At 42.3% G+C, this 57,671-nt stretch carries 53 protein-coding genes; 34 read left to right on the forward strand and 19 right to left on the reverse strand.

Going from position 1 to position 57,671, the window contains the following annotated elements; translation table 11 throughout:
• Positions 1-41: 41 nt before the first annotated feature.
• The gene (gene ppc / locus RM544_RS16555) at positions 42-2,651 is read right to left on the reverse strand and encodes a phosphoenolpyruvate carboxylase (protein WP_311362934.1); all 2,610 of its coding nucleotides are present in this window, start codon (positions 2,649-2,651) and stop codon (positions 42-44) included.
• Between the two features lie 205 nt (positions 2,652-2,856).
• Here ppc and bamJ point away from each other — a divergent pair, with 205 nt between their 5' ends.
• The gene (bamJ, locus tag RM544_RS16560) at positions 2,857-3,477 is read left to right on the forward strand and encodes a BamJ family beta-barrel-assembly machinery protein (RefSeq protein WP_311362935.1); all 621 of its coding nucleotides are present in this window, start codon (positions 2,857-2,859) and stop codon (positions 3,475-3,477) included.
• 114 nt (positions 3,478-3,591) lie between these two features.
• Complete coding sequence (locus RM544_RS16565) at positions 3,592-4,401, forward strand: hypothetical protein (protein ID WP_311362936.1); 810 nt, start codon at positions 3,592-3,594, stop codon at positions 4,399-4,401.
• A gap of 30 nt (positions 4,402-4,431) precedes the next feature.
• On the opposite strand, the gene RM544_RS16570 is transcribed toward RM544_RS16565, so the two are convergent.
• Positions 4,432-4,863 (reverse strand): DUF2177 family protein, encoded by a 432-nt coding sequence (locus tag RM544_RS16570; protein WP_311362937.1) that lies wholly within the window; start codon positions 4,861-4,863, stop codon positions 4,432-4,434.
• Positions 4,864-5,510: 647 nt separating this feature from the next.
• Between RM544_RS16570 and proB the strand changes: the two genes are divergently transcribed.
• The 14 genes from proB to nqrM all read left to right on the forward strand — a co-directional run bounded on the left by proB (position 5,511) and on the right by nqrM (position 20,220).
• A complete protein-coding gene (gene proB / locus RM544_RS16575; RefSeq protein WP_311362938.1) occupies positions 5,511-6,614 on the forward strand; it encodes a glutamate 5-kinase in 1,104 nt (367 codons plus the stop codon).
• The gene (locus RM544_RS16580) at positions 6,614-7,861 is read left to right on the forward strand and encodes a glutamate-5-semialdehyde dehydrogenase (RefSeq protein WP_311362939.1); all 1,248 of its coding nucleotides are present in this window, start codon (positions 6,614-6,616) and stop codon (positions 7,859-7,861) included. Before proB ends, RM544_RS16580 begins: the two co-directional genes overlap by 1 nt.
• A 173-nt stretch (positions 7,862-8,034) precedes the next feature.
• A complete protein-coding gene (locus RM544_RS16585; protein WP_311362940.1) occupies positions 8,035-8,571 on the forward strand; it encodes a TRAP transporter small permease subunit in 537 nt (178 codons plus the stop codon).
• Entirely contained in the window at positions 8,571-9,944 is a 1,374-nt protein-coding gene (locus RM544_RS16590; RefSeq protein WP_311362941.1) for a TRAP transporter large permease, read from the forward strand. Before RM544_RS16585 ends, RM544_RS16590 begins: the two co-directional genes overlap by 1 nt.
• A 16-nt stretch (positions 9,945-9,960) precedes the next feature.
• Positions 9,961-11,061 (forward strand): TRAP transporter substrate-binding protein, encoded by a 1,101-nt coding sequence (locus RM544_RS16595; RefSeq protein ID WP_311362942.1) that lies wholly within the window; start codon positions 9,961-9,963, stop codon positions 11,059-11,061.
• 157 nt (positions 11,062-11,218) lie between these two features.
• Positions 11,219-12,412 carry an enoyl-ACP reductase FabV gene (gene fabV, locus RM544_RS16600; protein ID WP_311362943.1) on the forward strand — a complete coding sequence of 398 codons (1,194 nt, stop codon included), beginning with the start codon at positions 11,219-11,221 and terminating at the stop codon, positions 12,410-12,412.
• Positions 12,413-12,928: 516 nt separating this feature from the next.
• Positions 12,929-14,269, forward strand: a complete 1,341-nt coding sequence (locus RM544_RS16605) for a Na(+)-translocating NADH-quinone reductase subunit A (protein WP_311362944.1) — start codon at positions 12,929-12,931, stop codon at positions 14,267-14,269.
• A gap of 3 nt (positions 14,270-14,272) precedes the next feature.
• Complete coding sequence (locus tag RM544_RS16610) at positions 14,273-15,484, forward strand: NADH:ubiquinone reductase (Na(+)-transporting) subunit B (RefSeq protein WP_311362945.1); 1,212 nt, start codon at positions 14,273-14,275, stop codon at positions 15,482-15,484.
• On the forward strand, positions 15,474-16,253 hold the full coding sequence (locus RM544_RS16615; RefSeq protein ID WP_311362946.1) for a Na(+)-translocating NADH-quinone reductase subunit C: 780 nt from the start codon (positions 15,474-15,476) through the stop codon (positions 16,251-16,253). Before RM544_RS16610 ends, RM544_RS16615 begins: the two co-directional genes overlap by 11 nt.
• 9 nt (positions 16,254-16,262) lie before the next feature.
• Entirely contained in the window at positions 16,263-16,895 is a 633-nt protein-coding gene (locus RM544_RS16620; RefSeq protein WP_311362947.1) for an NADH:ubiquinone reductase (Na(+)-transporting) subunit D, read from the forward strand.
• Between the two features lie 2 nt (positions 16,896-16,897).
• Positions 16,898-17,506 (forward strand): NADH:ubiquinone reductase (Na(+)-transporting) subunit E, encoded by a 609-nt coding sequence (nqrE, locus tag RM544_RS16625; protein WP_311362948.1) that lies wholly within the window; start codon positions 16,898-16,900, stop codon positions 17,504-17,506.
• A 20-nt stretch (positions 17,507-17,526) separates the two neighbouring features.
• Positions 17,527-18,759: an NADH:ubiquinone reductase (Na(+)-transporting) subunit F gene (gene nqrF / locus RM544_RS16630; RefSeq protein WP_311362949.1), complete on the forward strand. Its 1,233-nt coding sequence runs from the start codon at positions 17,527-17,529 to the stop codon at positions 18,757-18,759.
• 163 nt (positions 18,760-18,922) lie between these two features.
• Entirely contained in the window at positions 18,923-19,939 is a 1,017-nt protein-coding gene (locus RM544_RS16635) for an FAD:protein FMN transferase (protein WP_311362950.1), read from the forward strand.
• 47 nt (positions 19,940-19,986) lie between these two features.
• Positions 19,987-20,220 (forward strand): (Na+)-NQR maturation NqrM, encoded by a 234-nt coding sequence (nqrM, locus tag RM544_RS16640; protein ID WP_311362951.1) that lies wholly within the window; start codon positions 19,987-19,989, stop codon positions 20,218-20,220.
• 28 nt (positions 20,221-20,248) lie between these two features.
• Here the strand turns inward: nqrM and RM544_RS16645 are convergent, their stop codons facing one another.
• Positions 20,249-21,016 carry a type 2 periplasmic-binding domain-containing protein gene (locus tag RM544_RS16645; protein ID WP_311362952.1) on the reverse strand — a complete coding sequence of 256 codons (768 nt, stop codon included), beginning with the start codon at positions 21,014-21,016 and terminating at the stop codon, positions 20,249-20,251.
• A gap of 213 nt (positions 21,017-21,229) precedes the next feature.
• On the opposite strand from RM544_RS16645, the gene dinB reads away from it, so the two are divergent.
• The 5 genes from dinB (at position 21,230) to RM544_RS16670 (ending at position 25,748) form a co-directional block, all read left to right on the forward strand.
• Entirely contained in the window at positions 21,230-22,282 is a 1,053-nt protein-coding gene (dinB, locus tag RM544_RS16650) for a DNA polymerase IV (protein ID WP_311362953.1), read from the forward strand.
• 128 nt (positions 22,283-22,410) lie between these two features.
• Positions 22,411-23,964 (forward strand): M17 family metallopeptidase, encoded by a 1,554-nt coding sequence (locus RM544_RS16655; RefSeq protein ID WP_311362954.1) that lies wholly within the window; start codon positions 22,411-22,413, stop codon positions 23,962-23,964.
• Between the two features lie 9 nt (positions 23,965-23,973).
• Positions 23,974-24,198, forward strand: a complete 225-nt coding sequence (locus RM544_RS16660) for a DUF1653 domain-containing protein (RefSeq protein WP_311362955.1) — start codon at positions 23,974-23,976, stop codon at positions 24,196-24,198.
• Positions 24,199-24,411: 213 nt separating this feature from the next.
• Positions 24,412-25,275, forward strand: coding sequence for an MBL fold metallo-hydrolase (locus RM544_RS16665; RefSeq protein ID WP_311362956.1), 864 nt, complete (start codon positions 24,412-24,414; stop codon positions 25,273-25,275).
• Complete coding sequence (locus RM544_RS16670; protein WP_311362957.1) at positions 25,251-25,748, forward strand: GNAT family N-acetyltransferase; 498 nt, start codon at positions 25,251-25,253, stop codon at positions 25,746-25,748. The genes RM544_RS16665 and RM544_RS16670 overlap by 25 nt, the downstream gene beginning before the upstream one ends.
• Before the next feature lie 30 nt (positions 25,749-25,778).
• On the opposite strand, the gene RM544_RS16675 is transcribed toward RM544_RS16670, so the two are convergent.
• Positions 25,779-27,464 carry an amidohydrolase gene (locus RM544_RS16675; protein ID WP_311362958.1) on the reverse strand — a complete coding sequence of 562 codons (1,686 nt, stop codon included), beginning with the start codon at positions 27,462-27,464 and terminating at the stop codon, positions 25,779-25,781.
• Positions 27,465-27,505: 41 nt separating this feature from the next.
• The gene (locus RM544_RS16680) at positions 27,506-28,531 is read right to left on the reverse strand and encodes a serine/threonine dehydratase (RefSeq protein WP_311362959.1); all 1,026 of its coding nucleotides are present in this window, start codon (positions 28,529-28,531) and stop codon (positions 27,506-27,508) included.
• Between the two features lie 219 nt (positions 28,532-28,750).
• Here RM544_RS16680 and RM544_RS16685 point away from each other — a divergent pair, with 219 nt between their 5' ends.
• Entirely contained in the window at positions 28,751-30,052 is a 1,302-nt protein-coding gene (locus RM544_RS16685; RefSeq protein WP_311362960.1) for a hypothetical protein, read from the forward strand.
• A gap of 66 nt (positions 30,053-30,118) precedes the next feature.
• Here the strand turns inward: RM544_RS16685 and RM544_RS16690 are convergent, their stop codons facing one another.
• Positions 30,119-32,356 carry a S9 family peptidase gene (locus RM544_RS16690; RefSeq protein WP_311362961.1) on the reverse strand — a complete coding sequence of 746 codons (2,238 nt, stop codon included), beginning with the start codon at positions 32,354-32,356 and terminating at the stop codon, positions 30,119-30,121.
• A gap of 82 nt (positions 32,357-32,438) precedes the next feature.
• On the opposite strand from RM544_RS16690, the gene RM544_RS16695 reads away from it, so the two are divergent.
• From RM544_RS16695 to RM544_RS16705, 3 genes are all read left to right on the forward strand, one after another.
• The gene (locus RM544_RS16695; protein ID WP_311362962.1) at positions 32,439-33,068 is read left to right on the forward strand and encodes an NAD(P)H-binding protein; all 630 of its coding nucleotides are present in this window, start codon (positions 32,439-32,441) and stop codon (positions 33,066-33,068) included.
• Between the two features lie 195 nt (positions 33,069-33,263).
• Positions 33,264-33,632, forward strand: coding sequence for a hypothetical protein (locus tag RM544_RS16700; RefSeq protein WP_311362963.1), 369 nt, complete (start codon positions 33,264-33,266; stop codon positions 33,630-33,632).
• A gap of 90 nt (positions 33,633-33,722) precedes the next feature.
• On the forward strand, positions 33,723-34,256 hold the full coding sequence (locus RM544_RS16705) for a YgjV family protein (protein WP_311362964.1): 534 nt from the start codon (positions 33,723-33,725) through the stop codon (positions 34,254-34,256).
• 97 nt (positions 34,257-34,353) lie between these two features.
• Here RM544_RS16705 and RM544_RS16710 read toward each other — a convergent pair whose 3' ends face one another.
• From RM544_RS16710 to RM544_RS16725, 4 genes are all read right to left on the reverse strand, one after another.
• Positions 34,354-34,761 (reverse strand): ExbD/TolR family protein, encoded by a 408-nt coding sequence (locus RM544_RS16710; protein WP_311362965.1) that lies wholly within the window; start codon positions 34,759-34,761, stop codon positions 34,354-34,356.
• Between the two features lie 191 nt (positions 34,762-34,952).
• A complete protein-coding gene (locus RM544_RS16715; RefSeq protein ID WP_432264494.1) occupies positions 34,953-35,798 on the reverse strand; it encodes a CLCA_X family protein in 846 nt (281 codons plus the stop codon).
• On the reverse strand, positions 35,785-36,339 hold the full coding sequence (fldB, locus tag RM544_RS16720) for a flavodoxin FldB (RefSeq protein WP_311362966.1): 555 nt from the start codon (positions 36,337-36,339) through the stop codon (positions 35,785-35,787). Before fldB ends, RM544_RS16715 begins: the two co-directional genes overlap by 14 nt.
• A complete protein-coding gene (locus RM544_RS16725) occupies positions 36,336-38,318 on the reverse strand; it encodes a metallophosphoesterase family protein (RefSeq protein ID WP_311362967.1) in 1,983 nt (660 codons plus the stop codon). The genes fldB and RM544_RS16725 overlap by 4 nt, the downstream gene beginning before the upstream one ends.
• A gap of 242 nt (positions 38,319-38,560) precedes the next feature.
• Here RM544_RS16725 and RM544_RS16730 point away from each other — a divergent pair, with 242 nt between their 5' ends.
• On the forward strand, positions 38,561-39,751 hold the full coding sequence (locus RM544_RS16730; RefSeq protein WP_311362968.1) for a hypothetical protein: 1,191 nt from the start codon (positions 38,561-38,563) through the stop codon (positions 39,749-39,751).
• Positions 39,752-39,766: 15 nt separating this feature from the next.
• Here the strand turns inward: RM544_RS16730 and msrA are convergent, their stop codons facing one another.
• Complete coding sequence (gene msrA / locus RM544_RS16735; protein ID WP_311362969.1) at positions 39,767-40,309, reverse strand: peptide-methionine (S)-S-oxide reductase MsrA; 543 nt, start codon at positions 40,307-40,309, stop codon at positions 39,767-39,769.
• Between the two features lie 137 nt (positions 40,310-40,446).
• Between msrA and RM544_RS16740 the strand changes: the two genes are divergently transcribed.
• The 3 genes from RM544_RS16740 (at position 40,447) to RM544_RS16750 (ending at position 43,283) form a co-directional block, all read left to right on the forward strand.
• A complete protein-coding gene (locus RM544_RS16740) occupies positions 40,447-40,854 on the forward strand; it encodes a thiol-disulfide oxidoreductase DCC family protein (RefSeq protein WP_311362970.1) in 408 nt (135 codons plus the stop codon).
• Between the two features lie 101 nt (positions 40,855-40,955).
• Positions 40,956-41,756 carry an SDR family NAD(P)-dependent oxidoreductase gene (locus tag RM544_RS16745; protein ID WP_311362971.1) on the forward strand — a complete coding sequence of 267 codons (801 nt, stop codon included), beginning with the start codon at positions 40,956-40,958 and terminating at the stop codon, positions 41,754-41,756.
• A gap of 93 nt (positions 41,757-41,849) precedes the next feature.
• A complete protein-coding gene (locus RM544_RS16750; RefSeq protein WP_311362972.1) occupies positions 41,850-43,283 on the forward strand; it encodes a sodium-dependent transporter in 1,434 nt (477 codons plus the stop codon).
• A 134-nt stretch (positions 43,284-43,417) separates the two neighbouring features.
• Here RM544_RS16750 and RM544_RS16755 read toward each other — a convergent pair whose 3' ends face one another.
• Both RM544_RS16755 and RM544_RS16760 read right to left on the reverse strand, forming a co-directional pair.
• Positions 43,418-44,260, reverse strand: a complete 843-nt coding sequence (locus tag RM544_RS16755; protein ID WP_311362973.1) for an NAD-dependent epimerase/dehydratase family protein — start codon at positions 44,258-44,260, stop codon at positions 43,418-43,420.
• On the reverse strand, positions 44,253-45,068 hold the full coding sequence (locus RM544_RS16760; protein ID WP_311362974.1) for a YggN family protein: 816 nt from the start codon (positions 45,066-45,068) through the stop codon (positions 44,253-44,255). The genes RM544_RS16755 and RM544_RS16760 overlap by 8 nt, the downstream gene beginning before the upstream one ends.
• Before the next feature lie 331 nt (positions 45,069-45,399).
• Between RM544_RS16760 and RM544_RS16765 the strand changes: the two genes are divergently transcribed.
• Entirely contained in the window at positions 45,400-45,591 is a 192-nt protein-coding gene (locus RM544_RS16765) for a hypothetical protein (RefSeq protein WP_311362975.1), read from the forward strand.
• 38 nt (positions 45,592-45,629) lie between these two features.
• On the opposite strand, the gene RM544_RS16770 is transcribed toward RM544_RS16765, so the two are convergent.
• The 5 genes from RM544_RS16770 to RM544_RS16790 all read right to left on the reverse strand — a co-directional run bounded on the left by RM544_RS16770 (position 45,630) and on the right by RM544_RS16790 (position 53,181).
• Entirely contained in the window at positions 45,630-46,919 is a 1,290-nt protein-coding gene (locus RM544_RS16770; protein WP_311362976.1) for a mechanosensitive ion channel family protein, read from the reverse strand.
• Between the two features lie 10 nt (positions 46,920-46,929).
• Entirely contained in the window at positions 46,930-47,820 is an 891-nt protein-coding gene (gene yihG, locus RM544_RS16775; RefSeq protein ID WP_311362977.1) for a 1-acylglycerol-3-phosphate O-acyltransferase, YihG family, read from the reverse strand.
• A complete protein-coding gene (yihG, locus tag RM544_RS16780) occupies positions 47,817-48,722 on the reverse strand; it encodes a 1-acylglycerol-3-phosphate O-acyltransferase, YihG family (protein ID WP_311362978.1) in 906 nt (301 codons plus the stop codon). Before yihG (RM544_RS16780) ends, yihG (RM544_RS16775) begins: the two co-directional genes overlap by 4 nt.
• 112 nt (positions 48,723-48,834) lie before the next feature.
• On the reverse strand, positions 48,835-50,991 hold the full coding sequence (locus RM544_RS16785) for a sensor domain-containing diguanylate cyclase (RefSeq protein WP_311362979.1): 2,157 nt from the start codon (positions 50,989-50,991) through the stop codon (positions 48,835-48,837).
• 78 nt (positions 50,992-51,069) lie between these two features.
• Positions 51,070-53,181: a sensor domain-containing diguanylate cyclase gene (locus RM544_RS16790; RefSeq protein ID WP_311362980.1), complete on the reverse strand. Its 2,112-nt coding sequence runs from the start codon at positions 53,179-53,181 to the stop codon at positions 51,070-51,072.
• Positions 53,182-53,499: 318 nt separating this feature from the next.
• Here RM544_RS16790 and RM544_RS16795 point away from each other — a divergent pair, with 318 nt between their 5' ends.
• The 4 genes from RM544_RS16795 to RM544_RS16810 all read left to right on the forward strand — a co-directional run bounded on the left by RM544_RS16795 (position 53,500) and on the right by RM544_RS16810 (position 56,937).
• Positions 53,500-54,642 (forward strand): S-(hydroxymethyl)glutathione dehydrogenase/class III alcohol dehydrogenase, encoded by a 1,143-nt coding sequence (locus RM544_RS16795; protein ID WP_311362981.1) that lies wholly within the window; start codon positions 53,500-53,502, stop codon positions 54,640-54,642.
• A gap of 2 nt (positions 54,643-54,644) precedes the next feature.
• On the forward strand, positions 54,645-55,487 hold the full coding sequence (fghA, locus tag RM544_RS16800; protein WP_311362982.1) for an S-formylglutathione hydrolase: 843 nt from the start codon (positions 54,645-54,647) through the stop codon (positions 55,485-55,487).
• A gap of 125 nt (positions 55,488-55,612) precedes the next feature.
• On the forward strand, positions 55,613-56,263 hold the full coding sequence (locus tag RM544_RS16805; protein WP_311362983.1) for a hypothetical protein: 651 nt from the start codon (positions 55,613-55,615) through the stop codon (positions 56,261-56,263).
• 20 nt (positions 56,264-56,283) lie between these two features.
• The gene (locus RM544_RS16810; protein ID WP_311362984.1) at positions 56,284-56,937 is read left to right on the forward strand and encodes a hypothetical protein; all 654 of its coding nucleotides are present in this window, start codon (positions 56,284-56,286) and stop codon (positions 56,935-56,937) included.
• A gap of 80 nt (positions 56,938-57,017) precedes the next feature.
• Here the strand turns inward: RM544_RS16810 and RM544_RS16815 are convergent, their stop codons facing one another.
• Positions 57,018-57,509, reverse strand: coding sequence for a DUF2059 domain-containing protein (locus RM544_RS16815; RefSeq protein WP_311362985.1), 492 nt, complete (start codon positions 57,507-57,509; stop codon positions 57,018-57,020).
• Positions 57,510-57,671 lie beyond the last annotated feature (162 nt).

Consider the following 57,671-nt stretch of genomic DNA (forward strand, 5'->3'; position numbering starts at 1 on the left):
ATATGCTGGCTTTTTTATGTCTATCGAATAGAGCTAAGCGACTAACCCGTATTCCTTAGGCCGATTGCAATACCTGTAATGGTAACCATCATTGCCATTTCGAGTGTCGCAATATCGTTATCACTATATTCAGATGAGCCTTCTTTGCGAATTCGATCAAGCAGCTCAATCTGTAAATAATGCAGAGGTTCTAAATAACCACCTCGAATGTCCATCGACAAGCGTCCATGTGGGTCATCCTCCATCATATCTGTGTGATCGAGTATGCGTAAAATTGAATCAATGCTCTGTTTCAATTCTGCACGCAACCCTTCACCGAAATGCTTCAGGTTGTCTGGGACAAGTCTGGCGTCATATGCTGCGCTAATATGCGGCTCTGCCTTCTTGAATACCATATCCAGCATAGATAAACGTGAGTTAAAGAATGGCCAATTGTCGATCATGTCTTTGACAACATCATCATTGCCATCATTCTTCACTGCTTCTACCGCTTTCATCACACCTAACCAAGATGGCAACACCATGCGTGTTTGCGCCCATGCGAAAATCCATGGTATCGCGCGTAAACTTTCGATACCGCCTTGTGGGTTGCGTTTCGCTGGTCGACTGCCTAAAGGCAATTTACCAAGCTCTTGTTCAGGTGTCGCTACGCGAAAGTAGGGAACAAATTCTGGATCGCTTCTGACGACGCCACGGTAATTATCGCGACCAAGAGCAGCCATCTTTATAATCGTTTCACGCCAAGTTTCTTTTGGCGCAGGTGGCGGAGAGAGCATCGCTTCAACAACGGCGGCAGCATATATTGATAGGCTACGTTTAGCCAATTGTGGCATGCCGAACTTATAGCGAATTGTTTCACCCTGTTCTGTGACTCTAAACCCGCCTGTTAAAGACCCTGGAGGTTGAGAGTGGATCGCTGCTTTGGCAGGCAAGCCACCACGGCCGATTGTGCCGCCTCTGCCATGGAACAAAGTCAGTGTCACGTCTTTCTCTTCTGACAGTTGGACCAGCGCTTCTTGTGATTCATATTGTGCCCAACCTGCGGCCAGTGAGCCAGCATCTTTGGCAGAATCTGAGTAGCCGATCATCACGTACTGACGACCCGAGATATAACCTCTGTACCAGTCAATATCGAGTAGGCTTCGCATGACTTTGGGTGAGTTATTTAAATCATCCAATGTTTCAAACAATGGCGCGACGGGCATTGGCCATGTAACGCCACACTCTTTGAGCAATAGCTGTACGGCAAGTACATCAGATGCTTCGCTTGCCATTGATATGATATAAATGCCAAAGCCTTCTTTACTGTGTCTTGCAATTACGCGACAGGTGTCGAGGACTTCTTGAACATCGTCACTTGGCGTCCATGAATGAGGGATCAAAGGACGTTTAGAGCTAAGCTCTCGTAGTAAAAATGCTTGTTTGTCTTCTTCGCTCCATTGGCCATAATCACCAATGCCCAAATATCTTGTGAGTTCACTAAATACATCGGCATGGCGCTCAGAGTCTTGTCTAATATCTAATTTCAACAAGTTAACACCAAAGCTATGGACGCGTCGGATCGTGTCCTTCAGTGCACCTTCAGCAATGACTTGCATGCCACAATCGTGCAAGGAGTCATAGCAGGCCATGAGAGGGTGTAGTAATTCATCATTACTTGCAACCCATTCCTCCACCGGAATTTGGCCATCGCGAGTCAACTCAAGCTTATTTCTAACCGCTTTCAATGCGGCGCGATAGGGTTCTTTCGCATCACCAACTAACTCTCTTAATTGTTCATTGCAGTCGTTCATCGACAGCTCGATATAAAGGTTGTCGAGGTCGAGAGAAAACAATTTCGCGGCTCTTCGACGAGCTCTGCGCAAGACTTCTTCTGTGACCATTGATGTCACGAATGGATTACCATCACGGTCTCCACCCATCCAAGAACTGAATTGTACTGTTTTGGCATCTAAGGGGAGGGAAATATCAAATTGTGATTGTAAGTATTCGTCCAATTCACGCAAAAACTCGGGCACAGCTTCCCATAATGACGTCTCTATCACTGAAAAACCCCAGCGCGCTTCATCTACTGGTGTTGGTCTTACCGAGCGAATTTCCTCAGTATGCCAAGCTTGACTGATGAGTCCTGCAATACGGGTTTTCACACGCTTTTCATTGTGTTCTGTAATGTTTGTTGTGTGTAACTCTTGTAGTTGTGAGGCTAATTGACGATGTTTGTGAATCAGTGTTCTACGCGTAACTTCCGTTGGGTGTGCAGTTAATACTAAATCTATATTTAAGTTTTTGACGGCGGCAAGCACCTTTTCGCGGTCAGCACCTAATGATTTAATTTTCTCCAAAGAAACGGCAAGAGACTCATCACGCTGATTAGCGCTATTAAACTCTTGTTCGGCAATATTGGCTAAATTAAGGAATTGTGCAAAAGCCCGTCCGATAGTAAGCAGGGAGCGGTTATCTAAACTTGCGAATAAGTCTGTCAGTCTTTGAGTACTTTCGGTTTCACCTGCATAAGAATCCCTGCCATCTTGTCTGATTTGCTCGATTTTTTGCAACCATTCACTGCCTAACTCGGCTTCAATCGTTTCACCTAATGTTGCACCTAAATAACGTACAGTATCTTTCAATTGTGCGTTGAGCGAATCATTCATATTTAACATTTTCCTCATGTTTTTTGTCTAATAACAAGATATACATCATTCAGCCTAAAGTCTAATTTCTTCGTCGCTATCATATGCCTTGTGGGTCTTGAAGCGCTTATATTCGTCTCGTTCACGAATTTTAATGCTTTGTTGAATGTGCTACCCTGTGCGCGAACAAATTAACTTATTCAATTTAATAAATTTTGGAGACCCTGTGTCAGATAAGTATTCAACAGTAGAGTTACAAGCAAGTTACGGTATCGGTTATCAAATGGGCGAGCAATTAGCTGGCAATCCTTTCGATGGAATGGACGTTGATACAGTTATCGCTGGTTTAACTGACGGTTTTAACCGTGCTCAGCCACAAGTTGATAATAACGACTTACGTGCCGCCTTCACTGAAATTCATGAGCGCATGCAGGCAGCTAAGCAAGAGCAGTTTGCTGGTGCAGTAGAAGAAGGCGCTAAGTTTCTAGAAGAAAATAGTAAGCGCGAAGAAGTTGTAACGACTGAATCTGGTTTACAGTACGAAATTTTGACTGCAGGTAATGGTGACATTCCTACTGCTGCATCAACAGTGCGCGTGCATTACCACGGGACTTTGATTAGTGGTGACGTGTTTGATAGTTCATATGACCGCGGTCAGCCTGCTGAATTCCCAGTGGGTGGCGTAATCAAAGGTTGGACTGAAGCACTTCAAATCATGCCTGTAGGCTCTAAATGGCGTGTATATGTGCCACATGACCTAGCTTACGGTGAACAAGGTGCTGGTGGTGCAATTGGTCCATACAGTACATTAGTGTTTGATGTAGAGTTATTAGATATCATTGGCTAGTTAGCTGATTGACGAAAAGCCGTTTTTGCGAGAGATTGCAGGAACGGCTTTTTTTATGACTAAAAATTAGCTACTCTTTTTAGCTTGATTCATGCATAGAATAAAGGACTACTTATGCAAAAACTCACCTTAGCCGCGTTTTACCTCGTTAGCATTGTTGCTGCATTCTTAATTGGTGAACGAGCCGCGAGTACCCACATCACCACCACAACCATTACCGAAGAACGTGAGGAGGCTATTTCTGACTCCTTGGCCAATGGTGATACTGAGAATGCTGCAAATGACAAATATTCTAATATTGTAGCAAGCGTTTCTGATGGCTCTGTGGCGAGCGATGAGGTCACGGTGAGAGAAGCTCAGTATAAAAAACGTGAGGAAGAGAGGAAGTTACAGGAAAAAGTGGCGCGACTTGAGGACCTTTATAAAACGTTGAATAACTCTTACACTCAAGCGTTAAGTCAGCTTGACAATGCCAACCGTGCACTGACAGAGGCGGGTATTGATATCCCTGATGCAATCACACTAGAAGAAGTTCAAAAGTATGTGCCAGCCCCCTTTGACCAACAAATTGCGAACTCTCCGAACTTTGTCACCGATCATTTTAAAAAGCTGCATGAAGCCGAGGATGATTTAGGCTGGGGCATCGAGATGCAAACACGTATTAGTGACTTCATTGTAACTCACGAATATGGTTCATATTTGCAGCTAGAATCGGTAATTTGTCGTGAGGGAACCTGTGAAGTGCGAGCTTTCCCTGATAATCTATTGCAATGGCGTGAGGGGATTCTCAGTGACATGGCAATGCAGTCTTGGTGGGACTTCAATTCGTCTAGTTCAATATCGGGTAACTTCAAAGATGAAGCAGAAAACGCTGAAGACCGCTCATGGTTCTATTTAATCGTGAGTGGCGCAAAGGTGAATTGAGTACCATTTGACGCCACACAGGTCGTGATACTAGTTTCTCTTATTGCCTTTTTGATAACCAAACCATCCCGCAGTGGCGGAAGAACTTGTCAAAAATATCCCCCAACACCAATCAGTTAACATGATTTTTAAAGTGAAACCTTCGATGATGCTGTAGTTAGTTAAGTTGTATGCGCCATAACTTGCAAGACCGAGCAGAGCACCATCAATAGTGGAATAAAACCAAGGCTTCTCCCGGTTCGGCACTGTGGTCAAAACAAAGGTTACCGCGCCGTACATAAGGTAAAACACGAGCCAAGGCCATGTAATAAAATTATCACGTAGCAGGCTTTTCATTTCAGTCTGATACAGCTCAACTGATAGCCAGCCCAGCCAAATTGCATCAAGAATGCCAAAAGTGATCAGTATAAACAAGCTTGCAAGCAAGATGCTTCCGGCTTGTTGTTTTATTTTTTCTAGCATGTGGTCTCCCGCTGATTGTTATGTTGAGCAACTAATACACCAGCATATACTAAGTCATTATCAGTAGCGAAGTAACATCGCGCATTCACTGCTACCAGTCTATTGCTCAACATCATTAGTAACATTTTTAGAGTAGGAATAATAACTATTCTCTGACGTATTTCCTTATAAAATGTTTGCATTGAATCTAATGTGGTGAGCTTTTTGATATATGAAATGCAATATAAAATGGCTTTTAACTTGATTTCTCCCCCCTAAATCGTCAATAATATAGTTAGACATCTAATTAATAGAGTTAAATTTAAAAAGTATGTATTTATCGATCAGGAATTCAGTAACGAAACAGCAAGGCAACAGCGCTCAGATCGCTGATGGCTTCGCGAGCTCTGAATTCCTTAGTGAACGAACCAATCTAATGCCACAAAACCTATCAATTCTTAAGAGTCCCATTAGCACTCAGGGCCCACCCAGCGGCCTGTAAATCCTCTACTTGCTTTATGCTTTCTCAACGAGTGTATCGATTGACTCAATGCTGCCATCAGCAAAAAGAAACAAGAAGCAAACGAAACTAATTCTTAGCATTTTAAAATTAAATTCATCAGCGCAACTTAGCGTTGCATAACTGTATAAAAACTTTGGAGACAAAAATGAGCGTAGCAAACTGGAAACGGATAGTGATAAAGGTGGGAAGTGCCTTAATCGCACCGAATCAGAATGGTTGCAGCAGTCACTATTTACTTGGTATTGCGCAATTCATCGTAAAATGCCGAACAATGGGGATTGAAGTTGTTTTAGTTTCTTCTGGCTCAGTCGCGGCTGGCTCGCATTTATTCGAGCAGGAAGGCGAAATAAACATGGCTACGAAGAAAGCGATGGCAGCGGCGGGGCAATCTGAAATGATGGCGACGTGGGATCGATTGTTCGACTTTCCGACCGCACAGATTCTCGTAACACATGGCGACCTGCGCGACAGAGAGCGTTATGTGAGTATTAAGGAGACGATTTTCAGTCTTTTAGATAACGGTATTTTGCCAATTTTGAACGAGAACGATACCGTTACCACTGATAAATTGAAGGTAGGCGATAACGATAATTTATCCGCCATGATTTCTACTGCAGCTGACGCGGATACCCTTATCATCTGTTCTGACGTTGATGGCTTGTACGACAGTAATCCCCACGAGAATCCTGAGGCGAAGTTACTATCAGTAGTCAATGATATTAACCCCCAAATTTATGCGATGGCAGGCGGAGCAACCAGTGCAGTGGGTACAGGTGGTATGAAAACCAAAATTCAAGCTGCTGAAAAAGCGGTAGCACACGGCATAGATACGTACATTATTAACGGATTTACTGAGCAGTCGTTTAATTCCTTAATGTCTGGCAACAACCCAGGCACGCATTTCTCACCAGATAAGCAGCCGATGCAAGAGCATCTGCACTGGATGACACATACATCCACAGCGCAAGGTGAGGTAGTCGTCGATAACGCTTTCACCGCTGAACTAGATGATGATAGTGAGCAGCTTACTAGCGAAGAAATTGTCGCAGTAAATGGTGATTTTGCAGTAGGAGACACGATCTTAGTGCGTAAAGACGATGGCACAAAACTCGCAAAAGCGAAATCGAACTACAGTAGTTGTTTGCTTAGCTTTATTGCTGACCAAGACGACAAAGCCTTCGCCAGCAAGCTTCAAAACACGACTGGCCCAATAATTTCAGATAATAACATTGCCCTACTGGAGGAATAATGAGTTTAATTAAAACCCTTTCTAAAAATGCAGCAGAAGCTGCACGAGTCCTCTCAGTAATAGATGAAGCGGATAAGAATGCAGTCCTGTTTGATATGGCGGTGAGCCTGCGTGAGCACACCAATCAAATCATCACTGCTAACTTGGAAGATTTGCAATTGGCAAATGAAAATGGCTTGTCGAATGCCATGATCGACCGCCTCACTCTGAATCAGGAAAGAATCGAAGCAATGGCTGAAGGTCTTGAGACCGTGGCAACCTTGCCTGATCCAGTAGGGGTCGAGCGTGAAATCGGTACACGCCCAAATGGCCTGAAAATCAAAAAAATGCGAGTGCCACTGGGCGTTGTGTGTATGATTTATGAAGCACGCCCGAATGTAACTGCGGATGCGGCAGGCCTGTGCTTTAAGTCAGGGAATGCGGCGATATTACGCGGTGGTAAAGAAGCTTTAGCAAGCAGTAAATTTATCGCAAACTTGCTGCAAGACGTGTTGGAAAAGCATGGTTTACCCAGAGAGTTAATTTCAGTTGTTCCCAATCCAGATAGACAGCTTATGCAAGAGTTGATGGAACAAAAAGACTACATCGATGTGATCATCCCGCGCGGTGGCGAAGGTCTGATTAATTACGTGACTGAGAACAGTAAAGTACCCGTCATCCAGCATTTTAAAGGTGTTTGTCACCTATATATTGATAAAGATGCAGATCTTGAAACCGCGATTAATTTGCTAGTGAATGGTAAAACGCAACGAACAGGTGTGTGTAACGCTATCGAAGGTTTGCTTGTTCACGAGGAAATTGCTGAAGACTTCTTGGCATTGGCAGGACCAATCTTAGAAGAGCATTCTGTGAAAGTGAACGCGTGTGAAGCGTCATCAAAATACTTTGATAATGCAACGACGATTACAGAAGAGCAGTTTGGTGAAGAATACTTAGACTTGGAAATTGCTGTGAGAATAGTACCAAGTGTTGAAGGCGCAATGCAGCATATCGCTCGCTTTGGTAGTAACCATACTGAAGTTATCTGCACCAAAGATGAATTGGTGGCGAAGAGATTCCAGCGCTCGGTTGATGCCTCAGTTGTGATGGTAAACGCATCTTCACGATTCTCTGATGGCAGTCAACTTGGTTTAGGTGCAGAAATCGGCATTGCAACAACCAAATTACACGCTTATGGACCGATGGGATTAGAGTCCTTAACGACAGAAAAATATCTCGTTGATGGAAATGGCCAAATAAGAGCCTAATTTCACTTAACTTTACCCAACAAAACGCCAAGCTATATGCTTGGCGTTTTTTTTGCGCCATATTTTCATAAAAAACTTAACTCCTAGGAACTAGATGTGCAAGAATAAGCCATTAACATTTATGTAATAAATGACCAAAGGGGCGAGGGTATGCCATGTCGTTGTTGAGCTTTTTGTCAAAAATATCATCGTTGATTGATTTGATGAATCGAAAGCTAGGTGAATGGGTTAGCTATTTTACGTTTTTAATGGCCGCAATTACTTTCGTTATCGTTGTTTTACGATATGGTTTCAATCTCGGTTGGATATCCATGCAAGAATCGGTAACCTATCTTCACGCCGCTGTTTTCCTAGTAGGGTGTGCATATACTCTTCAACACGATGGGCATGTTCGTGTAGACGTATTTTATCGCCGCTTTAGTCAAAAGCGTAAAGCTTTAACCAATCTCATTGGTAGTGTTTTCTTACTTCTTCCTGTCATGATCTTTATCACTATTGTCAGTTGGCATTATGTTATTGAGTCTTGGCAAACATTAGAGGGCTCAATGGAGTCAGGTGGTTTGCCATTTCTATATATCTTAAAATCTTTTATTTTAGTATTTTCGTTTACCATGCTTTTGCAAGGTATCTCTGAAGTTATCAAACAGGTTTTCATTCTATCTGATTTAGATTCATCGGCCCCTGTCAGTAAAGACGGGAGTGATAACTAATGGAAATACTATCGCTAGTCCTTTTTCTAGTTGTATGTGTCTTTCTGTTGGTAGGTTACCCTGTGGCCTTAACATTGGCTGGTATATCACTACTTTTCTCTGGCATTGGTATTTTTTTCGGTGTGTTCGACGCGAGTTATCTGTTGGCAACACCCAGCCGTCTATTCGGTATTGTTAACAATCAAACTTTAATTGCTGTGCCACTGTTCGTTTTTATGGGGGTGGTACTCGAGCGCTCAAAGATTGCAGAAGACTTACTCGTGGCTATGTCTGCTTTGCTCGGCCGCTTCAAAACAGGGCTGGGCGTATCAGTTGTGCTTGTAGGTATGTTACTAGCTGCTAGTACAGGTATTGTTGGTGCTACGGTAGTTACAATGGGTTTGTTGTCCCTTCCAACCATGCTTAAACGGGGCTACTCAGCTTCTTTAGCCACGGGAACAATTTGTGCAACAGGAACCTTAGGTCAAATCATACCGCCATCAATTGCACTGGTGCTGCTAGGTGACGTGCTCTCAAGTGCATATCAGAAAGCGCAGCTAGACATGGGCATTTTCTCACCGGACAGTGTGTCTGTGGGCGACTTGTTTGTTGGTGCGCTCATTCCTGGTTTAATTTTAGTTGTGTTTTATCTCCTGTATTTGTGGGGCGTTAGTCGCTTCAGCCCGTCACACGTCCCCGCTCATGGTCAAGAAAATGAACATGCCGATGTGATGGAGTTACTCAAAGCCCTGCTACCACCCTTAATTCTCATTGTGGCTGTTTTGGGCTCGATACTGACTGGAAAAGCAACGCCAACCGAGGCTGCGGGTGTTGGCGCAATGGGTTCAGTATTATTAGCATTATTTAAAAAGCAGATTTCAAAGAGTAATACCAAATATGTCGTGCGAGAAACCACCAAAGTTACCTCGATGGTCTTCTTGATTCTTATAGGGGCAAGTATCTTTTCACTGGTTTTTCGCGGTTTTGGTGGTGAAGAGTTATTGAACGACTTCTTCAATGACCTGCCAGGAGGCGCGTTTACGGCCATGTTATTAGTCATGGTGGTTATCTTTTTGTTGGGCTTCATTCTGGATTTTATTGAAATAACCTTTGTCGTCGTACCCATCATTGCGCCCATTCTCATCATGATGGGGATGGATCCTATTTGGTTAGGTATTATGATTGCAGTTAACTTGCAGACCAGCTTCTTAACGCCGCCATTTGGCTTTGCTTTATTCTATTTACGTGGGGTAACGGCAGACACGGTAAGAACGGAACAAATATATAAAGGCGTGATCCCATTTATCGCCATACAATTGTTGTTATTAGTCATTATGGCTATTTGGCCAGAAGTGATTACTTGGTTGCCTAATGTAGTCTATGGCAATAACTAAATTTAAGGAGAAAACTATGAAGCGTTCATTACACGTTTTGTTCGCAGCGGCAGCTTTTATCACACTAGCGTCGTGTGGTGGAAAAAGTGGAGAAAGCACCGATTCTGCTGTGGCGGCAGAGCCGGTAGAGACGATTAAATGGAAATTGGCGACGTCTTGGCCGAAGAATTTCCCTGGTTTAGGTAAAGGGCCTGAAACCTTTGCTGAATATGTGAATGAAATGTCTGGCGGCAGACTGGAAGTCAGAGTCTATGGCGCTGGAGAATTAGTACCAGGTTTTGAAGTGTTCGATGCAGTAGCGAGTGGCAGTGTCCAAATGGGACATGCTGGTGCTTACTATTGGAAAGGCAAAATGCCAGCGGCTCCTATTTTTACTACCATTCCATTTGGGATGAATGCGACTGAAATGAATGCTTGGCTGCACTATGGCGGTGGGATGGAGCTGTGGCGAGAACTTTATGAACCCTATGGCGTTATTCCTTTTGCCGGCGGTAGCTCAGGCACTCAGATGGCGGGCTGGTTCAAAAAAGAGATCAATAGTTTAGAAGACTTTCAAGGCTTGAAAATGCGTATTCCCGGCCTTGGTGGTGAGGTATTCAAAGAAGTGGGAGGCTTGCCAATTACCTTAACGGGTGGTGAGTTATTCACGGCCTTACAAACCGGCGCTATTGATGCTACAGAGTGGGTTGGCCCGTATAATGACCTTGCCTTTGGTTTGCACAAAGCAGCTAAGTATTATTATCACAGCGGCTGGCATGAGCCAGGTACGATGTTGGAGTTTACGGTCAATAAAGAAGCATTCGAAGCTTTACCTAAAGATCTGCAAATGATCGTTGAAGTTGCAACACGCGCTGCTAATCAGGACATGCTTGATGAATATACGGCAAGAAATCCTAATGCGATGAAGCAGTTGCTTTCAGAACATGGTATTGAAATGAGACCACTCCCTAAAGACGTAATTGAAGCCTTAAAAGTGGCAACAGCAAAAGTGATAAAACAAAAAAGATCGGATGATGAGGCTTTTGACAAGGTCTATGCATCATATGATGCTTTTTATCAAAGTGTAAAAGCCTATCACAAAATTTCAGAACAAGAATACTACGAGAATCGAGAGTAGTTCTTAGCTGTTTACTCAGAGTAAAAGGCTTCATATCAAATAAATAGACAGATTTGAGCATATTTTGGCTGCTCTGATCTGTTTATGTCTTTATTCATATTAGAATGCGCGCGTTTCATAACATCAATTAAGCACGCGATAAAAGAAGGAAGTAAAAATGGTTATTAAGCCTAAAGTGAGAGGATTTATCTGCACAAACGCACACCCTGTTGGCTGTGCAAAAAGTGTTGAAAATCAAATCGCGTATGTAAAATCTAAAAATGTGGCAGATAAAGCAGCGCTTGCTGGTCCTAAAAATGTATTAGTGATCGGTTCTTCGACCGGTTATGGTCTCGCTTCACGCATTACCTCGGCTTTTGGATTTGGTGCAAAAACACTGGGTATTTGCTTCGAAAAAGAACCATCGGAAAGAAAAACAGGGACGGCAGGTTGGTATAATACCGCGGCATTTCATGACCAAGCTAAGGCTCAAGGCTTATACGCAGAAACGCTGAACGGTGACGCTTTTTCTGATGAGATGAAACACGCTGCAATTAAGAAAATCAAAGACGATTTGGGTCAAGTTGATTTAGTCATTTATAGCCTTGCATCGCCAAGACGCACAGATCCAGATACAGGTGAAGTGTTCAAATCGACCTTGAAGCCGGTTGGGCAAGCCTACACAACCAAAACCTACGACACCGATAAAGATAAAGTCCATGAAATAACGCTAGAACCAGCGAATCAAGAAGAAATTGATAACACAGTAAAAGTCATGGGTGGTGAAGATTGGGAGCGCTGGTTGTTCATGTTGGGCGAAGCTGGTGTGCTTGCCGATGAAGCAAAAACAACAGCTTACACTTACATTGGCAAAGAATTAACGTGGCCAATTTACGGTCAAGCAACCATTGGTTTGGCAAAAGAAGATCTCGATCGCGCGGCAGCGTCGATTATCGAAAAGCTAAAAGACAAAAAGGTCAGTGCGAATGTATCTTCACTCAAAGCCTTAGTCACACAGGCTAGCTCAGCCATCCCTGTTATGCCTTTGTATATTTCGCTCATTTATAAAGTGATGAAGGAAGAAGGCACGCATGAAGGCTGTATCGAGCAAATCGAAGGTTTGTTTACCGAGCGCTTATATGCGCAAAATCCGCCTGTTGATGATATGAATCGATACCATATGGAAGAAAAAGAGACCAATGATGGCACGCAAGCCAAAATTAAGTCTCTTTGGGACCAAGTTACTCAAGAAAACTTCCATGATTTGAGTGATTACGCAGGTTATCATCAAGAGTTTTTGAACCTATTTGGCTTTGAAATTCAAGGTGTTGACTATGAGGCCGATGTAAACCCTATAGTCAATTGGTCGTAAAAGTCGCAAGACGCTTAAATCGTATCTACTTAGCGCTGTATTAAGGCTCTGCAAGGCTCACAGAGCGAGTTTTAGTCAAAAGTACAGTGCTAAGTGGAAGATTTCGTTCACAATACTTCAATAAATTTAGGCGTTTTGGTACTTTTGGCATAGCCTTTTCACCCTCATTAATGCTAAAATCCCGCCGATCATTTGCTTGATGGAAGAACAGGTTGTCATTTTCTTCATTAATGACGTAAAAGGCGTTTGCTATCAGAGTAAGATCGCGCTGACACATAATAATAAAAACCATGGATGTACGCAGGCCTTGTTAAATAGGACTGCGCTTAGACTTATGTGAAGCAAGCTAGTGTGTATATGGTACTTTGCTACATTTATCGCCCCACTCAATGCCAAGATAAATAGGCTGTCGAGGAAATGGTAAAGTAAGCAAAGGCAAATTTTAATCGGCTTTCAGGTAGATAAGCCGATAGGCTGATTAAAATTGGTATCTTAAATTAGAGTAGTCAATTACATATGATAAAAATCAAAAAAGGCTTAAATCTTCCTATCGAAGGCGCCCCGGAACAAAAGGTCCATTCAGGTCCTGCTGTGACGAAGGTTGCAGTCCTTGGTGAAGAATATAATGGCATGCGTCCTACGATGCATGTTCAAGTCGGGGATAAAGTCAAAAAAGGGCAAATGCTTTTTGAAGACAAGAAAAACCCGGGAGTTAAATTTACCGCACCTGCAGCAGGTGAAGTAATCGAAGTTAACCGTGGGGCAAGACGTGTTTTGCAGTCCGTGGTAATTAAGATTGAAGGTGAAGACGAAGTGACCTTCCAGTCTTTCGACGACGCGGCCTTAGCTGCTGCTGAGCGTGAGACAATCGCGGAGTTACTTGTTGAGTCAGGTGCGTGGACGGCTATCCGTACTCGTCCGTTCAGCAAGAATCCTGCAGTGGGTTCAACTCCATCATCGATTTTCGTGTCAGCAATGGATACTAATCCCTTAGCTGTTGACCCTCAGATCGTTATCTCTGAACGAAAAGACGATTTTGCATTTGGCTTGAAAGTACTCGCGAAACTAACCGACGGTAAAGTTTACGTCAGTAAAGCGCCAGGTGCTGATATTCACACTGGTGATACAAGTGTTGACGTCAATGAGTTTGCTGGACCGCATCCAGCAGGTTTAGTTGGTACTCACATTCATCACCTTGACCCAGTAGGCATGAAGAAGTTTGTGTGGCATGTGGGTTACCAAGATGTCATCGCAATCGGCTCTTTACTGTCGACGGGTAAGATCGATACGACTAAGGTTATCTCTCTCGCTGGCCCAGCGGCAACGAAACCACGCCTTATTACAACGGTACTTGGTGCAAGCATTGACGAAATCATCGATGGCGAGACGATCGATGGTCCAGTGCGTGCAGTATCAGGCTCCGTGTTAAATGGGACAAATGCGAATGGTCCACATGCCTATTTAGGCCGCTACCATACGCAAGTGTCTTTGTTGGTTGAAGATAAAGAAAAGCGTTTGTTCGGCTGGATTATGCCTGGCTCAAACCAGCACTCGGTCACTCGCGCATACTTAGGTCATTTGTCACCTAAAAAGTTATTCAATATGACAACACAAACCAATGGTTCTGATCGCTCTATGGTGCCAATCGGTAACTACGAACGAGTGATGCCTTTGGATATTATTCCAACTCTATTGCTTCGTGACATCATTTCTGGTGATACCGAGGGTGCAGCAAATTTAGGTGCACTCGAGCTAGACGAAGAAGATTTGTCCCTATGTACTTATGTTTGCCCAGGTAAATATAACTACGGGCCGATCTTAAGAGAGTGTTTAACCAAGATAGAAGAAGAGGGTTAAGTCATGGGTTTAAAAGCATTAATTGAAAAAGTCGAACCGGACTTTGAACCAGGTGGTAAGTACGAAAAGTTCTATGCGCTTTACGAAGCAGCAGCGACCATCTTCTATACGCCGGGTAAAGTAAATTCAGCAAATACACACGTTAAGGACAGTATTGACCTTAAACGTATTATGATTATGGTATGGATGGCGACATTCCCAGCTATGTTCTACGGTATGTACAATGTCGGTCTGCAAGCGCAAGACGCTATTGTTGCAGGCGGCGCAATGTATGATGGTTGGCAAGCCGGTTTGTTCCAATTTTTCGGTGGTAATTTAACTGCTGAATCTGGTGTCTTAGGCATGATGTTCTATGGTGCCTGCTTCTTCATACCGATTTATGCTACGACCTTTGTCGTCGGTGGATTCTGGGAAGTTCTTTTTGCATCAGTGAGAAAGCATGAAGTGAACGAAGGCTTCTTCGTTACCTCGGTGTTATTCGCATTGACACTCCCAGCAACAATTCCATTATGGCAGGTTGCGCTTGGTATTACTTTCGGTGTTGTTATTGCCAAAGAAATCTTTGGTGGTACTGGTCGTAACTTCTTAAATCCTGCATTGTCTGGTCGTGCGTTCTTATACTTCGCTTATCCTGCACAGATTTCTGGTGACCAACCATGGATTGCTGCTGAATTGGCCGATGGTTATTCAGGTGCGACTTGGTTGAGCAACGCCGCTAATGGTGAAATGGACTACACTGACATGGGTCTTTGGATGAACTCATTCTTGGGTAACATCCCGGGCTCGGTGGGTGAAGTATCTAGCTTAATGATTATGCTCGGTGGTTTGTTTATTATTTATCTCGGCATCGCAAGTTGGCGGATTGTATTGGGTGTGGCGCTCGGCGTAACATTCTTTAGTACCTTACTTAACTTCTTTGCAAACGACCCTAGCTCAATTTACGCGATGCCGTTCTACTGGCACTTTGTTATTGGTGGTTTGGCGTTCGGTATGTTCTTTATGGCAACCGACCCAGTGTCAGCATCATTCACAAACCAAGGTAAGTGGATGTATGGCTTCTTCATCGGTCTAATGACGGTATTGGTGCGAGTCATCAACCCTGCATTCCCTGAAGGCATCATGCTTGCTATCTTATTTGCAAATCTATGGGCGCCACTATTCGATTACTTCGTAGCGCAAAGCAATATCAAACGGAGGGTTGCACGTGTCAGCTAAAAAAGAAACTTTAGGCAAAACTGTCGGCATCGTTGTTGCGGTTTGTTTGGTTTGTTCAATCGTAGTATCAGCGTCAGCTGTTGGCCTGCGCTCTCTACAACAAACGAACGCAGCGTTAGATAAGCAATCAAACATTTTAGCTGCGGCTGGTTTGTTGGGTGATGCAAAAACAAAGCAAGAAATTGCAGACGTATACGACGCAAAAGTTGAAGAACGCTTTGTAGACTTAGCAACGGGTGAGTATGTTGAAAACCCTGCAGCAGGTTCGGGTAAAGCATACGACATGTACGGTCGTGTATCCAAAGCAAAAGAAACCAGCGTTGCTGTTGAGGGGAGCCCTGCGGGTTTCTCACGCAGAGCCAAGGTCGCTTCTGTTTATTTGGTTAAAGATGAGTCAGGTGATGTTTCACGTCTTGTCTTGCCAGTTCACGGTAGTGGTCTATGGGACCTTATGTATGGATTCTTAGCACTCGACGCAGATGGTCAAACCATCCGTGAGCTTATTTACTATCAACACAAAGAAACACCAGGATTGGGTGGCGAAATTCAAAACCCAGAATGGCAAGACAAGTGGGATGGCAAAAAGCTGTTTGATAATGGTGAAGTTGCTATTGAAGTAAACAAAGGTGAGAACAAAGATGACCAGTATGCGGTTGATGCACTATCAGGCGCAACGCTAACCAGTAACGGTGTGCAAAACACGCTTCAGTACTGGGCAAGTGAAAATGGTTACGGTAATTACCTGAAAAAGCAATCTTGGAAATCATAAGGCAGAACAATGGCTGATACTAAAGAAATGAAAAAAGCCCTGTTTGGGCCCATATTAGACAGTAACCCTATTGCTTTACACGTACTTGGTATTTGTTCAGCACTTGCGATTACTACCAAACTTGAAACTGCATTGGTAATGTCATTGGCATTAACCTCAGTATGTGCATTTTCGAATTTATTTATCTCTCTTATTCGTAACCAGATCCCATCTAGTGTGCGGATCATTATACAAATGACCATAATCGCGTCATTGGTAATTGTTGTTGACCAAATTTTGAAGGCTTATTCTTACGAAATTTCTAAGCAACTATCGGTTTTCGTCGGACTGATCATTACAAACTGTATTGTTATGGGTCGAGCAGAAGCATACGCAATGAAGTCGCCACCTGGAATGAGCTTCCTAGATGGTCTTGGTAACGGTTTAGGGTATTCATTTATCTTAATCGTCATTGGTACAATAAAAGAATTGGCTGGTTTCGGTACTATCTTAGGGTTTGAAATCCTACCATTGGTCACCAACGGTGGCTGGTATCAGGGTAACGGCTTATTGATACTACCATTTAGTTCGTTCTTCCTTATTGGCGGTATGATTTGGTTCATCCGTACAATCCGTCCAGAACAAGTAGAGCCTAAGGAATAATCATGGAACATTATTTAGCATTATTTATTAGAGCTGTATTCGTTGAGAACATGGCATTGTCCTTGTTCTTAGGTATGTGTACTTTCCTAGCTGTTTCGAAGAAAGTCGCTACATCAATGGGCTTAGGTGTTGCAGTTATCGTAGTATTAGGTATCTCTGTACCAGTTAACCAACTTATTTTCGTAAACATTCTTGCGCCTGGCGCGTTAGCGTGGGCTGGCTTCCCAGATGCCGACCTAAGCTTCCTAAGTTTCCTAACGTTTATCGGCGTTATCGCTGCCTTAGTTCAGATACTGGAAATGACACTGGACAAGTTTTTCCCTGCTTTATATAACGCATTAGGGATCTTCTTGCCGCTTATCACCGTAAACTGTGCAATATTCGGTGGTGTCGCATTCGCTGTTCAACGTGAGTACACATTCTCTGAAAGTATTGTTTACGGTATTGGTAGTGGAGCAGGTTGGGCAATTGCCATCATTCTGCTAGCTGCTGTACGTGAAAAGTTAAAGTATGCAGATATGCCAGACGGTATTCGCGGATTAGGTTCTGTGTTTATGATTGCCGGTTTGATGGCATTGGGCTTCCAGTCATTCACAGGTATTTCGCTGTAAAGCGAATAGGAGTATAGATAATGAATCAAGTAGAAATCTATCTCGGTGTAGGCATGTTTATCGCTATCGTATTAGCGTTAGTATTTATTATCATGTTTGCGAAATCGAAATTAGTGCCTGAAGGTGACGTTAAAATCACCATTAATGGCGATCCAGATAAAGTAATTACAACTTCTCCAGGTGGAAAATTGCTAGGCGCACTAGCAGAGTCTGGCATCTTCGTATCATCTGCCTGCGGTGGCGGTGGCTCATGTGGGCAGTGTACGGTTGATGTGAAATCAGGTGGTGGCGAAATCTTACCAACTGAGTTAGATCATATCTCTAAGCGCGAAGCGAAAGGCGGTTGTCGTTTGTCTTGCCAAGTTTCTATTAAGCAAGACATGGACATTGAGCTTCCGGAAGAAGTATTTGGTATCAAAAAGTGGGATTGTGAAGTTATTTCTAACAATAACGAAGCGACCTTCATCAAAGAGCTTAAGTTGGCTATTCCAGATGGCGAAAGTGTTCCATTCCGCGCCGGTGGTTATATTCAAATTGAGGCTCCGCCTCATCACGTTAAGTATAAAGACTTTGATGTACCAGATGAATACCGCAAAGATTGGGAACACTTCGGCTTCTTTGACGTAGAGTCAAAGGTTGATGAAGAAACCATTCGCGCTTATTCAATGGCAAACTATCCAGAGGAAGAAGGCATTATTATGTTGAACGTGCGTATTGCTACGCCGCCACCTAATAATCTTAGCTTGCCAGCGGGTAAAATGTCATCGTTCATTTGGTCATTGAAAGAAGGCGACAAAGTAACAATTTCTGGCCCATTTGGTGAGTTCTTCGCGAAAGATACTGATGCTGAAATGGTGTTTGTAGGCGGTGGTGCTGGTATGGCTCCGATGCGTTCACACATTTTTGATCAACTTCGTCGAATCAAAACAGACCGCAAAATGACCTTCTGGTATGGTGCTCGTTCTTTGCGTGAAATGTTCTATGTTGAAGATTTCGATATGTTACAAAAAGAAAACGAGAACTTTACTTGGCACGTAGCCTTATCTGACCCTCAACCAGAGGATAATTGGGAAGGCGACACTGGGTTTATCCACAATGTTCTATTAGAGAACTACTTGAAGGATCACCCAGCGCCAGAAGACTGTGAGTTCTATATGTGTGGTCCACCTATGATGAACGCAGCAGTAATTAATATGCTCAAAGAGCTCGGTGTTGAAGATGAAAACATCATGCTTGATGACTTCGGTGGCTAAGCGACCGGCAATGAGCAACACTTAAGCCTTGGCTTAAGCGTAAGGTAAAGGCGCATTCTACTGAGAAGCGCCTTTTTTGTTTCAGCCAACTCACAATTGCTTTTTTTGTTTTGCTGAGACATTTTCCAAAGTAATACAATATTTATACTACTGAAGGTGCATTTTGAAAGCTTTATCCGTTTTTCTTTGTCTTAGCTTCTTACTTGTCGCTTGTTCGTCTCCTCAACCCAGTGAGCAAGTCATTTATGGGAAAACGATGGGTACGACCTACACTGTCAAGTTTGTAGATCCGCAAGACAATAATATTGTTTTGCCAGCGCTTAAGGCTGAAATTGACGATGCTCTCATACAAGTCAACGCCCTGATGTCGACGTACGATCCGAACTCAGAATTATCCTTGTTGAACAAAGCACCGGCAAATACCCCTTTTCCGATATCAGAGCAAACAACTCTCGTTCTAAACGAAGCTATCAGGCTGAATAAGCTAAGCTCAGGGACTTTAGATGTGACCGTTGGTCCTTTAGTCAATTTGTGGGGGTTCGGCCCTGACAAGCGTCCTGAGACCATACCAAGCCGAGAGCAACTGATGGCAGTGAGGGAGTTTGTGGGTATCGACAAGTTTACCTTGGAAAATGATGTCGTTACCAAACAACATAAGTCGGTTTATATCGATTTATCAACAATTGCCAAGGGCTATGGTGTCGATGTTGTAGCTGATATACTAGAGACAAACGATATTGATAATTATTTGGTCGAAATTGGCGGTGAAATGCGAGTTGCTGGCCAGAAAAAGAATGGTGCTTCATGGCGTGTGGCAGTAGAAAAGCCCATAAGCACGCAGCGAGAAGCTCAGAAGATATTCAGTATTGGTAATAATGCGATTGCCACATCAGGTGATTACCGGATTTATTTTGAGTATGACGGCAAGCGTTATAGTCATTTAATAGATCCAAACACCGGTTATCCAATTACACATAACTTAGTATCGGTTACTGTGGTTCATCCGTCCTCTATGACAGCAGACGGTTTAGCAACGGCCCTAAATGTAATGGGGCCAGAGAAGGCGAAAGTCTTAGCAGAACGAAATAACTTATCGGTGTTCATGGTCTTAAAAGAAGGTGAAGAGTTTGTTGAGTATTCCTCGCCGAGCTTTGAAGCACTGATACAAAATCAACAATAGCGACGCTTTAATAAACGTCACTAATTAGATAATTAATCGAGGTCAATTTGAGTACTTTCATTTTAGCATTTGGATTTTTCCTGCTGATGGTATTAGCCATGGCAGTTGGATACATTCTACAAAAGAAAACGATTGCTGGTAGTTGTGGTGGACTTGGCGCTTTAGGTATTTCTAAAGCCTGTGATTGTCCAGAACCGTGCGATAGAAAAAAAGCTCGTATGGAACGAGAAGAAAAACGACAGGAAAAAATTAAAGAGTGGCAAAACAATAAGATTTTGTAGGAGCAGCATTGAGAGGGTGAAGAAAACCTTATGGATGAATGATAGCTATCACTTGACTAATAAAGTGTTGGTCCGCTAATGCTTTCTCATCAATCCGATTAAAGGCTGCTACCAGTGAGTCATGGTGAGGAGACGACTTGCTAATTGCATAGTGCGTTGGCACTGAGGTGAGATACTCTATTTGTACAATCTGCTCATATGAGGTTCTGGTTTCACTATCTAATTGATTTAGAAAGTGTATATAGGGGTTCTCATAAGATAAAAGGTGAGATGTGCGGCCATTTAAAAACAAATTTGTGGCGTTGTCCGCATTTGGCACGTCAACAAATTTATACCCCTGTTCCTCCATCTTACGTCTCTGACCTTCATAATCATAACCCCTAATTGAAGCCACTGTTTTACTGCTACTTTGCTCATTTTTCGAATAAAGATTAAGTTTGAGTTTGTCGAAGGGGATTTTGGTAAATGAGACTTTATCTTTTAAGGCATTGGTTGACTTGATATTAACAGTAAGGTCAATTTTACCTTCTTCAATACTCCGATACACTCGAGCCGGTGCTGCACAAAAAGGTTTAACTTTAAAGTTATCGCTTAAAAGAAGAGTTTGGGTAATGTCAAAGCCCGAGCCAAAACATTGCCCTGTTTCTTCATCTATTGTGCTGTAAGGTGCAAAGCCCGTTAGGCCTAGCACTATTGTGGTAGGGTCATTATCTGCTGGCTTTGCGGCCAATTGTGCAGACAACACTATGTATGTATTGAGTGATAACAACAGGATAAGGGTGAATCTAAAAAGCACTTAACTCTCCTAAAGGCACTTTTAGATAGTAGCATAAGTTTAATGAAAAATGATATGTACATATTTTCAGCAAATGAGGCGCTCTAAAATCGACCTCCTTGCTTATTTACAAACCTTACCTAGGACCTTTGCTTTTAGTAATGGTTTTTCTTCTAAATTGTTATAAACTGTTTATTTATACAGTTGTTAATGAAGTTGATGCAAGCCACAATAATGAGAAAGTTTATTCATATTGATATGGATTGTTTTTACGCTGCAGTGGAAATGCGTGACAATCCTGAGCTCCGCAATATACCCATCGCTATTGGCGGCAGTGCTGATCGACGAGGTGTGGTGTCGACTTGTAATTATCAAGCCAGAGAATTTGGTGTCCGGTCTGCAATGGCTACCGCAACTGCCTTACGCTTATGCCCGAATTTAACCTTAGTAAAAGGCAGAATGTCGGTGTACAAAGAAGTATCCGATCAAATAAAAGCTATTTACCTGCGCTACACGGATGAAATCGAACCACTCTCCTTAGATGAAGCCTTTCTCGATGTAACAGACTCTGAGTTGTTTAACGGCAGCGCGACTTACATTGCCGAAGATATCCGCCGAGCGATTGAACAAGAAATCGGATTGACGGCATCCGCCGGTGTTGCACCTATCAAATTTGTGGCAAAAGTAGCTAGTGATGAAAACAAACCGAACGGTATCTGTGTGATCGCACCCGACCAGCTTGACGAGTTTGTAAAAGCGCTACCGCTAAAAAAAATCCCCGGAGTTGGCAAGGTAACCTTAGAAAAGCTGAATAAATTGGGTCTATACAAGTGTGAAGATATCCGTACTTTTCCTATCGAAAAGCTGCACAAGCACTTTGGGAAGTTTGGCGCGTCTCTTTGGAAGAGAGCTCACGCTATTGATGAACGGCGTTTATCTACGAATAGGAAGCGCAAGTCGATTGGTGTTGAACGAACACTTGATCAAGATCTGACCAGTCTTGAAGAATGTCAGGCCGTCGTCAGCAAACTTTTACCTACCTTGATGGAACGCATCAACGCCAAACAAAGAGCGCCAGTAAAATCTTTAGGTGTCAAACTTAAGTTCAGTGACTTTCAGCAAACAACAGTAGAGCAACAAGGCCTTATCGTCGATGAGCAAACATTATTCAATTTGGTGTCTAAAGCATTTCTGCGTGGGGAAGGAAAAAACGTCCGATTAGTCGGTATTCACGTATCTCTTACAGACATACTCAATACAGATCAGATGTCGTTGCCCTTGCTTTAAGCTAATTGCAATGTTACATATGCACCAAAATAAGTGCGCTATATGGCGTGCACTAACGTGTGCGAATGCATATGAACTTACAAGATGTGTAAGTAATAAACGCGCCTAATCATCCAACGGAGATTTCCATGCCTTTTCCAAAAGCAGTGTTAGAAACGAGCACAACTGGCTTAACAGATAACTATGATGCTTTTATTCTGTTGAGCAATACCTTTTCTAGTCAGTTCTACTCAGATTTGTCAGGTGCTATCCAACTTCACCAACGTTTAGACAAACGAGTAGGTGAACAGGCTGTACTCATTCCTAATCAGAGCGTTCCTGGAAATCGAGTCATACACGTGCCATCAGGTGCTTTAGATCGTGACTATGATGATGTTCGACAAATATTTGATGCGGCTAAGAATGTCGCTCAGACCCTTATAGACTCGGGTATTCGTAAACCCTTGCTTGAAGTGAATCTGCATGGCTTAAATGCGCCTATGCAAGCTACTTACGTCAATGCGATTGAAGCTGCATTTCTTGGGCTTTGCCAAGGCTTATGGCAGCCTTTGGAGGCTCGACAGGCGCTTGGAGAGAACGAAGTCGAACCACTTCAAGAACTCGGTATTTTGCATTCTGATCCTGATTTTGATGTTTCTCGCTTAAATGCCATTGAGGCAGGCAAACGAGTAGCCAGGGATCTCTGTGGTACAGAGCCTGAGCGTATGGCTCCTCCAGGCTTTGCTGACTATTGCTTGGAGGCATTCAAGGATTCTAACGTTGAAGTCTCAGTCATCTCAGATCATGAAGCAATATTAAAGGATTACCCATTATTGCATGCGGTTGCCAGAGCGTCGATTGAGGTGGAACGTCATCGTCCTAGAATTATTCGCATGGTTTACCAGGGCGAAGGCGAAATTAACAAAACTCTCTTGTTTGCTGGTAAAGGGATTACTTTTGATACCGGTGGCGCAGACCTGAAAGTTAACGGCCATATGGCAGGCATGAGTCGTGATAAAGGCGGCGCCGCGGGTGTTGCTGGCTTCATGAAAACAGTTTCATTGCTCGCACCAAAAGGGCTGAAAGTGATTGTTGAAATCGGTGCTGTTAGAAATAGTATTGGTGCCGAGGCCTTTATACCGGATGAAATTATCACTTCTCATGCTGGTATTCGAGTGCGAGTAGGTAATACTGATGCTGAAGGGCGTATGTTGCTAGCAGATCTACTTTCACACTTACGTGAAGATGCTAAAGATGCTGTTAATCCTGAGTTATTTTCAGTGGCTACTTTAACCGGCCACGCTGCTATTGCCTTTGGTCCCTATACCGCATTAGTCGAAAATAAACCTGCTCGCGCATTAGGCGTTGCTAAATCGCTCTTCGAGCAGGGCGAATTATGCGCGGATCCAGTTGAACCCTCACTTTCTCGACGAGAAGACTTTAATTTTGTTAAGCCTCGCACCAAAGCTGATGATGTGCTGTCGTCAAATAATGCGCCATCTGTTACGACGGTCAGAGGACATCAATTCCCGATGGCATTCTTAAGCATTGCCTCCGGTCTTGATCAACATGAGGCAAATAGCACACTTCCATTGCCATATACACACGTTGATATAGCCGGTAGTGGTGTGGAAAATCTTGATTGGCAACACGGTAAGCCAACAGCAGCTCCGGTCAACGTGTTTGTAAACACTTACTTGTAGGCTAATAGAATGAACATTAGCCAGAAAGAAATTAAGCCGGGTAAGTACAAACATTATAAGGGAAAAGACTACCAAGTAATGGGTGTCGCCCAGCACTCCGAGGACGGCAGTTATGTTGTAGTATACAAACCTTTATATGGTGAACAAAGCCTTTGGGTGAGACCTTTGGAGATGTTTGCTGAGGATGTCATGATCGAGGGTGAGCCTATTCCTCGTTTTGCTTTTGTTGAATAACGTGATTACTTAAATAGATGAGATTTTTTTAGATTTAAGCAGGTCTTCTGATTGTTTAGACTATACTTCTGAAAAAAGCGCTGTTCAAAATTGATCTTAATACTGTAGATTTCGAATCTACTGTGTCGCTAGAACAAGCGTAATTACACTATGTAGTGAAAGATACAATTAGATAATACGAACATAAAACAAAAGAAATCAAGGGAACACAAGATGAAAAATTTAAGCTTGAAAGCGCTCTTCGCTTTATCAATTGGCGGCTTACTTAGCGCAAGTGCTATCGGCCAAGGGCGTTTTGATGATGTTGAAGTCAAATCTGAACCGGTAGCTGGAGCAGTTCACATGCTAGTGGGCGCTGGCGGAAATATCGGTGTTTCGGCAGGGGCTGATGGTCTCTTAATTGTTGATGACCAGTATGCTGACTTAGCCGAAAAGATCGCAGCGAGCTTGGCTGATATTAGTAAAGAGCAAACGCGTTATGTAATCAATACGCACTTTCATGGCGATCACACAGGTTCAAATGCTTTTTTCAAAACTCATAAAAAAGCGACTATTTTTGCCCATGAAAATGTGCGAGTTCGCTTAGCGGCAGGTGAAGATGCGGATCCAGCGAGCTTACCAGTGGTTACTTATGAAAAAGGTGTTAAGTTTCATATGAACGGTGAGACCATTCACGTTTTTCACCTAGCTAACGCTCACACCGATGGTGATAGTGCCGTTTGGTTTGAAGAGCCAGATGTTTTGCATACTGGTGACTTATTCTTTAAAGATTGGTTCCCGTTTGTTGATTTAAACTCAGGAGGCTCTGTACCTGGTTATATTAGCGCCGTTGAGACCTTACTAGGTATGATTGACAACGACACGAAGATTATCCCTGGTCACGGTGCTATGGCGAACAAAGCGGACTATGAGCGCTTTCTCAATATGATGAAAGAGACTTATGCTTATGTACAGGCAAAAAAGGCTGCTGGGATGAGTGAGGACGATCTAGTTGCTGCTGGTCTAGAAGAAAAATGGAAGTCTTGGGCGTGGCGTTTTATTACTGAAGAAAGATGGATCAGAACACTTTACAAGTAAACCACCCTCTCAAATTTGAAGCAGCGGTTGAACGAGACTTCGCCGCTTTAGCTTCTTGGTTTGATAATGCTCACGCCCTACAAGAGTGGGGCGGTCCCGCTCTAAGCTTAACTCGCTCTCCTGCTGACTTAATGGCACAACTTCATCAGTCTCCAGATTATTCCTCGTATGCGATACACCAAGGTAATGAAACCATTGCGTTTGGACAATTATTATTATTGAAAGAAAGGGCGCATTTAGCTCGATTGTGCGTGAATCCAGCACGCCGGGGTGAAAAGCTCGGTCTACGCTTAGTTAATGAACTTATTCAGCAAGCAGCCAAAACGATCAACTTAAAGTCTGCATCGTTATTTGTTTATGAATCTAATTATGTGGCAATTGCTTGTTATCAAAAACTCGGTTTTGTTGAAACAGTGACACCAACTGGAATATCGAAGCCTGAGCGGTGCAAATATATGATGAAACGCTGCTAGTCAGCAGCGTTTCATTTTGCGTCCAGTAAACTACTTTTGGTAAACCTGCTTACCATTAATCCATGTTTGTAATACTTCAGTTCCTCTAATTTCTTGACCCGGAATAGTAAAAATATCGCGATCAATGAAAATGAAGTCGGCGCGTTTACCCGCTTCTAATGTTCCCAAGCTGTCTTCTTGAAATGCTGAGTAGGCCGCGTCTAAGGTAAAGCCTCGAAGCGCTTCTTGCAAAGTGACTTTCTCTTCGGGGATCCAACCATCGTTTGGTACGTTTTCACCGCTTTGCCTCGTTACCGCCGCATGTAAACCATGAAAAGCGTTGGCTAATTCAACTGGGAAGTCAGAACCGAAAGCGATACGAGAACCTTGGGCTAAAAAAGTACGCCAAGCATAGGCACCTTTTAATCGTTGCTTACCAATTCTATCTTCTGCCATATTCATATCGCTGGTGGCATGAGTCGGTTGCATCGATGGAATAACATCGAGCTCTTTAAATAGCGGGATATCTTCAACCGCGACTACTTGTGCATGCTCTATACGATGACGTTTGGTGTTATCTGGCACATTTTTAAAGGTGCTTGCGAATTGCTGCAATGCTAATCGGTTCGCTCTATCTCCTATGGCATGGAAGTTCAACTGAAAACCTGACGCCAATACTTTAGAAAACAAGATCGGTAATTCTTCCTGCGGAGTAACTAATAAACCGTGATTGTCTTTGTCATCTGAATAAGGCTCGATGAGCGCTGCGCCGCGGCTTCCCAAAGCTCCGTCTCCATATGCTTTTACACTTCGGATACTCAACATATCATCATCAGATTTAATGTGCCCCGCGGCTAACATCTGGTCAATCTTCGGGTCTGTTGCAGAAAGCATGGCGTAGATCCTAAATTGGAGTGCTTTTTTATCTGCTTGGCTTTTGTAGAAATCATAGACTTGCTTGCTTATCCCCGCATCATGAACACTTGTGATACCGAGTGAAAGTAAGTGTTGTGAGGCCGCATTGAGTTGCTCGGTGAGTTGAGATTCATCTGGACTTGGGATGAGTTTTGTCACCAAGTACTCAGCATTATCGATTAGCAAGCCGGTGGGTTGGCCATTTTCATCTTTAACAATTTCGCCACCAGAGGGAGAGGGAGTGTTGGCGTCTATTCCGGCCAATTCAAGCGCAACAGAGTTTACCCAAACTGCGTGTCCATCAACTCTAGCAAGGACGACGGGGCGGTCTTTAATAACTTTGTCTAAACTATGCTTTTGAGGGAAAGCCTTACTTGGCCAAAGAACCTGATTCCAGCCTCGACCAATTAGCCACTTGTGTTTAGCATTCGATACAGGTTGCGCACTGACAAATGACTGTACGCGTTTAACTGCTTCTTCTTCGCTCGCTGCACCACGAAGATCAATCTCTAGTAAGTTTTGTCCAAGACCTAAAATGTGCCCATGCGCATCGATAAGGCCCGGAAGCACGACTTGTCCTTTACCATCGATGTAGGTGTAGCTTTCTTTGGAAGGCTTTTCGCTCAGGTTCATCCCAGTGATAAGATCGCCGTCAAATGCAAAATTGGAAAAAGTAATTAATTCCCCCTTTTCATTTAAGGTATAACCTTTGACATCATGTATAAAGGTCTTTGCTATGCCTTGAGAGCTAAAGATACTGAGCAATAAAGTAATAATGAAGGTTATTTTGAAACGATTGTTGAGAAACTGTGCCGCTGTCATTTGTATTCCTTTTCAATTAAAAGCTTGTACGTGTGCTGCGTTTACATTGCATCTGGATTAATAATGGGTGGTTGCAATAAGTAGTCAGTTTGCCAAATTTTACTCATTGAGGCTTGGCTTATATTACCACCTGACAATAGTACGAGTATTTTTTGGTTTTTGGGCTTATCTGCTATCCAAGCTGCAACTGCAGCCATAGTCATGGCGCAAGTTGGCTCAATATGCAACTTAAGTAGATGATGAAGCCATTGAGTCCAATAAGCAATTTGAATTTCGTCGACTTCGTAAAAGTCGTCAACGGATTGCAGTATTTCGAATGTATGGGGGCCGACGCTAGGTGTTGCCGCTCCATCCGCAAGTGTATCAGGCGGACCATCCAACACTTCAATAAAGCCGCTTTGCAAACTTCTTGCAGCATCATTGGCATTCAGAGGCTCGGCGCCCACCACTTCAACCGCATCCAGTTTGCCAGCTTTGATCATATCACGAACCGTCACAATAGCACCGGAAAGCAGGCCACCACCGCCACAAGGAGCGAATACCCCATTAGGCTGTACATTCATTTCTTCTAGTTGCTGCAGAGCTTCAAGAGTAACAGTCCCTTGGCCCGCTATAATATCTGGATGGTTGAATGGCGGGATCCAAAGGCAGCCATCTTCCTTTCCTGCAGCTTCAACTGCTTGGTCTGCCTCTATACGTGTGTCAAATTGATGAACTTGCGCACCATAAAACTCTGTTGCAGCTGCTTTGATTGGAGAAATGGTGTTGGCACAATAGATATGCGCAGGAATACCAAATTGGGCAGCTGCAAAGGCTACCGCTTGGGCATGGTTACCTGAAGAGTTAGCAACAACCTTTTTAGGGAGGACCTGCCTTTCATGACATTTAGCAAGCACATTCATTGCGCCACGTAGTTTAAAGGCACCGGTTCGTTGAAGACATTCAGCTTTGAAGTAGATCTCATGTCCAAGCCAATGATTTAACAAGCGACTTTGAAAAATGGGCGTTGTTTTGACGACCTTACTGATACGTTCTTGTGCTGCAGTGATGTCAGCTATATTTATCATGCGAGACCTTGCCTTGCTTAAAATTAAAACACTTAGGTATATCTACCTACTATAAGTAAAGAATCATTATACGCAAACTACGCTTTCGTATAAGTGGCAAACGATCATTAATTTGATACTGTGGAGAGTGTGTTTTGACTTTTGTAAACGTATACAAGTGAAACTCTTCACACATTGTCAAAGGAACGACCTAGAATGCAAAATTACTGAGTATTTATTGTGAAAAAAACGCTAGTTTCAATTGTTGTGTTAACCGGCTTGCTATCCTTCAGTTATTACATGTTGGCAGATCAAGCGTTAAAGCCTCAAGCTAGCGCTTGGCTAAATTCGTTTGCCGAACAGATGAAGAACAATAACAATGCTTCGGTCAGGTTGCTTTCTTTAGGGAAATCGGACCCTAGCTATCAAAATACGATACTTGAAACCTATCATGAACGTCTTGAACAATTTAATAATAGTGAATTGCTCAGTAATGAAAAGGCAATGCAGTATCCTAATGTCTCGCAATTTGAACCATTTTTATCAAACCCTCTTTTTTGCAATTTTACCGCACCAGATTGCTTTCCTCGATTGAACGAAAATAGCGACTATTTAGGAATTGTTTTAACAGAGTTTCAGCCTGAATTACTTGATTTTATGTCTTTAATCGAGCTTGATTCTTTTGAGGCCGCCAATCCCTTTATTGCCGAGCTTAATCTTGATAATTTGATTTTCCTTTACAAATTAAAAGGAACGGAAATTTATTTTGATATTGAAAACAACAATATTCAAAAAGCCATGAATGACCTAAAAAATTTAATCGCTCTTAATAGAGTGTTTTTCGAAAAAAGTGACGATTTGCTGAATAAAATAAGTTTTTCAATTAATGCAGAAAATGTATTTCAGGCACTGCTCATCAAGCTTAAGCGAAGCGAAGAGTTTGATGCTTCTCAGTTTACTAAAGTGTTGCAACCCTTGTCTTTGGGCGAAATGTCAGTCAATCAAATTCAAGTGCGTTCCTATGCGAAGAATGCGCGATTAATCAAAGCGGGATTGGCCGCACGAAAAGTAAACACAGATCGTTCTATGTTAAGTCGATTATGGCATCGCATTATTTATAAAGAGAATATGACCCTGAACAGTATGTTCGATGATTACCTGATGCTATTGATGCCCAGTGATATAACAAAGCCCGAACTACTTACCTTTTCGGCCCTTATTGAGTCGTCGATGAGAGAGAAGGAACTCGCAAATAGTGAAAACCCTTGGTTTCATAAACTAAAAAATATTAGCAATACGACAGGCATTGCACTGAAAGATGTTGTGATGCCAAGACAGGTTGATATTTATGAGGCAATTGCCGAGCTAGATTCTCGTTTACAACTGTTGGCTTGGTTCATACAATTCAACGGAGACAGCGGCGAACTGCATGAAGAAGCAAGTTCTATCGTGAATGAATATACGGGTTTGTCTGCGACGATGATTAATGGTGACTTATGCCACTTGATTAACAAAAAACCGATTTGCGTACCAAGCCAGTAGTGGAAAATTTCTCTGATATATCATGACATTGATGCAAAGCTGGTTTGCACCAATGCCGATTAATACTTAGTCTTCTTTTTGTAGATGCTTGTCAAAGAAGTTTGTGATCGTATTGTACAGATGAATACCAGTATTCTTGCCACGTATACTGTGTTTCTTGCCTGGATAGTCCATCACTTCAAACGGTATCGCTAAGTCTTGCAAATGCTTGTAGAGCATGGTGCTGTGAGTGAAAAGTACATTGTCATCAGCCATTCCATGATAGATCAATAAATCTCCACTAAGGTCTTTCGCATAAGGAAAAACAGAGGACGCGGTGTAGGCGTCGTCATCAAGCTTTGGATTACCCATATATCGTTCAGTGTAATGTGTATCATATAAACGCCAATCAGTTACCGGTGCACCAGAAACGCCTGCTGCAAAGTAGTCTCCACCTTTAAACATTGCCATTAGAGTCATGTATCCGCCGTAACTATGTCCATGCACGCCAATTCTGTCTGCATCGACGAAGTCTAAGGTTCGTAAAAATTCAACACCTTTGATTTGATCGTCAACTTCGACAAAGCCCATCTTTTTGTACAAAGGATCTTCAAAGGCTTTGCCTCTATTATATGAGCCTCTGTTGTCGATACTAAAAACCACATACCCTTTATTCACCCAATGCTGCATAAGCAAGCCACGATTACCAGCCCAACGGTTTGTGACAACTTGAACATGCGGACCACCATACAGGTAAACAATAACAGGGTGTTTACCTTTAAGTTGTTTAGGCTTGTACAGTCTATAGTGAAGGTCTGTACCATCATCCGCTTTAATCGTCCCGAAGTCTGGTTTCACCCACTGGTCCTGGTAATCATACAAAGGGTGCTCAGCGTTTATTTTGTTTTCGGCTAACCAAGTAATCAGCTCGCCATTCGCTTTATGAAGGCTCATTTGTGGTGGCGAGTTGATTGTTGAGTGCGAATCTACATAGACCGATGCATCAGAACTGAATGTTGCGCTGTGGTATCGATCTTGCTCACTGAGTCGTTTGATGTCTCCGCTGTTGATATTTACGGAGTAAACGTGACTTTCTAATGGCGAATCTTTCCTACCTTGGAAGTAAACTAGGCCATTGTCATCATCCAATGCATTAATGCTTTCAACAACCCAGTCACCTTTTGTGAGTTGCTTTACTAACTCGCCGTTATTGCGATACAAATAAATATGTTTGTAGCCATCTCTCTCTGAAGCCCAAATGAAATGTTTGTTATCCCCTAAAAAATGGAGGTCGAAATGCAAGTTTACCCAAGTATCGCTGGTTTCATTGAGAAGCGTAGTTTGTTCGCCATTATTGATATTCGCAGCATTCAAAAATAGTTCTTTTTGGTCACGTGATTGTGTTTGAAAGCTTAAGGTAGATGCATCCATCCACTTGGCTCTTGCTAGGTAAATATCTTTGTTCTCGCCTAGGTCTAACCAACTCACTTTATCTGTTTTTAAATCAATGACCGCGAGTTCGATGTGCACATTATTTGTGCCGGCTTTTGGGTATTTTTGTTCAATAGTCGAAATAGAATCAGCATAGATTTCTGAACGCACAATGGTATCAACAGGTGCTTCATCCACTTTGGTAAAGGCAATTTTAGATTCATCAGGCGCCCACCAGTAGCCGGTCATTCGGCTCATTTCCTCTTGTGCGACAAACTCAGCCATACCATATTTAATGTTGCCACCGCCTGAGGTAGTAATCGCTTTTTCTTTGCCTGAAGCAATGTCCATCACATACAGGTTTTGCTCTCTCACGTAGGATACAAAGTTACCTTTAGGTGAAAACTTGATGTCTGTTTCAAAAGCGTCTGTTTCAAGTAGGCGTTTCGCTTTTTTGTCACCTATTTTGAAATAATAAACATCGCCAGCAAGAGGAAATAACAATGCAGTGCCGTCACTGGACCAATCGTAAGTAATAATGCCGCTACCATAAACTCGCATTCTTTCTCTTCGTGCTTTTTCTTCATCAGATAATAGCTCTGGGCCAGTATGTAAATCATCTGAATTGAATAGCATTTGAGTTTTACCTGAGGGAATATGATACTCCCACAAGTCATAACGGTCGTAGTCTTGCTCTTTGCCTTTTAAGAAGGTCACGCGTTGTCCATCTGGTGAAACTTGAATTCCTCTAGGCGCGGTGCCCGATAGCGATGGAGATTGGTGTATTCTTTCTATGGATAGACCGAGGCTTGCTGTTGTATCAGAAGTTGCTCCGACATTTGCACTTAAGCTGAACCCAAATGCGCATGCTAAAGTAATGATTACTCTTTTCATAATATGTTCACGTCGTTAAATGTTATTGTTTTTATGATGAGCTGAAAGATTAACATAGGCAATTGCTTACCCTAAGGAAAATATGACGAAAAAATACAAAGCATTGGTGCTCGGCGCGACAGGTTTAGTTGGCAAAGCATTGGTCAATCAATTATGTAATGACGATCGCTATGAAATTGTTATTTGCTTGGTTCGTGCGCCTTTGCAGCGCGCTAACTATCACGACCCATTGGATAAAATACAAGCCATAGTCATCGACTTTGATTATCTACAAGACTATCAGGGCTACTTTTCGGTAGACCATGTGTATTGTTGTTTAGGCACGACCATAAAACAGGCCGGATCTCAATCGGCATTCCGGCGCGTAGATTTTCAATTTGTTCATATCGCTGCCCAGTTAACTCGCGCACAACGAGCGACTAGTTTTGTATGGATATCTTCTGTTGGCGCGAATGCTAAAAGCAAGAACTTTTATTTACGCGTAAAAGGCGAGGTGGAAAATGCGATTCTAAGTATGCCACAGCTTGATAATGCCGCTGCCGTGCGTCCTAGTTTGTTACTCGGGCAACGAGAAGAAAATCGCTTCGCAGAAAACATTGGTATTCGTGTAGCGAGTTTATTGTCTCCTGTTATGAAAGGACCATTGGCCAAATATCGGCCAGTCAGTGCTGCACAAGTGGCCTATCAAATGATCAAGCTCCAAGTATTTTAAATTTTCTTTGGCGAGGTCAATAAGCGTTAAGCCCATGTAATCTATAGCGTCACCGAATTTAAACTGGTACTTGGGCAAGATAATCTTTATACTCGCGCGCCTTTACGCTAAAGTTAATTTTGATTTGCATTGATAACCTATATAAGAACACACCAAATGTGCTCTCATGGCTAGGTTTAACAAAGGCGGTTCATTATGACTACAGCGATACCAACAATTGTTGAAACACTGATAGACAACATTAAAATTGAACAGTTTTGGTGGGATGGTGTGCAAATCAAAATGCCATTTCATTGCGTATATGCGTGCATTCCGAATCCTGTTGCAGACGAATGGAAAGTAATCAATGGCATTAAGGTGCCCTTGATTAATGTGGATAAATATACAATCCCTTTATGGGATCCGTTTCATCAAGATATCCATAAAATGCCAAACCATGCAGTGGTGATCAGTCATCACAAAGGGAATCAGTTCGGCTTGTTTGCTTATCCCGCAGACCATATAGACGAACCTATTTTGCTCTCATGGAGCGAATGGTTACAAACTCAATCATCACTGCAATGAGTGCTTAGATTTAGCATTCACGATTGAGGCTTAAGTCGTCTCAATCAATGTGTTTAATCATGTTTCAGCTAACGACTATTTGGAGAACACATGCCAATTGTGGCTGAAATATTTGGCGCTATCGCCGTTATTTTCAATTTTATCGGTTATCGACAAACCGACATCAATCGCTATCGCTTAATTTCGGCCATAGCCTTACTTAGCGTGAGCATACATTTCTTCCTGTTAGGCAATGCAATGGCAGCAGGGATAGGGTGCCTATTAGCCTGTATTCGAAATGTGGTTGCAACGCGTTATACCGGAATACCTGTCTTAGTGACTTTTGTCAGCCTAAATTTAGCTTTCTTCTTTATTGAGCTTTTATATTTAGGCAGTGGCGGCATTATCGCGATTGCCTATGCTTCGTCTTTGATATTTACGGTGGGCTCTATTTCGCTGAAAAGTGCAAAGGCTATTCGACAGTGGTTTATACTTGCCGAGCTCTTAGGTCTCATCTTTGCTGTGTTAGTGGGGAGTATCTTTGGTACGGTGTTTAATATCACCAATCTGATGAGTATTCTATTTACGCTTTATCAAGACCATCGAAGAGAGAAACAAGCAAAAGAGCAGCGACCTGAAAGTTAAAGTCGGTGTATCGTAGCCTCGCAAGTCATAATGACAAAAAAATCAAGCAAAAAAAACGCTGCATCTAGCAGCGTTTTCTATTTTGGAATTATACGTTTTAGTCTTCTTTCACTAAGACTGACACTTTCGTAATACCAGCTAACTTCACTTGGTCCATTACTTCAACTACGATGCCGTGCTCAGTGTCTTCATGAGCTTGAATCGCTGCAGAATCGGTGTCGTTGTTCGCCAAATAGGTTTGCGCATTAGCCACAACTCGACGAATGTCTACAATACGACCAGCCATGAGTATTTGGCCAGTTTCGTCAATACGGATTGACAAAGACTTCGAAGGGTTAGGATTCTCTGGTTGATTCTCTGGCGGACGGTTAGGCTCTAGACCTTTCTCGGATGAGAAAGTGGTTGTCACGATAAAAAATATCAACATGATAAAGACAATATCGAGCATGGGCGTCATATCGACTGCTGCATCCTCATCACCGGCGGTATGCTTTTTTCTTTTCATTTTACACTCAGTCCTTCTTTAAATTACCACTAGTATAATCGCTTGGCAGAAAATGAATAGGGGTTTGTAAACTAAATTAACAAAAAATTATGTTCTACCCTCAAAAATATCCGTGAAATTACCTGCTTGGCGACAGATTGAGCGATGGTATCAAAAAAGAACTACAATCCTCAAATACAAGAAAGCGTGAACTAGTCTTTTTTTATAGCTTCTAAAGCTTGTCCTAACCATGAAAAATAGGTGAGGAGAGTCGAAGTGATTTGGTCTCGTTGCTCTGCTTGCGGGTAAATGCCTAATTTGGCTTCAGCGCTTTGCATAGTGCCCTGTACAAGAAAGGCATTTTTAATTGATTGGTTTTGAATGACTGCCTCAAACGCGCGAGCTGCCACTTCCTGAGGGCGTGCGTAGTAAAAAGATTTCAGCTTTTGGTCGACGAAAATACTGCGTTGCATAAGTTCGCTCGGACCTGTGCTTGTTGCATCTAGGAATATGTTACTAAAGCAGGCCGCTAGCTGCTTATTTAGTTCATGCGGCACAAGCTTCTTTCTTTCATTCAACCAAATTTCACTGGCGAACAAATTACTGCCCGTCACTGAATACATTTTTTTTGCGATGTAGTGGTCAAACGCATGGAACCATTCATGGGCCAATGCCCCAGCACCAGCATTCTTGGCTAGAGAGAGTTGTTTCTTGGCACTGTTATAGTGTGCGCTTGCATGTTTCTGACCACCTACACCAAAGCCTAGAGAAAGCGTCCCATTTAAACAGATGACACTCTCAGGAACCTGAAGAATATCCATGAGGTCGCATAAGGCATCGAAAAATAGGTTAGCGGCAATCCGCTTTTCTTCTTCAGTAACCCATTTTCCAATCTCAATAGAGCGAAAATGAAAAAGCCGGAGTATGTCTTGAAAGCTAACGTCCGCGCCAGCCCTGTGATCCTCACCATTGCGATAGAAGTGCTGGTGCAAGCGCCCTTTTTTCTGTGCAGAGTTGGATATAGAGCTCTGCATGGAACTCGACTTAGCGCGATTCATGTTCCCATTCATCAAGAAGCTGCTCACACCATTGCGCTATACGTGCATCACTTTGGTCAAATTGGTTTTCGTCATCAAGGGATAAGCCAACAAAGAAGCTCTGGTCTTCTGTCAGTGCTTTTGATGCGGTAAATTCATAGCCTTGATTAGGCCAGTAACCCATAATATCTGCATCCAATACAATCAACTCGTCGTGCAACATACCGAGGGCGTCTTGAAACCAATCAGCATAGCCAAGTTGGTCACCTAAGCCAAATAGAGCAACGGCTTTGCCACTGAGTTGGAGTGTTTTAATATCGTCCCAAGTGGATTCCCAGTCTTCTTGAAGTTCACCGAAATCCCAAGTAGAAATACCATAAATCACCAAGTCATATGTGGTCGATTTATTTAAAGCGTGTTCTTTGATATCAAATATCTCGACTTCAGCGTCCACGTTTTTTTCGTTAAATAAACGACTGAGTTCAGTTTGTATTTTCTCACTTGCCATTTCGGTATAGCAGGTGGTTGATCCATAAAAAATTGCAACTTGCAGTGCAGTCATGAGTCTTTGCTTGCCTTTGTTCGTTGAAACTGGACTTTTCGTCCATCGCTACATATGAGCGCGCAGTCTACCTGAGTAGCATCTTCGTTCAAGCTCAAAACACCAATATTTGAATGATTTACGAGTGTGCCTGTTTGCCCCTCAGGTTGGCGTTGTCTGACTGACATGTTTCGTCGCTTAGTTAAAAAGTTAAGTGGCGACCGGTGACCATAAAACCAGCGATTCAAACGATCGAACCACCGAAGTAATCCATCTGGAAATTGGTTATGCAAGCCACTACTGGTAAATTGTGTAATGCTAGGGCTATTCCGCCTAAAGCGTAGCTTAACGTCATAGACAAAGGAATAGTGAACGTCGCCCGAGAGAATGATGAAATTGGGCGGGGTTTTAATGTGTCTAAAAATGTTTAGCATGACACTTGCCGTCCCACGGTGAGCCATCCAGTTCTCAGCATCGACAATTAATGCGCCACCGAAAATAGTAAAAATCTTTTGCACCATCTCAATGAATTTCACTCCATAAACGGGTGCGGCCGATACCATAATGACAGATTCACAGCCTTTTAAATTATGTTGTAATTCACACAAGGCCTCCCAATCCATCAAGCCGGAAGGTTTATTTAGAGATGACTCTGAACGCCAACGTTGGGTTCTGGTATCTAGCACATGCACTGGTGGTGAAGTGTCTAATTGGTAGTGCCATTGGTCAAAGTCGAATAGATACTCAATCAAATCTTGATGCTTTACTTCGCAGTATTGATTGCTTGATTCGCCAGAGTCGTCAACAGCGCTTTCTTCTAAATTATCTTCAGAGAATACCTTGGCAAATTGCTCGAACATCTCTTCCAGTTCAGTTCTGGGGTTTCCGCAACCCTGACAAAGGAAGTAAGCAGTAATGGCATTGCCGATAATACGTTTGGAAAATGGGTGCCCATAGACTTGTTCTTCCCACCCTCTGGTCAAATTCCAATCATCCGTTACATCATGATCATCAAAAATCATATAGCTCGGAACATGTGCCATCGCTCGTTGCACCATAGGAAGCGTTTCCGCAAACGCCGTTATGTGCTTAGTCTCTTCCACATACTTTTCACGATGTTCTTCGGCCACATCATGTTTATCAAGCTCGACTAATTTCCATAGCTTGGGTGACCAGCTTAAAATATACATCGCCAACATTTCGCTAAGCCCAATCAAATGGTTTTTAGCGTTAACAGAAGTGAATACTGGTTTTCTCTTGGCAGCAAAGAAGGCTTTTTCTAACTTGTCATTGGCTTCTACTTCAGGCAGTAGGAGCTCGCGCTGATAAAATCCATGTTCATGTTGTTTTAGTTCTTTAAGGTTAGCAACTGTTGCGCCCTCAAAGCTTTCTTCATGTAAACCTAGTAAATCGATAACTTGGTGGATAGCATGCAGCATTGGGCCAGCAACATCATCTACATATACTTGATCGCCGGTCATCAACATCATGTCTGGACGGCGTAAGTTATGATCATTACTTTGTTTAGCCTCGGAGTTTAATTCTGCTTTTACTTGCTCATCAAGCAGGGGGAGCGCATCTTTTCCGTTGAAATGTGGCTTGCGACAAGAGCCCTGAGCAACTTTTCGCAACACCCGATTGAATCGGAAGTTAGGTAGCTCAAAGCCATCATAGCAAAGGTGAGTTGTTGATTTTAATAAGCTTTGCTCTTCTGCATCTGAGTTTCCTTGGCTAGTGAGAAGATCATAGCTATAAAGTTCGCCCTCGTTGAAAAGGTCCTCTTGCTCCACACTGACAAGATGAATATAGGCATGTTGTCCAATACAAAAACGATCTTGTTTAATGCTTGTCGAATCTATATGCAGTTCATCACCCTGTGAATTAAGGAGTGTAGGCTTTATGTCATATGCTTTAGATGTGACTAACCACCATACTATTTTATGAGCAGTAGTATGTCGCAATATGGGCCCTGCGATGAGTTCTGGCAGTGATTTTGTCAAATTATTACGTGATCCTAATGTTGAATTTGAACGTTCTTGGGTGTTTTTACTGTTACAATAACAATAGCTTATCAGGTATTAAAATGCAGATATACGCTATGTACATATAGCCTTACATTTTTTACCCGATTAGATGTACCCTCTTTTTTACCAGTAAACGTCATGTTTGGATTGATACTCAGCCCGAAAAGACACGAATAAGCGCGACCGAAGGACAAGTGATGCAAGGTATATATGTAAAATTGACAGTTTCAGTAACATTATTTCTCAGTTTGTTAGGATGTCATGCTGGACAGCCATCAGTAGAGCCTTCCGATACCGCCATACCCACAAGCGAAGTAATCACCCTACATGGTGAGTGGATTATCGATACGTATGAGGATGTGATGCTAGATCCGCAAACCTCAGGTTTAAAATACGCCAATGGTTATTTGTATTCGCTTTCTGATGGCAGCGCTCATGAAACTCAAACTAGGCGCTTGCATCAAATAGACATGCAAAGAGCCAAAATAACGCAAAAATTTGGTCCAACAACCTTTCATCCAAGAGTTCAAGAAAGTTGTTTTTATTCCTACTTATCGAATAAACCAGATTATGAAGCGCTGGTTCCTGTGCCAAACAGAGAGGCCTCAGGTGACTCAGGTGAAAAGGTAAATGCTTGGATATTTGTTACTGAAGATGCAAGTCGCTCCGAGCCTCTATCTGCAGCTTGTCAGTCAAAATATGCGCAAACCGGTTCCACTCTTTTTCCTACCTTGGTGGTGAGACTCGAAGCAGGTGACACGGGTTTAGTGGTAACGCATGCGCGCCCAGTGCAATTTCCAACAAAATTATCGCTCAACGACAAGCAGTTTGTTGAGGTAGGAGATTTTCCTAATGATGGTATTGAAGGTTTAGCGCTCAAGCGAGATGGTACCTTGTTATTAGGCCTTGAAAAAGACAGTGAAGGGCAGCCGCGTGTGTTTGAATTAGAAATGGACAGTGAGTTTTGGTCTTCGTCTGACTTCGCTATTGCCCGAGATAGCGGTTTGTTGCTTCCTCAGTTTGAAAGCGGCAACCATCCGATAAATGGTATGGATGTATATTATCCAAGCGCTGAAAGTGATGGTTACCTTTTCGCTGCTGCTAGAAATGATAACGAATTGTGGATTGTAGATTTAGCGAAACGTAAAGCAACTCAAAGAATCAAACTGGCGTTTACGGCACCAAGCCTCGGGGGTGCGCTAGAAACAGGTGAAGCTTGCGCGACCTCTTACGTAATGAACAACGCGTCTATTGAAGGACTGGCTGTGGTTGATCAAGAAGTGTGGATGGTAAATGACCCTTGGAAGGTCAATTATATGAAAAATGTTGTTTGTCCTAGCGATGAAAGCCGCTACAAGCTAATGGCACCATTACTGTTCAAAGTCGATATAACAGCAATCATGCCATAGCTGGGCAGGTTGGTTTTACTCTGAGGATTTCAATTTACTGGCGAAAGTCTTTTTAAACTTCGCCAGTTTAGGTGCAACAACCATGTTGCAATATTGATTTTGCGGGTTATTGGTAAAGTAATCCTGATGATAGTCTTCTGCCTGGTAATAATTTTCGAGTGGCAGTACTTCTGTTACCACTGGGTTTGGCCAAATTTCAGTGTCTTCAATTTCTTTTATAATGTCTTTCGCAGCATTAAGCTGTTCATCATTATGGTAATAAATACCACTTCGATACTGCGTTCCGACATCATTTCCTTGCCTATTTAACTGTGTTGGATCGTGCAAGGCGAAGAATATTTCAAGCACTTGTCTTAACGAAAGACGTTCAGGGTCAAAAGTAACCTGTACCACTTCTGTATGGCCTGTATTTCCGCTACAAACAGCTTCATAGCTAGGATTTTCAGCATGGCCATTCGAATAGCCAGAGTATGCCGAAACAACACCATCTACAGTATTGAACGCTGTTTCTAAACACCAAAAGCAGCCACCGCCTAGCGTAATTACATTGTCGCTCATTATCTCTTCCTATTTTTACTCATATTCGGTCTTGTGTATAAAGTGCGCCTGAACTCCTGAGAATTCAAGTCATCTATTCAAGAATAATTTTCGTATACAGAAACATTAATAAAGTTAATTAGTGGTAAACGATCAATATGGCATTCATACTTTTCTACGATGGCTTGTGTCCACTGTGTGAAAAAGAAGTTTCGCATCTTTTAAAGCGAGATAAAGAAAAACGAATTCAGTTCGAAGATATTTCTCTGCCTGACTTTCCTGAGCGTTATCCAGAGTTAAACCTGGATGACTTGAATGCGCGTATTCACGGGCAACTTGAGGATGGCACAATGATAACCGGCTTAGACGTGACCCACAAAGCATGGAGCTTGGTTGGTGTAGGTTGGTTATATGCGCCTCTTCGCTGGCCGGTGATCCGCTGGTTTGCTGATCACTTCTATCTCTTTTTCGCGAAGCACAGATACCGAATCTCTTATTGGCTAACGGGTAAAGAACGTTGCGAAGGAAATCGCTGTGACATCTCTGCTCGGTCATCGAAAAAATAGCGAACCTTTTCATTATAGAAATTCAATCTCTTTCAATGTTTACGTATTCAAATTTTTAGCGTGGTTCTCTGTATAACGCGCGTTTTACAATAGGAAGCAAAATGACACAGCAAACTTCAAGTTCAAACCCGTCACTTCAAGATAGCGCTAAAAAAGCAAATGCCTTGGTCATTGGCGCTAATAGTGGCATTGGTCGAGAGCTCATTGCTCAACTTATGAATTCAGGTGATTATCAAACTGTCTATTCAGTCTCAAGATCAGCTTTTGAGACAGAACTGGGTACGGAAGCTGGAACATCGCATGTGCATGACGTGATGGATACCGCCGACGAAGCTGAAGTGAAATCATATATAGATGGTTTAAAGGCACAGAAGATAAGCTTAGACACAGTGGTTTGTACAACCGGCATTTTGCATCAAGATGGGGAAGACGGTAAAACGGCATTAAAGCCTGAAAAACGCTTAGAAGATATGCACAGCGCTCAGTTAGCCGAGTACTTTAGGATCAACAGCATACTCCCAGCACTTTGGTTGCAAGGGCTAGTAAAAGTTGTGAATAAACAAAAAGCTGCCATCGTATTCTTTAGTGCCAGAGTCGGGAGTATAAGCGAGAATGGCTTGGGAGGATGGTATGGTTATAGAGCATCAAAAGCAGCCTTGAACATGTTATTAAAAACAGCGAGCATTGAATACAAACGACGTATGCCAAATACGAGTTTGATGTGTTATCACCCCGGTACGGTTGATACTGGTTTATCTAAACCATTTCAAGCCAATGTAAAGCCCGGAAAGCTATTTACGCCAGAGTTTACAGTACAACAACTGCTTAGCATTATGACTAAGCTTGACCCCGAGAATAGTCCGTTCTATCTTGATTGGCAGGGGGAGACAATCGCTTGGTAGGATAAATGAGCACTGGCTCAAGACTTTTTCCAGATAGGCTGTTAACATCACCCTAACAAAACAAAAAAAAACAATAATAAAAGAAGGATTGTTATGAGTGGTTCTAGAGAGCAATTTGGCTCAAAGTTAGGATTTATTCTTGCCGCAGCTGGATCTGCAGTGGGTATTGGAAACCTAGTCGGTTTTCCAGTGGGTGCTGCAAAAAACGGCGGTGGTGCTTTTCTATTGATGTATGCAGTATTTGTTGTGTTCATCTGTCTTCCGGTTATGCTCGCAGAAATGTCAGTGGGCCGGAAAAGTCAAAAAGACCCTTTGGGAGCCTACACTAGCTTATCAAATGGCTCTCGTTCTTGGCGCATTGCGGGCTGGTTGTCAGTGATAACTCCTTTTATGATCGCGGTCTTCTACTTAGTGATTACAGTGTGGATATTTGGCTATTTGTATTCGTCAGTGATAGGTAACCTTGATGAACTGGCAAATCCAAATACTTTCGATAACTTTATCAAAGGAAACACCATTTTTATCTACATGGCTGTAGTGCTTGGAGTGGTGTATTTCATTCTTCAAGGCGGCGTTAAAGAGGGGATTGAAAAAGCGGCGAAGATTCTAATGCCTGCGCTATTCTTCATGCTTATCGCCCTAGTCATCTTTGTACTGACACGTGACAATGCAATGAAGGGGGTTGAGTTCTATTTGATTCCTGACTTCTCCAAGATAAACGCCCAAGTGATCAATGGTGCTTTATCTCAGGCCTTCTTTTCCCTGTCACTCGGCATGGGGATCATGATTACTTATGGTAGTTATATTAACAGCAAGGCCGATGTACCAAGCTCTGCGAAACTGGTTGCTTTAACGGATACCGCTGTTGCGTTTACGGCAGGTTTGATGATACTACCGGCCATATTTTCGTTCAATCCAGAGGTGAACACCGAAGAGCTAAGCGAATCATCGATAGGCATGATCTTCTCTTATCTACCGCAGATATTTTTGGAGCTACAGAATAGTATCGGTTATGTAGGGGCAAGTGTGGTTGCGAGTTTGTTTTTCTTGCTTGTGTTCTTCGCTGCAATTACGTCTTTAGTGTCAATTTTTGAAGTACCTGTGGCGTCACTTATGAGCGAAAAAGGCATATCGCGCAAACCGTCACTCTTGTTATGTGGTGTATTGCTGGTGGTGTTCTCTGTGATTTGTGCTTTGTCATTCGGGCACAGTGAATTCTTCACTAAGTTTGTGTCTTATGCGGGTGCTGAGCAGTCGTTCTTTCAGGTAGTTTACGATGTGTTCTACGACACCATTTTACCTCTCAATGGTTTACTCATTTGTATTTTCGTTATGTATCGTTGGAAAAAGCATAACTTCAATGCTGAGCTTGATGAAGGTGCTCCTGCCTTCAAACACAGTTTGTTCGAACGCTATGTAAATATCTCAGTGAGTACCTTTATACCGGTGATATTACTTGGCATATTCATAAATACTGTGGCTTTGAAATACTTTGGTATTTCACTAGTGGCGAAATTGATGGGCTAATTGGCTTCTTGAATGCTGAGCGAAAGGTTTAGCACAATTTGAGACATGCTACTGGTATGCAGTGTAAAAAAGGCGATTCTACTGAATCGCCTTTTTGATCTTACCTAGCCTAGGAAGTCATTTTACCGCTATAGTTAGTCGGGTAGCATCATAAATGGTGAGGGGTATTTTAAGGTAATTTCGTTGTCTTTTAAGGTCTCACTGGCATCTATTATCTTTCCATCTATATCTAATCTCTCATCTGGCGCAAACTCAGGCAGGCTTAACTTCAACTCTTTTGCACACCAAGTGTAATACTCCTGTCTACTGGGATGCTCAGTACTGCAAAGGTTAGCTGCATAGAAAGAGCGTTCCACTCTTTTGCTCAAAGCAATAAGGGTTTGAATCACATCGTCTAGGTGTACTAGGTTTACCGGGTTCTTACCTTGAGTGATGCCTTTTTTAACTGCGATTGTATTGATAGGGTGTCGGTTTAAGCCGACTAAACCGCTGAGCCGCAATACGCTAATCTGACATTCCTTGCCTGTTTTTACAGACTTTGCCTGCAAATATTGTTCTATTTCGACATGAGCCTCACCAGACGGTGTATTGGGAGACAAGGGGGAGTGATTATTCACTTTATGTGTCAGCGCCCCGAAGACCGAAGTAGTACTAATAAAAATGATTTGTTTCGCCTTGTTTGCAATGCAGTAATCAAGCAGTGCTTTTACTTGCTTGATAAACAGGGCTTTATCGAAGTTTCGTCTACCTGGAGGGATATTAATAACAACGTGGGCATTGCTAATCCTCTCAGGGTTTATATCCGCGTCATTAGAGAGATAAAGGTCATAGTGGAATGCCCCGATATTCTCGTTTTTCAAGGCATGTATTTTTGATTCAGAACGAGTAGAGCCGGCAACGATAGCGCCAGCTCCTTTCAATTCTCTTGCTAGAGGGTAGCCAAGCCACCCTAAACCGATAATGAGAAACTTAGACATTCTTGCTAACAAGTAACAGGTCTAGCGCTTTTAAGCCTTTGATTTGTTGCATCTTGCCTTCTGTGCTATCGACTTCGCTTAGCATTTCGCATAGCTTTTCAGCTTCGCGTTCAATGGCTTCGGTTTTACCTTCAACTTTCGCGCTGATTTCGTCGCCCATATTTTCCATACGAGTTTCGAATGATTCCATTGAACCTTCACCATTCATCATATTGCGACCTAGTTGAACAAAGAACTCTCCCATTGCTTGTTCCATGACTTCTGAAACCATAGCGTCGATTTCTGCTTCAAAGTCAGGGCCGAAGCCAAGGTCAGATTCTAGTTTTTGAGAATCAAAAGTTACATAGTCAGGGTGCTGATAAACATGGCTTTGCAGTCCACTGTATAGTTCGTCAAGTTTACCTTGAAAGGTATCGGCTACTTTACTGTCTTTACCTAAAAAGCCTCTGAGTACTTCACTGACCGCATAGTTTGCTATTTTTACGCCTTCTGCAGCCACAGTCATGACTTGAGGGATAGTCTGCTCAATGCCGTCATAATAGCTTTTCACATAGGACGTTTCAGTTTTATTCAAATCCAGTGCTTTACCATCAACAAATACTTCATAGTTTGGTGTGATAGTGACGACTTCATCTTTCGTGGTGCTTATTGTTAGCGTGCGCTCAGCAAACTTGAAGTCACCTTCAATATTGATATTGCAATGGTCGTTGTCGAAGCTTTTTGAGTGAGCTTCAGCGTCCATAGTATAACTAGCGCTAAAGGCTGCAATAGCGCATAAACCGACGGTACCTACGATGACTTTTTTCATAATGCATTTCCTTTGAATAATCAGGTTATTGTAGTGTAAAACTAGGTATCAGATAAATTAATTCCGTATGGAATAAATAAATCTGCATATATCCGATACTTAGTCCTTAGCAATCTTTGTTCCTGAAATGTAAACCTCATTAAAAACAGGGTGTTGTGAGTTTTTTGTGTTTGAGATTCGCTTGTAGGAACAGCGTAAGTGATGAAATTAATCAAGACTTAGCGATATTGACCAAGATCAAGGCTTTAGAAAAAAGCACAGTCTCCACTGTGACATTGTGGCAGATTAGTGCATAATACCGCCGTTTTCTGGCTTTCAATTTAGGAATTTTATGAACGGTATACTTAGTGGTTTATTATTTGGTGCTACTGTTGTTGCACTAGTGTTGGGTTTGACTTGTATCGTCATGGCTATTTTAAGCGGAAAATCTGGCGCCGAAGGGCTGCGTGAAAAAATTGAATACGGTTTTATGGGAGTCTCAGGACTTACCGTAACCCTTGTGTTGGGCTACGCAGCAGCCTAAAGTCGACAATGACTTTTATCGTAATATAAAAAAACGCGCTAGTGCGCGTTTTTTTGTGGACGTTCGAAACCTGAAACTCGTTGATAAGCCTGCAGTTTAAAAACGGGCAGAATTGCTAAGACATGATCAAAAATATCTGACTGTATACCTTCATAAGTTATCCAGTCTTTTTCTCGACTGAAGCAATAAATCTCTAATGGTAAACCCACTTCAGTTGGTTTTAGCTGCCGAACCATGCAAGTCAAATCCTGATTGATAAGCTTATGTTGTTTCAAATAAGCCACTAAATAGGCTCTAAATGTACCTAAATTAGTTAGGCGGCGACAATTCAATATATCCTCTTCCGGCAAGTTTCGGGCATGACGGTCTTCTTTTAGTTGAGACTTTTTGTCAGCTAAGTACTTGTTCAACAATTGCATCCCTTCCCATTCGTTAAGCAGGTCATCATCGGCAAAACAAATAGAGTGGACATCAATATAAATCGAGCGCTTTATGCGTCTACCACCTGACTCGGTCATGCCGCGCCAGTTTTTAACGGCATCAGTCGTCAATGAATAAGTGGGTAAAGTTGAAATAGTCTTGTCCCAATTCTGAACTTTCACAACGTTGAGACCAATCTCTAATATCTCGCCATCAACTTCATATTTCGGCATTGCTATCCAATCGCCGGTATTGAACATTCGGTTTGCCGCAATTTGAATTCCCGCAACAAAGCCCAGAATAGTGTCTCTGAATATCAATAACAGAACCGCTGCTACTGCGGTTAAGCCCGATAATAAATATATTGGGCTTTTACCCAGTATCAACGACAAAGTCAGGAATATGAGAATAAGGGTGAGTACTAGCTTAGAAACCTGGATAAACCCAGTAATAGGGGCCTTTTTGGCAAGTTGGCTCTGGCTATAGATTGATTCAATTGCACTTAAAATAGCACTCAAGGTTAACCAAACAGTAATCAACAAATAAAAGGCACTCAAGTTGCTAAGCACTTTATACAGTGTTTGCTCAGGCTGGAGTAAAAGTGCATAGCTAGAATAAACAATGATGCCCGGCACAATATGTGACAGTCGTCTGAATACGCCCGCATCTAATAGGCTATCGTCCCAAGTGTTATTCGAACGAGAGATGAGTCGCATTACTTTGAAGTGTAAGATAAAACGCGCTACCAGCAAGCCAGCTAGGGCAGCCAAGGCAATAACTGTAAAAGCAACAAGATCGTACAGCAAGGTACCTTCAACAACCGGTATTCCTATCTTTTCTACCAACGCTAATATGGCTTCCACGATTGTAGTGCTGACTTCAGTTGTACTTTCTTGTTTCGCGATCAAGAGCGGTTCCTTAGCCATTCATCCAGGCTTTCATTCTTTCGTTTTTGTTTACCCATAACTCATTGAGCCAGACTTGAAAGCGTTCTCTGAAGGGCGCACTTTCAAAGTAGTCTCCGATAATCTCGTCGGTGACAGGTAGTACTTTTACATCTATTACAATATGTGTCATCTCGCCGCTCAGCATATCTCGCATTGGGTGGCCTGAATTGTCGGGGTAGGCGAGCGTAATATCGAGTAAGTTACTGAATTGCTCTCCCATCGCCGCGAGCGTGAAGGCAATGCCGCCTGCTTTTGGCCGCAATAAATGAGAAAATGGACTTTGGCGAAGTTTAGCCTTATCTGGCGTGAAGCGTGTTCCTTCAACAAAATTAATAACCGAAGTAGGGCTATCTACAAACTTTGCGCAGGATTTACGTGTCGTTTCAATATCCTTGCCCTTCAGATGCGGATTTTTAGCGACGAAGTCTTGTGTATATCGACGCATAAATGGCATGTCTAAGGCCCAGGCTGCAATGCCCACAAATGGCAACCAGATCAATTCTTTCTTCAAGAAAAACTTTGGTGGTGAAGTATGAGAAGCACAGAAACGAATGAGTAAAATGATATCTAAGTAGCTGATATGGTTAGCAATAATCAAATACCACTTTTCTTTGCTCAAAGTCTCATCGACTTTAATTTCCACGTGAATATTATTAAAAAACTTGATCATGCCGACGCTAATTACACTGAAAGTGCAGTAGAACCAATGCATAATGGCAAGTAGCAGTTTGCCAACAGGCTTAATTGGGATCAGAAAACGGATAATACCAAAGCAAACGATAAGCATTCCCCAGAGGCCGAGGTTGGTCATCTGCAAAACAAAGTGGATCGGGAAAATAATATAGGACTTCAGTGATTTCATGATTTTTGTTGCTCCATCAACTCTAACTCTTTGTTTTTTTCAGCCCACATATTATTTAGCCAATCTTGAAATTGCTCTTTTTGAGAGGGGTCATCAAAGTATTTGTCCGAAAATACCCCTTGGGTGAACAGGTCATCGATCAGGACGGTTTTAATATTGACATTGATTGTCTTTACTTTGCCACTGACAAAATCCCAATATGACGGAATTCCATGAGGATAGTGGATGGTAACGTCAACTAGCTTTGTTAAGCGTTTGCCCATAGCACTTAAAACGAACGCGATACCGCCGGCTTTCGGTGGTAGTAGTTTTGTGTGTACTTGACCCGATGACTCCCATTTTTTGTGAGTAAATCGCGTCCCTTCTATAAAGTTCATCACGCTCACAGGTTTGTGCTCAAACTTTTCGCACGCTTTTTTGGTGGTTTCCAAGTCTTTACCCTTCAAGTGCGGGTTTTTGGCAAGGAACGCTCGGCTATAGCGACGCATGAAAGGGAAGTCGAGAGCCCACCAGGCTACCCCTAAAAATGGCACCCAAATGAGTTCTTTTTTCAGAAAGAACTTTAGGAAGGGAATATTACCGTTAAAGACGCGCTGCAAGACTAAAATATCAACCCAAGATTGATGATTTGAGATAACCAAATACCATTCTTTGTTGCTTAAGCCTTTTAATCCCGACACATTAAACTTGCAGCGTGAAAATACTTTCTGATTAAGACCATTAATAAAAATCCATGCGCTTGCGCAACCGTCAAGGGGAAAAGAAACAAGCTTTTGCCAAAATTTTATTGGGATGACTTTTAATAAAGAGAGGAGAACAATAGGAATGACCCAAAAAACGGTATTGATAAAATACCCAAGCACAGAAAGGCAACCATTCATTATATGTAAAAAAGACTTCATATATCCGTATCGTGTTCGTTAATATTTAAACTTCGTAACCTATAATTATAACTGAACTACAGAAGCATTCCTAAATATAATCGTGCCTGTGTGACACTCTATTAGATTCAGCTTATTCAGGGTCGATGGTAACAATCGATAATTGGTTTTTGCCATTCCGTTTGCATTTGTATAATTCTTCGTCGGCGATGTTGATCACCTCATGCAGACCAAGTTGGCTGCTGCCTAGTAAGCTGCACAAACCAATGCTAATTGTAAAACTAATAGGGCTTTGCATTTCCACAGGGTGGACTAATAAGTCTTGAGTTTGAACACGGATGTTGTGCATGAGTTGATGATGCGCTCTAACATCTTTACCGGCCATTAGAATAACAAACTCTTCACCACCATACCTGCCGATAATATCGGTTTCACGTTTGCAGTTTGACTGCATTAATTCTGCGAAGGCTTTTAAGCATTCATCGCCTACAGGATGGCCGTAGCTATCATTAATCAATTTGAAGTCATCAATGTCAATCAATGCCAAACTTATGGGTTGGTGGAGACGCTGGCTAGTTTTGATTGCGTTATTCGCTATTTCATCGAAACCGCTGCGATTAAGCAGTGACGTCAATCCGTCCTCTCTCGCTTGCGCTGCCAATTGCAGATTCATTTGTTCAAGTTGAGTGGTCTTCTCATTTACCTGCTGCTGTAGCTGGTCTTCGAAGTCTCGCAATAGGTGGTGTGACTTTCTTAACTTAGCAGCTACTTCATTTATTTCCCTACTTGAAGTTGCATCTTGCTCAACTTCGAAGTTGCTAATATAGGATTCTGAACTGTTCTCCAGTAAAGCGACCAACGGTGAGGTTATTCGCTTCGATAACTTGTGAGCGATAAGTAAAAAGATCAGGATAATACCCACAACGACCAACCAGAGTACAATAATGTGTTGGCTATATAATCGGACCAATTCTTCAGGCTGCTTGATTATGTATACGTTCCAGTTATGGCTATTTTTAACGACGTGATAGGGGTAACTTTTGTTTTTTATTGCGAGCATTGGAAACTCGGGCACAAACACGCTTTTACCTGACGTTAATTCAAACTTTTCTAAGGGCTTGAGTTTTAGCGGTGCAGAAGCATAAACGATATAATTCGATTCATCTGTAATGATAACGCTTTCTGTTTGTAGGCTATCGACCATGTTTTGGTGAAGTGTTCTGACATTACTTAAGTTCATCGCGCCAAGAAGAGCGCCCGCAAACTCACCATTTTCGATAATCGGACTAGACATTGCAATCATCGGCGCAGATATCACTCCTCGGCTCATCATTGCTTGAGACACATAGGGAGTCATGTTTTGCTTCGCGTGTGCAAAATAGCGGCGGTCATTTACGTATCTCAGGCTTGGTGGGAGTTTACTGAGTTCTTCGTTGTACCGGGTGGGAGCAAAGAACTCTGTGTAACCGTCGGCGCGAATAACTGTAATATTGAAAAAATCAGAAAATTGTTCCTGTGATTTAACCAACAACTTTTGCTCAAATATTTTGTCATCACTCAACGACAAAGTATTTGCCAGTTGTTGAATAACAGTAAAATGCTGATTGATAAAATTATCAGTTGCTAAACTCAAACTGTTTGCTTGCGCTCTGAGTATTTTCACAACTTGCTTTTGGTTGCGTTCGCTTGCCGAACTTGCCATTAATAATGATACGGTCACCACAGGCAAAATCAGGGTTAGCGCACTTAGGGCGAAGATATTAGATGATAATTTTTGGTTAACCCTGCTGGCTTTTTCGTTCAGCCATCTAGTTGGCGTGAGTAGATATAGCATCGCTGCCAATGACGCATTAAATAGACCATTTAGTCCAGCTGAAGCGGCATAAATATATTCATATCCCTGAGAAATCATTACCTCTGAATAGAAGTGAACACTCACTAATAGTAATGGGCTTCCGACAAATATCCAGAAACATAATGACGCCATAATGATAAAAAGTCGTTTCTTAATGCAAATAGCTATAAATACAAATTCAAGCACCGTGGTGGCAATAAGAAACCAATCTTGAGCAAGCAGAAACATGGAAGTGACGCAGAAAGCAAATACAATAATAGCAGGGCTTAGGCCGAAGCTGATCAATGTAAAGAGCGCGATACCTAAGCCCCAAGACAATGTTTCAGACCCATAAACAGGGATCGCAAATAGGATATTCGCGACGAATGCGATAACACCTAACAAACTGCCTTTTGCAAGTATATTAAGCGTGTTCTTTGTGAAAAAATCGCGCATGGATGGTGTGATTAATTTTTATTCTATTTATGCGTAAACCCTAGCGCTTATCAATTTGAAAGTCTAGAATTTGATGCATTATTGAACATAAATTGAGATCTTGTTTTTACCGGTTCGTTTACTTTTATAAAGTTGCTCGTCAGCAGACTTTACTGCGCCTTCAAAACTCATGCTGTAATTTGAATTAAGACTAGTGACACCGATACTGACTGTCATATTCACAATAATGTTATCGCTAGAAATCGCACTTTTTTGAATAGTGCGATGGATACGTTTCACTAATTCGTGATGCTCCTCAATATTGCCGCCACTGAGAAACAAAATAAACTCTTCACCGCCGTATCTTCCTAGTATATCTGTATTGCGTTTACAGAATTGATTCAGTGTTTTTGCAATAGATACGATGCATTTGTCACCAAAAGGATGACCATGTGTATCATTTATTAATTTGAAATCATCAATATCCAATAACACTAGGGTTAAGGGAATGTTATTCCTAACACAATTGCGAAAGGAGGTATGTGCTAAATCATCAAAGCCAGAACGATTGAGTAGGTTGGTTAAACCGTCTTTTTGCGCAAGGTTATACAATTGCTGGTTGAGTGACTTTAACTGCTTGGTTTTGCTCTGCACCTGTCGGGTTAATTGCTCTTGGAAATTCAACATGATTTCACGCGAGTTGATTAATTGACCTGTTACTTTGACCAACTCATCACTAATTTCTGACTCTTTTCTTATTTCATCTGTATAGCTCTGGTCATCAAAGTGTTCTGCTAAGTGCACCAATGGCAAGGTAATTCGTTTGCTCAATAAATTAGCGATAATAGAAAAAATGAACAGGGTAATAATTAAACTTAAAGCCAACACATAAAAGTTACTAGAGATGATATCGGTAACCAGTGTAGGCGACACTAGTACTGTTGTTGTCCAGCCATGTTCATTAACAGTTTGTTCAAACAAATACGGGTTATTTTGATGATTCAAGGTAGGAATGGCTTGAATTAGCGTATTGGTAGTTAGTTTGAAATCAAACTGAGAAAGGGGCGAGAGTCCCAAACTAGGTGAAGCGTAAATAATAGCATTGTTTTTATCAGTAATGATGTACTGGGGTTTTTCATCGGTATAGCCAAGTTGTTCGGTATAACTCGTCAAAGAGGATAGTAAAATAGCCCCTTGACTGATCCCATCGAAGCCTTGCTCGCCTAAAATAGGCGCTGACACCGCCAATATAGCATTGCTGCCAAAACCCGTTCCTACGATTGCGTCTGAAAGCTGAGGCGTCCCTTGTTGCTTAGCGTCCTGAAAGTACTGTCGTTTATGCAGAGTATGAGGGAATGAGTCGCTTAACATCTTTGCATATTTAAGCGGTGCAGCGTGCGTTATTCTGCCGTTGCTATCGGAGACTAACATGCTCGTGAAACCTGGATAATTTTCTATGGTTGCATTGAGCAAATTTTGTTTGTTTAAATAAGAACTTGTCCTAAACTGATCGGGTTCTGAGGTGCTTGCCAAGCCGCTTGATAAAGTGCTGACTGCCCTCAAGTGCAAATTGATGAAGGCGTCATAAGAGTACATGATTTCTGTGCTTTGACGCTTTAGCATCATGGCAATGTCATTTTCTTTTTGTGAGGTATTTTGCCAAGTGTAGACAGAACTAATGACAACGGTGGGCAGTATTACTGTGAGCATGCAAAGTGAAAAAATTATCGACGAAAACTTCGGGGGCTTACCTTTATATTTGCGATACGGACTATGTATTGGAATAAACGAATAGACTAGCGCAGCGATTGCCGCTGTAAATGTAGCGTTAATTCCTAGGGTTAAGCCCGAAATAATAAGCACTGTGCTACTGGAGCCAGTCGTAATGTAAAGTAGAAAAAGCGAGAGTGGGACGCCGATACATGCCCAGAACAATAAGTCTGATTGCAGTAAAAACTTTTCTTGTCGCAGCATAGAGTGCAGCACAAGCACTTCACTGACTAAAATAACGAAAATAAATGGATCGCTTAATGTTGTGACAAGGGCAAACGAGCTAATAATTGCAGCGATAAAGGCAGCATTTAAGCCTCGAGTGACCAAACATAAAATAACGAATATTTGACCGAAGTAGAAAGAAAAGTGACCATAAAACGGGATGTTAAGAAAACTATTGGTAAGAGCGCCGAGCACGCCAAAGTTAAGCCCAGACAACAAAACTGAACCAGAAAATAAGGATCCTGCCTTTGTTGTTGAATAAATGGCTAACTTTCTGATAGTGATATTCCTTATCTTACATGTTACACGCTGCTAATTGAAAGTGCTTTCAAAAAAAATGTAACGTTTAAGATATTAACTTTTTATGGTTTCATATCAAGTGAATCAGGCGATCTAACGGGCTTTACAGTGTTGATCGCTCAAATTATATACAGGAGTCTACCTTGCATACACATTGATCTAATCTTCACTTATATCAATACTCCTTCTACTAACGATAAAATTACGAAACACAAAGAATCTACGGAGACCAAAATGAGCACGAAAACAATAAAGTCAAAAGCGGCCGTTGCATGGGGACCAAACCAACCATTAACAATCGAAGAAGTCGATGTGGCGCTACCAAAAGCAGGTGAAGTTCTCGTGCGCATCGTCGCTAGCGGAGTGTGTCATACCGACGCTTTTACTCTATCGGGAGAGGACCCAGAAGGTATTTTCCCCGCTATTCTCGGACATGAAGGTGGCGGAATTGTAGAACAAGTAGGTGAGGGTGTAACAAGCGTCTCCGTTGGCGATCATGTGATTCCTCTATACACACCAGAATGTGGAGAGTGTAAATTCTGCTTATCAGGCAAAACTAATTTGTGCCAAAAAATTAGGGAAACACAAGGTAAAGGCGTGATGCCGGATGGAACAAGTCGTTTCTCTTTAAATGGTCAACCAATTTATCATTATATGGGCTGTTCAACGTTTTCTGAATATACGGTGTTACCTGAAATCTCTCTTGCAAAAGTAAACAAAGAAGCTGCATTGGACGAAGTGTGTCTATTTGGTTGCGGGGTAACCACGGGTATTGGCGCTGTAATGAATACAGCGAAGGTAAAAGAAGGCGATACGGTCGCTATCTTTGGCCTCGGTGGCATAGGGCTGTCAGCTATCATTGGCGCAGTAATGGCAAAAGCGAGCCGTATTTTTGTGATTGATATCAATGAAAGTAAGTTTGAATTAGCGAAAAAACTGGGAGCTACCGATTGCATCAATCCAAAACTGGTAGACAAACCAATTCAGGAACATATTGTTGAGTTGAGTGATGGCGGCGTAGACTTTTCTTTTGAGTGTATTGGTAATGTCGATGTTATGCGTAGCGCGTTAGAATGCTGTCACAAGGGTTGGGGTGAGTCAGTTATTATTGGTGTTGCTGGAGCAGGCCAAGAAATCAGTACCAGACCCTTCCAACTTGTGACTGGGCGCGTGTGGCGAGGTACCGCTTTCGGTGGTGTTAAAGGTCGTTCTGAATTGCCAGACTACGTTGAAAAGTATCTCGCTGGCGAAATCATATTGGACGACTTTATTACTCACAATATGAAAATTGAAGATATTAATGAAGCATTCGATCTGATGCATGAGGGAAAAAGCATTCGCTCTGTCGTGCACTTTCAACAGAGTCCGAAGGTGTAACCATGAAAAAAATATCCTCAAACAAAGTGTTTGGCGGTGAACATGCGCAATATACACATTGGTCCGAAGCGAATAATTGTGAAATGACTTTTGCCGTTTTTTTACCGCCACAAATGGATGATTTATCCGAGTTAAAAAAAGTACCGAGTCTATATTGGTTGTCAGGCTTAACCTGTACTGATCAGAATTTCATGCAGAAAGCAGGGGCATTTAAGCGCGCGGCCGAACTTGGTATAGCGATTATTGCACCCGACACCAGTCCACGTGGTGAAAATGTGCCTGATGATGAAAACCAAGCTTATGATCTTGGGCTGGGTGCCGGGTTTTATTTGAATGCCAGCGAAGCGCCATGGCGTGAACACTACAATATGTATGATTACATTGTGAAAGACTTGATTTCAGATGTAGATGAGCATTTAAATCTGAGCACTTCGCGCGCCATATCTGGTCATTCTATGGGCGGTCATGGGGCGCTTACAATTGGTCTCAAACACCCTGAATTGTTCGGTTCTATCTCAGCTTTTAGTCCAATTTGTAATCCGACAAACAGTCCTTGGGGAAAGAAAGCCTTTAGTGCTTACTTAGGTGAACAGCAAGATACATGGTTACAATATGACGCTTGTCATTTATTGGAGCACGCAACAGAACCACAAGCGATTTTGATAGAGCAGGGAAGTGCAGATGACTTCTTAGATGAGCAATTGCGACCTGAGAGTTTAATGCAAGTGGCGCAAAAGTCAGGTCATTCTGTGCAATTGCATCTAAGAGAAGGGTACGATCACAGCTATTTCTTCATATCTAGCTTCATAGAGCAACATTTAGAGTTCCACGCCAAATACCTTTAAAATAGTCAACAGCGTATTATGGCCAATATCACATGTATATTGGCCATACCTAAAATACGTAATTAGGTCTGTCGAGATGGGGTAGTATTTGTGTACGGTTTTTGAACATTCAAAGCGACACAAGTATGAAACTAACTCTTTGCGCATTTGCTATCTTTTTAACAGCATCACTTTGCTGTGAGAAAGTGCATGCATTGGCTGAGAGTGGCTTTGAATCTATCACTTCAACGACTAGCAATACAAATCAGAGTAGCAAAACCAATGACGTGCGCTACCTTCCTGGTTCGAGTAACATAGGTTCAGAAGCTGTTTTTGTGCAATGGGATTCTATGCGAGTTTTCGGTGGTACCTTTGGCACACGAGCGACAAGTGAATTACCCGATAGTTATTTAGCGCTCGAATCCATCCTGTCTGACACCTCCGATAAGCTGCAAGATGTCAGGTATTATGGGTTCTACACAGGGCTTCAGTATGACCTTCAAGAAGACTTATCAATTACGGGTCAATGGTCAAGATTTCAAACCGCACAATACGACAAACATTTCGCCAGCAATGTGTTAACAGTGGTAGATTTGAGTTTGTTGGAAGAAGCGCGTTCACAAACTGCCAGAACGCTTGGCTTGAACTGGACAATGTCAGATGCTTGGCGGGCTCAAGCAAAGGTACAAACAGTGGCAGGCTCCGTTTGGTTACCTAACGTCACTATTCCACGCTTCGTTACACAAGACTCAGAAAACTGGACGCTTGCAGCAATCGAAGTCATTTATACTTTTTAATTTAGCATAGGGTGTTGAGCATGAATCCATTAACGGGATTAAGACTCGCGTTTTTAGGTTGCGCCTTTTTCGCGGCAGATTCGTCGGCGGGTATCATTAGTTTTGGCGAGTTTGATGAAAACTTAAGTATACAATCTGAAAGCTTCGAAAGAACAAATACCCCTATAAATGGTGAACTTGCTACGCAGCAATTCTCAGATAATGGTTTAAATTTCCGATATAACAGCGGGTTTCCTGTATCCCTTTTCAACAATGCTTATTGCTTGCCGTCAGAGGGTTCGGTTTCCGGAGAGTCTTATATTGGTATCGGCGTTTCGACAACGTGCAGAACAAGCCGCAGTGTTAGTTCCGCTTCTGTCCTTTTCGACTACCAAATCTCGGCATTTAGCTTTGATTACAGTGTTGTCGTAGATTCACCTTTTCGGTTTGAATTGTTCGCCGATGGGAATTTAGTGCGTGATGTTGCGCTTACATTGTTAAGCGATAGACAAGCCGAGTATGAAGTCTTCTCTAATATCAGTTTTGACGAAGTACGATTTATTGAGGGAACCGGTTACGAATCACTTTGGGTTGATAACTTTCGGTGGCAGGGCGTGCCAGTAAGCGCACCGGCAATGGGAGGTTTATTCCTTCTTTCTATGGGTATCTTTCTATTCAGAAGAAAGCGACCGTAACTCACGCTGCGGGCTTGAATCCCCAATGCGGGTTAAGGCTGGTCCGGTTATTTTGGACCAGCTACATAGATAACCTTCGTTTACTTTGTTCTTGCTTCTTTCATTTCTTTACTCATTTCTTCAGTCAGGGCATTAATTTTGGGCATTACGTTTGTCATCATTCTTTGACTAGCTTGCATCGACTCTTGAGTGACTATCGGCATTTTTTCTAACATTGACTGACCAGTTGGAGATTGATAAAACGCCAGCATATCCTTCAGTTCTTTATCAGAGAAGTTTTGCTTGTAGATTTGTGCCAGGTCTTGCCTCATGCTATCGGCAGCCAATTCTTTTTTCATCAAAGTTAAGATTTTTAATTGATATTTATCGTATACCTCTTGTTCTTCAGAAGTCAGAATAGGTCCACCAGAAATGTTATTGACCATGCTTTGCATTTGTTCAAAAACAACATCGATAGTTTCGTCAACTGCCATGATATCGAATAATTGTTCAAGCGTTTCGTCTGTAGTTTGTGCTTGGCTGTTTCCAACAAGTACTGTGACCAAACTTAAAGCGATTAGAATCCTTTTCATATTTTATTTCCTTAATTTATTCGCTCAGTGACTGTACGCCGCTACTTTGTTTTCGTCAACTACCGACTTCAATTCTGCCACTACTGTTAATTCATAGTAACAACTGAAAAAACTGTAGAAATCATCACCTAATCGGCGGTAAGGTATTGATATTGTGATTTG

Origin of the sequence: Brumicola blandensis (assembly GCF_031846165.1) — a bacterium.
Classification (GTDB): Bacteria; Pseudomonadota; Gammaproteobacteria; order Enterobacterales; family Alteromonadaceae; genus Glaciecola; species Glaciecola blandensis.

Bases quoted from the DNA above. Each gene is read 5' to 3' on its own strand.
- ppc (WP_311362934.1), bottom strand. From the start codon at position 2,651: ATGAATGATTCGCTCAACGCACAATTGAAAGATACTGTACGTTATTTA.
- RM544_RS16565 (WP_311362936.1), top strand. From the start codon at position 3,592: ATGCAAAAACTCACCTTAGCCGCGTTTTACCTCGTTAGCATTGTTGCT.
- RM544_RS16570 (WP_311362937.1), bottom strand. From the start codon at position 4,863: ATGCTAGAAAAAATAAAACAACAAGCCGGAAGCATCTTGCTTGCAAGC.
- proB (WP_311362938.1), top strand. From the start codon at position 5,511: ATGAGCGTAGCAAACTGGAAACGGATAGTGATAAAGGTGGGAAGTGCC.
- RM544_RS16580 (WP_311362939.1), top strand. From the start codon at position 6,614: ATGAGTTTAATTAAAACCCTTTCTAAAAATGCAGCAGAAGCTGCACGA.
- RM544_RS16590 (WP_311362941.1), top strand. From the start codon at position 8,571: ATGGAAATACTATCGCTAGTCCTTTTTCTAGTTGTATGTGTCTTTCTG.
- RM544_RS16595 (WP_311362942.1), top strand. From the start codon at position 9,961: ATGAAGCGTTCATTACACGTTTTGTTCGCAGCGGCAGCTTTTATCACA.
- fabV (WP_311362943.1), top strand. From the start codon at position 11,219: ATGGTTATTAAGCCTAAAGTGAGAGGATTTATCTGCACAAACGCACAC.
- RM544_RS16605 (WP_311362944.1), top strand. From the start codon at position 12,929: ATGATAAAAATCAAAAAAGGCTTAAATCTTCCTATCGAAGGCGCCCCG.
- RM544_RS16610 (WP_311362945.1), top strand. From the start codon at position 14,273: ATGGGTTTAAAAGCATTAATTGAAAAAGTCGAACCGGACTTTGAACCA.
- RM544_RS16620 (WP_311362947.1), top strand. From the start codon at position 16,263: ATGGCTGATACTAAAGAAATGAAAAAAGCCCTGTTTGGGCCCATATTA.
- nqrE (WP_311362948.1), top strand. From the start codon at position 16,898: ATGGAACATTATTTAGCATTATTTATTAGAGCTGTATTCGTTGAGAAC.
- nqrF (WP_311362949.1), top strand. From the start codon at position 17,527: ATGAATCAAGTAGAAATCTATCTCGGTGTAGGCATGTTTATCGCTATC.
- dinB (WP_311362953.1), top strand. From the start codon at position 21,230: ATGAGAAAGTTTATTCATATTGATATGGATTGTTTTTACGCTGCAGTG.
- RM544_RS16655 (WP_311362954.1), top strand. From the start codon at position 22,411: ATGCCTTTTCCAAAAGCAGTGTTAGAAACGAGCACAACTGGCTTAACA.
- RM544_RS16660 (WP_311362955.1), top strand. From the start codon at position 23,974: ATGAACATTAGCCAGAAAGAAATTAAGCCGGGTAAGTACAAACATTAT.
- RM544_RS16665 (WP_311362956.1), top strand. From the start codon at position 24,412: ATGAAAAATTTAAGCTTGAAAGCGCTCTTCGCTTTATCAATTGGCGGC.
- RM544_RS16670 (WP_311362957.1), top strand. From the start codon at position 25,251: ATGGATCAGAACACTTTACAAGTAAACCACCCTCTCAAATTTGAAGCA.
- RM544_RS16675 (WP_311362958.1), bottom strand. From the start codon at position 27,464: ATGACAGCGGCACAGTTTCTCAACAATCGTTTCAAAATAACCTTCATT.
- RM544_RS16680 (WP_311362959.1), bottom strand. From the start codon at position 28,531: ATGATAAATATAGCTGACATCACTGCAGCACAAGAACGTATCAGTAAG.
- RM544_RS16690 (WP_311362961.1), bottom strand. From the start codon at position 32,356: ATGAAAAGAGTAATCATTACTTTAGCATGCGCATTTGGGTTCAGCTTA.
- RM544_RS16695 (WP_311362962.1), top strand. From the start codon at position 32,439: ATGACGAAAAAATACAAAGCATTGGTGCTCGGCGCGACAGGTTTAGTT.
- RM544_RS16700 (WP_311362963.1), top strand. From the start codon at position 33,264: ATGACTACAGCGATACCAACAATTGTTGAAACACTGATAGACAACATT.
- RM544_RS16705 (WP_311362964.1), top strand. From the start codon at position 33,723: ATGCCAATTGTGGCTGAAATATTTGGCGCTATCGCCGTTATTTTCAAT.
- RM544_RS16710 (WP_311362965.1), bottom strand. From the start codon at position 34,761: ATGAAAAGAAAAAAGCATACCGCCGGTGATGAGGATGCAGCAGTCGAT.
- RM544_RS16715 (WP_432264494.1), bottom strand. From the start codon at position 35,798: ATGAATCGCGCTAAGTCGAGTTCCATGCAGAGCTCTATATCCAACTCT.
- fldB (WP_311362966.1), bottom strand. From the start codon at position 36,339: ATGACTGCACTGCAAGTTGCAATTTTTTATGGATCAACCACCTGCTAT.
- msrA (WP_311362969.1), bottom strand. From the start codon at position 40,309: ATGAGCGACAATGTAATTACGCTAGGCGGTGGCTGCTTTTGGTGTTTA.
- RM544_RS16740 (WP_311362970.1), top strand. From the start codon at position 40,447: ATGGCATTCATACTTTTCTACGATGGCTTGTGTCCACTGTGTGAAAAA.
- RM544_RS16745 (WP_311362971.1), top strand. From the start codon at position 40,956: ATGACACAGCAAACTTCAAGTTCAAACCCGTCACTTCAAGATAGCGCT.
- RM544_RS16750 (WP_311362972.1), top strand. From the start codon at position 41,850: ATGAGTGGTTCTAGAGAGCAATTTGGCTCAAAGTTAGGATTTATTCTT.
- RM544_RS16755 (WP_311362973.1), bottom strand. From the start codon at position 44,260: ATGTCTAAGTTTCTCATTATCGGTTTAGGGTGGCTTGGCTACCCTCTA.
- RM544_RS16760 (WP_311362974.1), bottom strand. From the start codon at position 45,068: ATGAAAAAAGTCATCGTAGGTACCGTCGGTTTATGCGCTATTGCAGCC.
- RM544_RS16765 (WP_311362975.1), top strand. From the start codon at position 45,400: ATGAACGGTATACTTAGTGGTTTATTATTTGGTGCTACTGTTGTTGCA.
- yihG (WP_311362977.1), bottom strand. From the start codon at position 47,820: ATGAAATCACTGAAGTCCTATATTATTTTCCCGATCCACTTTGTTTTG.
- yihG (WP_311362978.1), bottom strand. From the start codon at position 48,722: ATGAAGTCTTTTTTACATATAATGAATGGTTGCCTTTCTGTGCTTGGG.
- RM544_RS16785 (WP_311362979.1), bottom strand. From the start codon at position 50,991: ATGCGCGATTTTTTCACAAAGAACACGCTTAATATACTTGCAAAAGGC.
- RM544_RS16795 (WP_311362981.1), top strand. From the start codon at position 53,500: ATGAGCACGAAAACAATAAAGTCAAAAGCGGCCGTTGCATGGGGACCA.
- fghA (WP_311362982.1), top strand. From the start codon at position 54,645: ATGAAAAAAATATCCTCAAACAAAGTGTTTGGCGGTGAACATGCGCAA.
- RM544_RS16805 (WP_311362983.1), top strand. From the start codon at position 55,613: ATGAAACTAACTCTTTGCGCATTTGCTATCTTTTTAACAGCATCACTT.
- RM544_RS16810 (WP_311362984.1), top strand. From the start codon at position 56,284: ATGAATCCATTAACGGGATTAAGACTCGCGTTTTTAGGTTGCGCCTTT.
- RM544_RS16815 (WP_311362985.1), bottom strand. From the start codon at position 57,509: ATGAAAAGGATTCTAATCGCTTTAAGTTTGGTCACAGTACTTGTTGGA.